This is a genomic window from Limnothrix sp. FACHB-1083 (assembly GCF_014696485.1).
Lineage (GTDB): Bacteria > Cyanobacteriota > Cyanobacteriia > CACIAM-69d > CACIAM-69d > CACIAM-69d.
In genome coordinates this window covers 172,067-229,737 of the sequence record NZ_JACJQD010000006.1, presented here as the reverse complement: position 1 = coordinate 229,737, position 57,671 = coordinate 172,067, and the positions used below count along the sequence as shown (strand labels likewise).

Annotated in this window: 37 protein-coding genes (2 of these 37 running past the window's edge); 19 read left to right on the top strand and 18 right to left on the bottom strand. The window is 57.6% G+C overall.

Features of this window, described 5'->3' with window-relative positions; translation table 11 throughout:
- Positions 1–14,637 carry the 3' portion of an SAM-dependent methyltransferase gene (locus tag H6F46_RS10080; protein WP_190354652.1) on the top strand. It extends 14,373 nt beyond the left edge of the window, so 14,637 of the gene's 29,010 nt are visible here — the last part of the coding sequence; its start codon lies off the left edge, out of view; its stop codon occupies positions 14,635–14,637.
- Positions 14,638–14,839: 202 nt separating this feature from the next.
- A complete protein-coding gene (locus tag H6F46_RS10075) occupies positions 14,840–15,682 on the top strand; it encodes an FkbM family methyltransferase (RefSeq protein ID WP_190354651.1) in 843 nt (280 codons plus the stop codon).
- Here H6F46_RS10075 and cbiE read toward each other — a convergent pair.
- From cbiE to H6F46_RS10055, 4 genes are all read right to left on the bottom strand, one after another.
- The gene (gene cbiE, locus H6F46_RS10070) at positions 15,669–16,994 is read right to left on the bottom strand and encodes a precorrin-6y C5,15-methyltransferase (decarboxylating) subunit CbiE (RefSeq protein ID WP_190354650.1); all 1,326 of its coding nucleotides are present in this window, start codon (positions 16,992–16,994) and stop codon (positions 15,669–15,671) included. The genes H6F46_RS10075 and cbiE overlap by 14 nt on opposite strands.
- A gap of 57 nt (positions 16,995–17,051) precedes the next feature.
- Complete coding sequence (locus H6F46_RS10065) at positions 17,052–17,972, bottom strand: SWIM zinc finger family protein (protein ID WP_190354649.1); 921 nt, start codon at positions 17,970–17,972, stop codon at positions 17,052–17,054.
- 131 nt (positions 17,973–18,103) lie between these two features.
- Entirely contained in the window at positions 18,104–19,312 is a 1,209-nt protein-coding gene (locus H6F46_RS10060) for an RNA-guided endonuclease TnpB family protein (protein ID WP_190354648.1), read from the bottom strand.
- A gap of 71 nt (positions 19,313–19,383) precedes the next feature.
- A complete protein-coding gene (locus tag H6F46_RS10055) occupies positions 19,384–20,217 on the bottom strand; it encodes a Uma2 family endonuclease (RefSeq protein ID WP_190354647.1) in 834 nt (277 codons plus the stop codon).
- Positions 20,218–20,324: 107 nt separating this feature from the next.
- Between H6F46_RS10055 and H6F46_RS10050 the strand changes: the two genes are divergently transcribed.
- The 4 genes from H6F46_RS10050 to H6F46_RS10035 all read left to right on the top strand — a co-directional run bounded on the left by H6F46_RS10050 (position 20,325) and on the right by H6F46_RS10035 (position 22,658).
- A complete protein-coding gene (locus H6F46_RS10050; RefSeq protein ID WP_190354646.1) occupies positions 20,325–21,050 on the top strand; it encodes an RNA methyltransferase in 726 nt (241 codons plus the stop codon).
- A 134-nt stretch (positions 21,051–21,184) separates the two neighbouring features.
- Positions 21,185–21,361, top strand: a complete 177-nt coding sequence (locus H6F46_RS10045; RefSeq protein WP_099534142.1) for a DUF3285 domain-containing protein — start codon at positions 21,185–21,187, stop codon at positions 21,359–21,361.
- 26 nt (positions 21,362–21,387) lie between these two features.
- A complete protein-coding gene (gene ybeY / locus H6F46_RS10040; protein WP_242027885.1) occupies positions 21,388–22,023 on the top strand; it encodes an rRNA maturation RNase YbeY in 636 nt (211 codons plus the stop codon).
- An 89-nt stretch (positions 22,024–22,112) separates the two neighbouring features.
- Complete coding sequence (locus H6F46_RS10035; RefSeq protein ID WP_242027884.1) at positions 22,113–22,658, top strand: diacylglycerol kinase family protein; 546 nt, start codon at positions 22,113–22,115, stop codon at positions 22,656–22,658.
- Positions 22,659–22,771: 113 nt separating this feature from the next.
- On the opposite strand, the gene H6F46_RS10030 is transcribed toward H6F46_RS10035, so the two are convergent.
- The 4 genes from H6F46_RS10030 to H6F46_RS10015 form a co-directional block, all read right to left on the bottom strand.
- Complete coding sequence (locus tag H6F46_RS10030) at positions 22,772–23,065, bottom strand: hypothetical protein (protein ID WP_099534049.1); 294 nt, start codon at positions 23,063–23,065, stop codon at positions 22,772–22,774.
- A 150-nt stretch (positions 23,066–23,215) separates the two neighbouring features.
- Positions 23,216–24,727 (bottom strand): site-2 protease family protein, encoded by a 1,512-nt coding sequence (locus tag H6F46_RS10025; RefSeq protein ID WP_099534047.1) that lies wholly within the window; start codon positions 24,725–24,727, stop codon positions 23,216–23,218.
- An 86-nt stretch (positions 24,728–24,813) separates the two neighbouring features.
- Positions 24,814–25,755 carry an N-acetylmuramic acid 6-phosphate etherase gene (murQ, locus tag H6F46_RS10020; RefSeq protein WP_190354645.1) on the bottom strand — a complete coding sequence of 314 codons (942 nt, stop codon included), beginning with the start codon at positions 25,753–25,755 and terminating at the stop codon, positions 24,814–24,816.
- Between the two features lie 73 nt (positions 25,756–25,828).
- Positions 25,829–26,638 (bottom strand): 16S rRNA (uracil(1498)-N(3))-methyltransferase, encoded by an 810-nt coding sequence (locus H6F46_RS10015; protein ID WP_190354644.1) that lies wholly within the window; start codon positions 26,636–26,638, stop codon positions 25,829–25,831.
- A gap of 377 nt (positions 26,639–27,015) precedes the next feature.
- On the opposite strand from H6F46_RS10015, the gene glmS reads away from it, so the two are divergent.
- From glmS to H6F46_RS10000, 3 genes are all read left to right on the top strand, one after another.
- Positions 27,016–28,929 carry a glutamine--fructose-6-phosphate transaminase (isomerizing) gene (gene glmS / locus H6F46_RS10010; protein ID WP_099534041.1) on the top strand — a complete coding sequence of 638 codons (1,914 nt, stop codon included), beginning with the start codon at positions 27,016–27,018 and terminating at the stop codon, positions 28,927–28,929.
- 301 nt (positions 28,930–29,230) lie between these two features.
- Positions 29,231–32,050, top strand: a complete 2,820-nt coding sequence (locus H6F46_RS10005; RefSeq protein ID WP_206753580.1) for a response regulator — start codon at positions 29,231–29,233, stop codon at positions 32,048–32,050.
- Between the two features lie 441 nt (positions 32,051–32,491).
- A complete protein-coding gene (locus H6F46_RS10000; RefSeq protein ID WP_190354642.1) occupies positions 32,492–33,772 on the top strand; it encodes a sensor histidine kinase in 1,281 nt (426 codons plus the stop codon).
- Positions 33,773–33,862: 90 nt separating this feature from the next.
- Here the strand turns inward: H6F46_RS10000 and H6F46_RS09995 are convergent, their stop codons facing one another.
- The 6 genes from H6F46_RS09995 to H6F46_RS09970 form a co-directional block, all read right to left on the bottom strand.
- A complete protein-coding gene (locus H6F46_RS09995) occupies positions 33,863–34,555 on the bottom strand; it encodes a response regulator transcription factor (RefSeq protein WP_099534036.1) in 693 nt (230 codons plus the stop codon).
- Positions 34,556–34,643: 88 nt separating this feature from the next.
- The gene (locus H6F46_RS09990; protein ID WP_190404995.1) at positions 34,644–35,585 is read right to left on the bottom strand and encodes a peptidoglycan-binding protein; all 942 of its coding nucleotides are present in this window, start codon (positions 35,583–35,585) and stop codon (positions 34,644–34,646) included.
- Positions 35,586–35,627: 42 nt separating this feature from the next.
- On the bottom strand, positions 35,628–36,593 hold the full coding sequence (locus H6F46_RS09985; protein ID WP_190354640.1) for an NAD(P)-dependent oxidoreductase: 966 nt from the start codon (positions 36,591–36,593) through the stop codon (positions 35,628–35,630).
- 164 nt (positions 36,594–36,757) lie between these two features.
- Positions 36,758–36,997, bottom strand: coding sequence for a FeoA family protein (locus H6F46_RS09980; protein WP_099534029.1), 240 nt, complete (start codon positions 36,995–36,997; stop codon positions 36,758–36,760).
- A gap of 196 nt (positions 36,998–37,193) precedes the next feature.
- A complete protein-coding gene (locus H6F46_RS09975) occupies positions 37,194–38,648 on the bottom strand; it encodes a ferrous iron transporter B (protein ID WP_190354639.1) in 1,455 nt (484 codons plus the stop codon).
- A 68-nt stretch (positions 38,649–38,716) separates the two neighbouring features.
- Positions 38,717–39,346, bottom strand: a complete 630-nt coding sequence (locus H6F46_RS09970) for a FeoB small GTPase domain-containing protein (protein ID WP_190354638.1) — start codon at positions 39,344–39,346, stop codon at positions 38,717–38,719.
- 700 nt (positions 39,347–40,046) lie between these two features.
- On the opposite strand from H6F46_RS09970, the gene H6F46_RS09965 reads away from it, so the two are divergent.
- From H6F46_RS09965 to H6F46_RS09955, 3 genes are all read left to right on the top strand, one after another.
- Entirely contained in the window at positions 40,047–40,919 is an 873-nt protein-coding gene (locus H6F46_RS09965) for an HMA2 domain-containing protein (protein ID WP_199291489.1), read from the top strand.
- A 28-nt stretch (positions 40,920–40,947) separates the two neighbouring features.
- Positions 40,948–43,218: a heavy metal translocating P-type ATPase gene (locus H6F46_RS09960; RefSeq protein WP_199291488.1), complete on the top strand. Its 2,271-nt coding sequence runs from the start codon at positions 40,948–40,950 to the stop codon at positions 43,216–43,218.
- A gap of 108 nt (positions 43,219–43,326) precedes the next feature.
- On the top strand, positions 43,327–43,659 hold the full coding sequence (locus H6F46_RS09955) for a hypothetical protein (RefSeq protein ID WP_099532344.1): 333 nt from the start codon (positions 43,327–43,329) through the stop codon (positions 43,657–43,659).
- A 167-nt stretch (positions 43,660–43,826) separates the two neighbouring features.
- On the opposite strand, the gene H6F46_RS09950 is transcribed toward H6F46_RS09955, so the two are convergent.
- Positions 43,827–44,180 carry a DUF5132 domain-containing protein gene (locus tag H6F46_RS09950; protein ID WP_099532359.1) on the bottom strand — a complete coding sequence of 118 codons (354 nt, stop codon included), beginning with the start codon at positions 44,178–44,180 and terminating at the stop codon, positions 43,827–43,829.
- A gap of 464 nt (positions 44,181–44,644) precedes the next feature.
- The gene (gene hemE / locus H6F46_RS09945) at positions 44,645–45,709 is read right to left on the bottom strand and encodes a uroporphyrinogen decarboxylase (RefSeq protein ID WP_190354637.1); all 1,065 of its coding nucleotides are present in this window, start codon (positions 45,707–45,709) and stop codon (positions 44,645–44,647) included.
- Between the two features lie 590 nt (positions 45,710–46,299).
- On the opposite strand from hemE, the gene H6F46_RS09940 reads away from it, so the two are divergent.
- Together H6F46_RS09940 and H6F46_RS09935 are read left to right on the top strand one after the other, a co-directional pair.
- Positions 46,300–46,530, top strand: a complete 231-nt coding sequence (locus H6F46_RS09940) for a hypothetical protein (protein WP_099532358.1) — start codon at positions 46,300–46,302, stop codon at positions 46,528–46,530.
- Positions 46,531–46,838: 308 nt separating this feature from the next.
- Positions 46,839–48,836 carry an ATP-binding protein gene (locus H6F46_RS09935; RefSeq protein ID WP_347278306.1) on the top strand — a complete coding sequence of 666 codons (1,998 nt, stop codon included), beginning with the start codon at positions 46,839–46,841 and terminating at the stop codon, positions 48,834–48,836.
- A gap of 13 nt (positions 48,837–48,849) precedes the next feature.
- Here H6F46_RS09935 and H6F46_RS09930 read toward each other — a convergent pair whose 3' ends face one another.
- Positions 48,850–50,373, bottom strand: a complete 1,524-nt coding sequence (locus H6F46_RS09930; protein ID WP_190354636.1) for a SagB/ThcOx family dehydrogenase — start codon at positions 50,371–50,373, stop codon at positions 48,850–48,852.
- 925 nt (positions 50,374–51,298) lie between these two features.
- Between H6F46_RS09930 and H6F46_RS09925 the strand changes: the two genes are divergently transcribed.
- Positions 51,299–51,871: a pentapeptide repeat-containing protein gene (locus H6F46_RS09925; protein WP_190354635.1), complete on the top strand. Its 573-nt coding sequence runs from the start codon at positions 51,299–51,301 to the stop codon at positions 51,869–51,871.
- 86 nt (positions 51,872–51,957) lie between these two features.
- Positions 51,958–52,452, top strand: coding sequence for a DUF4168 domain-containing protein (locus H6F46_RS09920; protein WP_190354634.1), 495 nt, complete (start codon positions 51,958–51,960; stop codon positions 52,450–52,452).
- 231 nt (positions 52,453–52,683) lie between these two features.
- On the opposite strand, the gene H6F46_RS09915 is transcribed toward H6F46_RS09920, so the two are convergent.
- Complete coding sequence (locus H6F46_RS09915) at positions 52,684–54,270, bottom strand: iron uptake porin (protein WP_190354633.1); 1,587 nt, start codon at positions 54,268–54,270, stop codon at positions 52,684–52,686.
- 396 nt (positions 54,271–54,666) lie between these two features.
- On the opposite strand from H6F46_RS09915, the gene urtA reads away from it, so the two are divergent.
- The 3 genes from urtA to urtC all read left to right on the top strand — a co-directional run.
- The gene (gene urtA, locus H6F46_RS09910) at positions 54,667–55,989 is read left to right on the top strand and encodes an urea ABC transporter substrate-binding protein (RefSeq protein WP_190354632.1); all 1,323 of its coding nucleotides are present in this window, start codon (positions 54,667–54,669) and stop codon (positions 55,987–55,989) included.
- Between the two features lie 170 nt (positions 55,990–56,159).
- Complete coding sequence (locus tag H6F46_RS09905) at positions 56,160–57,308, top strand: branched-chain amino acid ABC transporter permease (RefSeq protein ID WP_099532337.1); 1,149 nt, start codon at positions 56,160–56,162, stop codon at positions 57,306–57,308.
- Positions 57,309–57,467: 159 nt separating this feature from the next.
- Positions 57,468–57,671 carry the 5' portion of an urea ABC transporter permease subunit UrtC gene (gene urtC / locus H6F46_RS09900; RefSeq protein ID WP_099532336.1) on the top strand. It continues 966 nt past the right edge of the window, so 204 of the gene's 1,170 nt are visible here — the first part of the coding sequence; the start codon lies at positions 57,468–57,470; the stop codon falls past the right edge of the window.

Below are 57,671 nucleotides of genomic sequence, written 5' to 3'. Positions count from 1 at the left end.
TTGTGGGCCGGCCCCTTTGAGGCCCTGGGCAAGCTGAAAGCGCCCGCCTCAGAATTGGCCTGGTTGCCTCGGATGGCGCTGCACCCCTCGTTGCTGGATGGGGCGTTGCAATGCGTGATGGGCCTATTGGCTCCTCGGGCGGCGGATTTGCCCCTGCTACTGCCGGCCTCGATCGCCACCTTGCAAATCCTGCAACCCCTCACGGAGGATTGCTGGGTTTATGTGCGGCCTTCGCAAGCACCCATCTCGGAATATTCCTTTGATTTACGGATCACAAACCTGGCGGGCGAGGACTTGATCCGCATTAACACCTTTACCCTCCGTCCCTTGCGCACGGAAGGCAGCTTGCTGGGCACATCGCCCAATGGCCATCCTGGAATTCCGCCTTTGGTTCCGGGGGGCTATGGTCAGGGCCTGTCCCGATCGGGGCTGCCCGTGGGAACTGGGCCGGTTCCTGCCCACAACGGCGCACCTGTGGCCCTCGGCTCAGAGGGGGCGATCGCCCTGGCCGGTTCCCCGGCGGCCCCAGCCAGTGCGGTGGAAGCCGTGCCCTGCTACCGGCCCGTTTGGCAAGAAACTCCCTGGCCAGAGCCGATCGCTCCCGGATCCGGGGCGGTGTTAATGGTGTATGCACCGGGCGATCGGCCCTTGGCAGCGGCCTTGCAAGCACAGCACCCCTCGGCTCCGACCTATCAAGTGCAGCTTGCAGGATCCCGCCAATCCCTGGGCCCGAACCATTGGCAAGTGGGCGCTGAGGCCAGCGATTGGGAGCCGATTTGGCCGCAACTCCCCCCCTTGGAAACGATCTATTTCCTGGCGGCGGGGAGTCGGATCGCGCCCGCCAGCCTTGCGGAACTGACGGCCCTGCAAGATCAAGGGGTGGTCAGCCTGTTTCATCTGATCCAAGGCCTCGATCGGCATCGACTGTGGCGATCGGGAGCGCGGCTGCGGGTGATCACCCAAGATGCCCAAGCCGTGGGAGTCGGGCCGATTCAGCCCTGGCAAGCCACGGTAATTGGCTTCACCAAGGCCCTGTCCCGGGAATTCACGGATTTGGCGGTGACCTGCTTGGATCTCAGCCGGGTGGATCTGGAGCTGGTTGAGCCAATCGATCGCCTTGATTTCACTGATCCAACGAACCCATTCGCCCATCTGGCCCGCCGAATTGCCACGGAACCAGCGGCGGAACCGGGGTTGGAGCTGGCCTATCGGGGAACACGTCGGCTGCGGCGGGCGATTCAGCCCATGGCCTTGCCGCCAGATCCGCGGCCGTTGCCGATTCATCCCGGCGGCTGCTACCTAATCGTGGGTGGCATGACCGGCATTGGTTACGAAGCGGCCAAATGTCTGGCGGCAATCACCGGAGTCAAGTTGATTTTGACGGGTCGCCGCCCTCTCACCGAAGGGCGAGCTGCCCAACTGCGGGAACTCACGGCTTTGGGGGCGATCGCCCAATACCGAGCGGTCGATGTGGCGGATCCCGTCGCCATGGCCGGTCTGATCCAAGAGATTCAGCAAACCTGGGGGCCCCTGCGAGGGGTGATCCATTCCGCCCTGGTGTTGCAAGATGCCAGCCTGCGCACCATGACCCCGGCGGCCCTGCAAGCGGCCCTGGCTCCCAAGGTGGCGGGCAGTTGGCTGCTGGTGGAACTGACTCGCCAACAACCCCTGGATTTTCTGATCTTTTTCTCGTCAGCCAATGCCTTGATGGGGAATGCGGGGCAAAGTAACTACGCGGCCGGTTGCACCTTCCAAGATGCCTTTGCCTTGGCGCTGCCGCCCACGGGGCCGCGGATCCAGATCATTAACTGGGGCTACTGGCGCGAAACGGGCATTGTGGCCACGGAGTTCTATAGCCGACGCATTGAAAAGCAGGGCATTTTGGGCATCAACACCGCCGAAGGGGTGGAAACCCTGGCGCGGTTGTTGCGTTGGGAAGTGCGCCAATGTTTGCCCATGCTGGTTGCGCCGGAAATTTTGGATCAGTTGCAGCTAACGGGCTGGACCACGGAACCGGCAGGGGCGATCGCCCCGCCCATGCTCCCGGCGGCGGCCCAGGCCATGGCCCGGTTTGTGCAAGAACGCCCGATCGCGCCTGAGTCGATCGAGGCCTTCCAGCAGCTTGAGGCCCATGCCCATGGACGACTGCTGGCTACCCTGCGCCAACTGGGGGTGCTGCGATCGGCGGCTGATCGCTGGTCTGTGCGATCGGTGATGACGCAACTGGCGGTGCAGCCCCGCTATGAACGCCTGCTCTGGGCCTTGGATGACTTGCTGATCCGGGCCGGATTTTTGGCGGAACAGGGTGATGGGTTGGGCTTAACGCCCCTGTGCCTCACGCCGGAGATGGATCGCCGGATTGCCAACAGCTCCGCCGAAGCCGATCGACTGCGATCGCGCTACGTGGGCATTGATCCTTGTCTGACCCTGCTCGATCGCTGCTTAGAACGCTATGGCGACATCCTGCGCGGGGCCTGCGATCCCCTCGAGATTCTCTTTCCTCGCGGATCCGCTGCCCAGGTGGAAGGGATCTATCGCGGCAATCCCCTGATGGATTACTACAACGACTTGACCGCCGCCACCGTGGCCGCGGCGGTGGTGGCCGCCCAGCCCACGCCCCAACGGCCCTTCCGCATTTTGGAGATTGGTGGCGGCACGGGGGGAACCAGTTTTGCGGTGCTGAAAGCCTTGGATCCCCATGCCGCCAGCGTTCATTACACCTTCACCGATATTTCGCCCACCCTGGTACACCAAGCCCAGCAGACCTTGGCCCAAGGCCGCTCCTTCTGTGAATTTCGGGTGTTGAATATTGCCCAAGATGTGGCGGCCCAGTCCTTTGCACCCGGTAGCTATGACCTGGTGTTGGCGGCCAATGTGCTCCATGCCACGGAGAGTGTGACCGCTTCCGTGCGCGAGGCGAAACGGCTGCTGAAGCGCCACGGTCTGCTGGTGCTCAACGAAGGAACCCGGGTTCAAGACTTTGTTACCTTGACCTTTGGACTCACGGAGGGCTGGTGGCTGTTTGGGGATGGTGATTGGCGCTTGCCCCACGCGCCGCTCCTGAGTCCCGCCCAGTGGGAAGCCCTGTTGCGGGCGGCCGGGTTCCAATCCATTCACCTGGCGAGTCCTGCCCGGCCCGATGCGGGCTTGCCGATCGAGACGATCATTCTGGGGGCGAGCGATGGTTGGATTGAGTGCCCCACCGTGGCGACGGCTCCCCAAGGGGCCCCCATGGTTCCCGATCGACTGGTTCCGCCATCGGCTCCGGCCGCTGCACCCTCATCGGCGGTGGCGGCTCCCACCCTGGCCGAAGGGGATTCCCGAACGGTGGTGTTGGCCCATTTACGGCAGGTGTTTGGGCAAGTGTTGCGCCTGGAGGGCACAACCCTATCGCGCCAAGCCAACTTCGAGACCTACGGGGTGGACTCGTTGGTGACCTTGGAGTTGATTCGCGCCCTAGAGCAAACCTTTGGCCTGCTGCCCCAAACGCTGCTGTTCCAATGCCCTTCGCTGGATGCGTTGACCCAATGGCTGGAGGCGAATAAGCCTGAGGCGATCGCTGCTTTGGTGGCGGCGGCTCGGCCGGCGGCTCCGTCGGTTGTGGCTGCCCCTGGGTCTTCTGGGGAACTGTCAGCGCCCTCCCCAGGGTTGCCGCCCGCACCGGTTCCAGTACCAGTTCCATCACCACTGACATCTGCGCCCCGATCGACCACTTCAGCCTCAGTCTCAACTTCAACCATCTCAGCCCCAACAACATCGCTGACCCCCACCGCACCCGCACCGGAATTGGCGGGCGGTGGCCAGCCGGTTGCGGAGCCGATCGCCCCAGGGCCCACGAGCCGATCGAGCCAGGGCCCTAGTCAAGATCGATCGATGGCCTCGACGAACCTGGCTGTGGATGATGGGGCGATCGCCATTGTGGGGTTAGCGGGTCGTTACCCAGGCAGTCCGGACTTGGCGGCCTTTTGGGAAACCCTGATCACCGGACGCGATGCGATTAGTGAACCGCCGCCCGGTCGTGAATTTGAGTCGCCCGAATTTGAATTAACCGGGCATCCCACGGCGCGGCGGGCGGGCTGGTTAGGGGCGATCGATACCTTTGACCCACGCTTTTTTGGCATTTCGCCCGTGGAAGCGGCCGGGATTGATCCCCAAGAGCGGTTGTTTATGGAAGTGGCCTGGGCCGCGCTGGAAGACGCGGGCTTAACCCCCAGTACCCTGGTGCGATCGCCCGATCCGGCCGCCCAGCGAGCCGTTGGGGTGTTTGCGGGGGTGATGTATGGCGAATATCAGCTCCTGGCCGCCGAGGCTGCGCTGCAAGGCGATTTTGTGTTGACCGGCGCTTCCCCTTCCTCGATCGCCAATCGCTTTTCCTACTTTTGCAATTTCCAAGGCCCCAGCTTGGCCGTGGATACGGCTTGCTCCTCCTCCCTGGTGGCCATTCATCTGGCGGTGCAAAGTCTGCGGCGGGGAGAATGCCGGGCGGCCTTGGCCGGTGGGGTGAATCTGATTTTGCATCCTCGGCATCTGCTGGCCCTGCATCGGCTGAAAATGTTGGCGAACGATGGGGTTTGCCGTCCCTTTGGGGCCGGGGCATCGGGCATGGTTCCCGGCGAAGGGGTGGGCGTGGTGGTGCTCAAACCCCTGGCCGACGCAGAGCGGGATGGCGATCGAATCTGGGGAGTCATTCGTGGTTCGGCGGTCAACAGTGGCGGCAAGGTGTCGGGCTACACCGTGCCCAACCCCACGGCCCAGGCGGCGGTGATTCGATCGGCGCTTCAGGATGCAATGGTGGATCCGCATAGCTTGTCCTACATCGAAGCCCACGGCACGGGCACGACCTTGGGAGACCCGATCGAGGTGGCGGGGCTAACCGAAGCCCTCGGGACCCATGACCAGCCCTACTGTGCGATCGGGTCGTTGAAGGCCAACATTGGCCACCTGGAGGCGGCGGCGGGCATTGCGGGACTCACCAAAGTGCTGCTCCAGATGCGCCATGGCCAGTTGGCTCCCTCGTTGTATGCCACCGATCCGAATCCCCATATTGCCTTTGACCAAGCCCCGGTGCGGGTGCAAACCCAGGCCACGCCTTGGCAAGCTTGGCCCGGCCTGCCTCGGCGGGCGGGTATCAGCTCCTTTGGGGCCGGTGGGGTGAATGCGCACCTGATTGTGGAGGAATATCGATCGGAATCGGGGCGATCGGGATCGAATCCCGACCCGGCCAGGGCCCAAACCCTGTGGGATCGCCCAGGGATCGATCGCAACGGATCGAGTGCGGGAGACTTGCATTACGGGGAAACTGAACGCAACGGCTTCGATCGCCCTGCCGTTGATTCATTGAATCCAGCGGTGGCCCCGGTCACTGCGGGCGGCCTGAGGGTGTCGGAGGAGGAATACGTGGTGCCGGTTTCGGCCCTCGATCGGGAACGACTCGCAGCTTGGGCGCGCCAACTGCGATCGGTGCTGATTCCAGCTCAAAACTCCCCCCAGCCAGACTCCACCCCCAACCCAGCCCCAGGACTCTTCGCAACGGAAGCCCCGATCGATTGGGTGGCGCTGGTTTGGACGCTGCAAACCGGGCGCGTTGCCCTGCCCTATCGCTTGGCCGTGGTGGCCAAAAATCTCAATGACCTGTTGAGCCAATGGGAAGCCTTTTTGGCCGACGGGCCGATCGCCCAAGGATTGGTGGGGCGTTGCGGGCCAGACGATCGAGTGATTCGCACCCGGCCCGATTCCCCCCTTGCCCTGGCCACCGCCTGGGTTCAAGGGGCCGAGGTGGATTGGGAAGCCCTGTGGCTGGGGCCCAAACCCCGCCGCGTCACCCTGCCGCCCTATCCGTTTGAGTTGCGCCCCTGTTGGTTTCCCCGGCCGGCCCAACCCCTGACCCCTTCGCTCAACACCGGCCGAGTGGAGCCGCTCCCGGCGAGTTCCCCAGCCCGTTCTGCCGATTTACCCTCGACAAAAAAGCCGCCTTCGTCCCAGGGAGCGGTAGGGGTTTTGATTCCCGATTGGCGGGTGATCGCCCCGGAAGCCGCTCCGGGAACTGTGGCCGCTCCCGTGGTTGGTGAAGTGCTCCTCTGGATTGGCCCCGAAGCCGAGGGAGCAGCCATGGCCGCAGCGGTGCAGGCCCATCCCGATTGCTGCCGGTTCCAGCGGGTGATTCAGGTACTCCCGGGCCTGGCCTTTGAACCGCTACCGGGCGATCGCTACCGATTGAACAGCTCGCGGGAATCGGACTTTGGCGAACTGCTGGCTCACTTGGCCCATCAAGGCCTCGCGCCCACCCATGTGTTGATCCGGGGGGTGGCAACGGCGGCCCCGGGTGATGCGCCCCCGCAGGCGATCCGCCAGGGCCTGACCCAAACGCTCTATCCCCTGTTCTACGGATGCCGGGCCCTGTTGCGATCGTCCGAAACCATCCCTAGCCCGGTGTCCTGGATTTATTTGGGAGATGATCCGGCCGCTCCCTGGACGGCGGCGGCGGCGGCCTTCTGTGCCGCCGTGGGCCAGGAAAGCACCCGATTGCGGCCGGCGGTGCTGTCGGGGGTGACGGAGCTGAACCATCCTTCCCGAGACCTGCTGCAAGCGATCGCCCTGCTGTGGCAGCGTCCAGAACTGAACCATCTTCAGTTCCAAGCAACGGGATCTCAGGTGCGCACCTGGCAGTTATTGGATCCCGCGATCGCGCCAGGGAACCCGGCCCCGTCCGGCCTCTGGCAAGGGGGCGGCTGCTATATCCTCACTGGTGGTTTGGGGGCCATTGGCCAACAGTTGGCGGAAGACGCGATCGGCTCGGCTCCGGTGTCGTTGGTGCTGGTGGGTCGATCGCCCCTAGACGATCGCAAAACCACGCGCCTGGAAGCCTGGCGGGTCCAAGGGGCCCAAATCACCTACGTGGCGGCCGATGTGGGCGACTGGGACGGGGCGATCGCCGTGGTCAACGCTGCTCGCCAAACGGGCCGGCCCCTGCGTGGCGTGATCCATGCCGCCGGCCTGATCGAAGATGCGCTTCTGATCCACAAAGACCGGCCCACCTTCGGGCGAGTCTTGCGGCCCAAGGTGCAAGGAACCGTTTATCTCGATTACCTCACGCGCCAGGATCCGCTGGACTTTTTCCTGTGTCTGTCTTCCCTCAGTGCCCTGATGGGGGCCCCGGGCCAGGGCGATTATGCCGCCGCCAATGCGTTCTTGGATGCTTGGATTCAGCAACGGGAAACCCAGCGGCAACGGCAACAGCGATCGGGCGTGAGTCGCACCCTCAATCTGCCCTTCTGGCAAGGGGGCGGCATGGCCTTGACAGAGGTTTCCCAGGCTTGGATGGCGGACATGGCGGGACTGCAACCCCTAACCCCCGCCCAGGGACTGGAACTGATCCATTGGGCCATCCGCCAACCCCATCCCCAAGTGGCGATCGCCCCGGGGGAGCCGGAAAAATTCCAAGCGTTTCTTCAAGGCCGCTGCCAAAGCAGCTCCCCAGCCCCCTCCGCAATACCAGCTCAGGCAGCTCGGCCCCTGGTCGCCAATCCGATGCCTGCGGCTCCCCAGGCGGCTCCGGCCGCGGCTCCGGATACTCTGCCCGTTTTGCGATCGATCATTTCTGACCTGCTGGGGTTGCGGCCCGAAGAAATTGACCCCCAAGCCCGACTGGGAGAATTGGGGTTTGATTCGCTGCAATTGGCGCGCCTGGGTGAAGCCATTCAAAAGCAGCCCTCAGACCGGGTTTTCAATTCAGCCCTGCTGTTTGAAAATCCCACCGTGGCCGCCCTGACCCCGTATTTGCGATCGAACCAAGCGGCGGAACCCCCAGAACCCGCACCCCAACCGACACCGGAACCGACACCGAAACCAACCGATTCCCTGGTGTCCCCCTTGGGGTTGGTGGAGGTTCCTGGGAAGCAATCCCCCGGGGCGGAAATCTCGGCGGTGGAACCAACCTGCACCCCACCCCTGCCCGATCGCTCGGGAGATTTAGCCCAAACCCCCCGATCGCGCCGCTTCAATCCCCAGGAACCGATCGCCATCATTGGCATGGCCGGACGCTTCCCCGGAGCCAACACCCTGGAGGACTTTTGGGACAACCTGGCGGCGGGCGCAGATTGCATTACCGAAGTGCCCGCCAGCCGCTGGAATCCTGACCAATACGCCAGCCAATGCGTCTGCCGTTGGGGTGGGTTTCTGGATGGGGTTGATCAATTCGATCCCCTGTTTTTCCGGATCTCCCCCCGAGAAGCGGTTTCCATGGATCCCCAAGAGCGGCTGTTTCTGCAAACCGCCTGGCACACCCTTGAAAATGCGGGCTACACCCCCGATCGCCTGCGTCAGGCGGCCGATGGCTCCCCTCGTCGGGTGGGTGTTTTTGTGGGCATCACCTGGGGCAGTTATCAGTTGCTCTCGGCCCAAGAATGGTTGCGCAGTAACCAAATTCTCGGATCCTCCTCCTATTGGTCCGTGGCCAACCGGGTGTCCTGGTTTTTGGATTGCAAGGGCCCCAGCTTGGCGGTGGATACGGCCTGCTCTTCGTCCTTGGCGGCCATTCACTTGGCTGTCCAGTCCTTGCGGCGGGGTGAATGTGCCGTGGCGATCGCTGGCGGGGTGAATCTGCTGTTGCATCCTTCCAAATACATTGCCCTGAGCGGTTTGGGCTTCCTGGCGGCCGATGGTCGCTGCCATAGCTTTGGCCAGGGGGCCAATGGGTTTGTGCCCGGTGAAGGGGTGGGAGCAGTGTTGCTGAAGCCCCTGTCGTTGGCGGAGGCCGACGGCGATCGAATTGAGGCGGTGATTCTCGGTAGTGCCATCAATCAAGATGGCCTGACCACGGGCTACACGGTTCCCAATCCCGAGGCCCAAGCGGAACTGATTGAGCTGGCCCTACAGGATGCGGGCATTTCTCCGGCCACCTTGAGCTATTTGGAAGCCCATGGCACGGGAACGACCGTGGGGGATCCTTTGGAATTGCGGGGCCTAGACAAGGCCTTTCGCCGCTACACGGATCAATCGCACTTCTGTGCGTTGGGATCGGTGAAGTCCAACATTGGCCATTTGGAAGCCGCTGCGGGGGTGGCGGGGGTGATCAAAGTGGCGTTGCAGATGCGTCACCAAACCCTCGTGCCCACGCTCCATTGCACACCGCCTAACCCAGTCCTGGACTTCAGCCACAGTCCCTTTGTGTTGCAAACGGCGCGATCGCCCTGGGTGGGTGAGCGTCGGGCCGGCATCAGTTCCTTTGGGGCAGGGGGCACGAATGTGCATGTGATTTTGGCCAGCTATGAGCCAACCCCTGCCACCGTGGCTCCTGCCTCGGGCGATCGGCCCCAGGTTCCCTTGCTGTTGCCCCTGTCGGCCCGTCATCCTGCCGCCTTGGAACGACAAGTGCGGAACCTGGCTCAGTATCTGGAAACCCATGGTGCAACGCTGGCCTTGGCGGATGTGGCGGCCACACTCCACCGGGGCCGTGTGCCCATGGAGTGCCGGGCGGCGGTCATGGCCGATTCGGTGCCAGCGGCAATCCAAGCCCTGAAACGATGGTCGATCGGTGCGCTTGCCAATGCCCTTCCCGCCGCGGCCCAAGCTTGGTTGGCCGGCGGCCCGCTGCCCCCTTGGGAGGGATCGGGGAATCCTGTGCCCCTGCCGGGTTATTCCTTTGAGCCGGAACGGTACTGGCTGGCCCTGCCAGCGGAGCCAACTCCCGCGCCCTTGACCCCACCGCCCCACCGGTTCTATCCCATTTGGCGATCGGCCCCCCTGGAGCGTTGTGCCTCGGCGGCGGCGGTGCTGTTCTTTGCCCCCAATCCAGAGGTGTTGCAAGCGGTGCGCGATCGCCTGGCTCCCCGGGTGGTGATTGGGGTGTTGCCAGGGTCAGGGCCCTTTGAGCCGTTGGCTGCCGACCCCTTGCCCATGGATTTTCGGATCGATCCCCATGCGGCCGAGCACTATACCCGGCTGTTGGCGGCCTGTCCGCCTGTGCAATGCCTGATCCAAGCCTGGGATCTCACGGAGTTGGCTGCGGATTCCCGATCGAACCGGGATTTACAGCAAACGCCTTTGCACCGCATGTTCTTGCTCAGTCAAGCCCTGCTGCAAACCCAATCTGAACCCTTGGATATTCACTATGTGTTTTCCGGGGCGGGGGGCGATGTGCCGGGCCGTGTGGCGGTGGGTGGCTTCCGGCGATCGCTCACGGCCGCCTGTGCTCGCCTGCGGTTGCGCACCATTCGTGTGGAAGCGGCGGTCAAGGATTGGGCTGGGATTCTGACCGATGAGGTGCAGACCCCCTGGATGGATGCGGACATTCTCTATCGTCTGGGGAAACGCTACGGCGAAGACTGGGTGGCCTGGGAGGCTACCGCTACGCCTGCGGTGACCTTGCGCCCTCGCAGCGTCATTTTGGTGACCGGCGGGGCCGGGGCCCTGGGATCTCAGGTGGCGCTGTATTTAGCCAGACACCATCAAGCGCGATTGGTGCTGACCGGGCGATCGCCCCTGTCTCCGGCGATCGAGGCGCAGTTGGCCGCCATTCGTCGGGCCGGCGGTGAAGCACGCTACTACGCGGTGGATCTCACGGATCTGATCAGCATGGAAGTGATGGTGGCCCATGTGACCACGGAATGGGGGGCGATCGAGGGCTTGGTTCACTGTGCGGGTCTTCAGGGGCAGGCGGCCTTGGGATCCCTCAGTTGGCCGGAGTTTGCGGCGGCGTTGCGTCCCAAAATCCTGGGCACTCAGGTGCTCCAAACCGTTTTGGATTGGTCGTCGCTCTCGTTACGGATTCTGTTTTCATCCCTGGCGGCGGTGGCAGGGGACTTGGGCAGTTGTAACTATGCCTGCGCCAATCGCTATCTTGATGCGATCGCGGAGGCCAACGGCGGCGTGGCGATCGCTTGGCCCCTGTGGGCCGAAGGTGGCATGACCCTCGATCCCCAGTCCCAAGATCTCTATCTCGCGGCCACGGGGCTGCGACTCCTGCAAACATCCGCTGCCCTGCAAGTCTTGGCGGGGTTATTGGCCTCGGAACATACCCGGGTGGTGATTTGCGATGGGGATCCGCCCGCCCTGGAACGGTTGTTGCGTCCTTGGTTGCCCGGGGTGGTTCCGGCAGCGACCACACCACCCCCGATCGCGGCAACGATCGCCGAGCAGAAGACCCCGGCGATCGCCCCACCCACGGTTGCTCGGGTCACCCGTGATTTAACCGATTCATTAACCACCGAGCCATTAACCACCGAGCCATTAACCACCAACCCATTAATCACCGAGCCATTAACCCAAGAATTGGCCGAGATGGCGGGAGCTGTTTTGGCGATCGCTCCCCACAAACTCCAGCCCCAGACTCCCTTCAGTGAATACGGGTTTGATTCGATGCTGCTGCGGGAATTTGCCACGCGCATTAACCGGCGCTACGCGATCGATCTGAGTCCTTCCCTCTTCTTCCGGGTGGGAACCTTGGCTGCCTTGGCTGAACATCTGCAAACAGACTATGCCAGCGCGATCGCGGCGGTTTTGGTTCCCCCCGAGGTTGATGGGGCGGCGCTGAGTGATGAAAATGCCGTGGTCGCCACGCCCCCAGCGCCCGCCGGGCCCGTCGCGTCGGCCTTGCCCGATCAAGACTCCGGCGTGGCCATCATTGGCATCAGCGGCCTGTTTCCCGGTTCTCCGAGCTTGCAGGACTTTTGGCAAAACCTGGCAGCGGGCAAGGATCTGATTGTGGAAACCCCGCCGGAGCGTTGGGATTGGCGGGACTGTGCTGCCCAACTGACCGGGACCGGCCGGGAAGAGGCTGCCCGCTGGGGTGGGTTTCTGACGGAGGTGGCCACCTTCGACCCGCTATTCTTTGGGATTTCTCCCCGGGAAGCGGAGCAGATGGATCCCCAACATCGGCTGTTTTTGCAGCAGGCCTGGCACGCCTTGGAAGATGCGGGCATTCGGCCCTCTTCCCTGGCCGGCAGCCGTACCGCCGTGTTTGTGGGGGTGCAGATGAATGAATATGTGGAGCGGTTTGGCCCCGACGCGGGCCCCCAAGTGGCCACGGGTAACGCCCACGCCATGATTGCCAACCGGCTGTCCTATCTGCTGGATCTGCGCGGCCCCAGCGAAATTATTGACACCGCTTGCTCTAGCTCCCTGGTGGCTGTGCATCGGGCGGTGCAGGCCATCCGCTCCGGTGAGGCCCCCTTGGCGATCGCGGGGGGTGTGCATTTGCTCCTGTCTCCCACCGCCGTGATGATGGCGGCGCGGATGGGGGTTTTGTCGCCGGAGGGACGCTGCTACACCTTTGATGCGCGGGCCAATGGCTATGTGAAGGGCGAAGGCGTGGGCGTGGTCTGCCTCAAATCGTTAGCCCAAGCTCGGGCCGATCGCGATCATATCTACGGCGTGATTCGGGCTTCTGGGGTGAACCATGGTGGCCATGGCATGTCCCTGACGGCTCCGAACCCTCAGGCCCAGGCTGATTTGATCGCCCAGGTGTATCAGCAGGCGGCGGTGGATCCGGCTTCCATTACCTTGATTGAAACCCACGGCACGGGGACGGCCCTGGGAGACCCGATCGAGGTGGATGCCCTTACGGAGGCCTTTGGTCGGCTAACGGGCCCCACCACGCCCGAGGGAGCCGATCGACCAGTTCCCCGCCGTTGGTTGGGATCGGTCAAAACCAATATTGGCCACCTGGAACCGGCTTCCGGCATTGCGGGGCTGCTGAAGGTGGTGCTGGCGATGCAACACCGCCAAATTCCGCCCACGCTCCATCAACAATCCCTGAATCCGTTGCTGCACCTGGAGCGTGGCGGGTTCCAAATCCCGATCGCCCCGCAGCCCTGGGAACCGGCGATCGACCCCTCCGGGCAAGCCGTGTTGCGGGCTGGGGTCAGTAGCTTTGGCTTTGGTGGTGCCAATTGCCATCTGTTGCTAGAGCGCGTCTTGGATTCGGTAGCCACCCCCGCGCCGGCCCTGGCCGAGCCGCAGCCGGAAGTGATTCCCCTGTCTGCCAAAACACCCCAAGCCCTCCGTACTGCAGTGGCGGCCCTGCGCGATGCCTTGCAAACCGAAGGCGAGCGCTATGCTTTGGCCGATGTTGCCCATACGCTGCAAACCGGCCGGGAGGCCTTGGCCCAGCGGGTGGCCTTTGTGGCCCCCGATTACCCGACCCTGTTTGAGCAGATGCAAACCTGGCTGGCACAGGGGCAATGGCCGATCGGGGAGCTGATTGAAACATCGCCCCTCGCGCAATTGGCCCAAGCCTGGCAAGCCGGTCAGGCGGAACTCAGCGCGATCGCCCAGGCCAGCGATCGCCCCATTCCTCCCCAAAAAGTCTCCCTCCCCGGCTATCCCTTTAGCCAAACCCGACATTGGATTCCCCGATCGCCCAGTGCGGTTGCAGCAACGGGGGCTGAAGCGGTTTCGGAGGCGGTTTCGGAGGTGGTCTCGGCAGCGGTTTCCACGGCCGTTTCCGCTGGCCTGGTGACCCCCGCCGGTTTGGCCACGCCTGCTCCCACTGCCATGGCCACCCTTCGATCGCTTCTCAGCCAGACCCTGGGCCTGGATCCGGCGTTGCTCACCGAAGATACCGATCTGAGCACTGTGGGGGTCGATTCCTTGGTGCAAGCGGATTTGCGGCGATCCCTCGAACGGCTATGGGGGCGATCGCTGCCCGCCAATTTGTTCTTGGCGCACCCCACCCTGGCGCAACTGCAAGCGGCCCTTGGCTCCCCGCCTGCGCCCGCCGCGCCCGTCGGAGCCAGCCCCCTAATGGTGTTCCACGACCAAGGATCCCAGCCCGCTTCCTTCTGGATCCACGGTGCGCCGGGAGATACCAACTGGCTCCAGTCCCTCAGCCAATCCCTGGGGCCAGATTTCCCCCTGATGGGCATTGAAGCCAATGAATCCGTGCCCCAAGAGAGCATCACGGCGATGGCCGCACATTACCTGTCGCTGATTGAAACCTTTCACCCCGCGATCGACTATCGCTTGGGGGGATACTCATTCGGTGGAACGGTGGCCGTGGAAATGTGTCGCCTGCTGGAGCAGCGGGGCCAGTCTGTTACCGATCTGATCCTGCTGGATACCTATGCGCCCGGTTCCGAAGACTTGCGATCGATCAAGGAGCACCCCGCGATCGTTGATCCGGCCTTTGCTCCCCTGTTGATCACCAACCTGCTGGTTCACCGCTGGCGTGGTTCTCGCCCCCTGAGTCTCGACGATTTCCAAACCGTCACCCCAGCGGACTACGCCAGCCTGATGACCGATCACCTGGCGGCCTGTTCTCCCCTGCGCCCAGAGCAACTGCGGCGACTCCTAGACAAAAATCTGCGGTTGGCCGCTCGGCATGATCGCCTCCTCAGCGCCTATCACCCCGAACCCTTTGCCTGTCGGGCGCGGGTCACCCTGTTCCGCAGCACCTTGGGCTTCACGGCGGCCGACAATCCCCTCGCCCTACCGGCCATTCAGGTAGACCTGGCCGACTCCCCCGCCATCTGGCAAACCCTGCTCCAAACCCCCATCACTACCCACGACATTGCGAGCGATCACTTCGGGTTGCTCGCGGGGGCGGCTGGCCAATCGGTGGCTAATCAGCTCAAGACCCTGCTCGGCCACCGCCCGATCGCCACGGGTTTTGCGGAAACCGCGCTGCCAAAATCCGGCTGAAGTACCCATCTTCCGGCATCAATCCTCCAACGTCACCACTGAAAAGCAAACCCAAATGCTCGTCACTCGTGAAGTCGAAAATTGTTGTACTGAAGCCTGAATCTGAAGCCTAAATCTGAATCTGGATTTTGAACTTTCAATCTTGAATTTTGAATTCTAAATTCAGATCATGAATTGTCAATAACCCGTTGATCAACTAGCCATGACAGCAGTGATGAAAATCGCGACGGCTACCCTGCCAAATCAGGTGCAGTTGCAATGTCCGAATGCGGCAGAAGCCCTGGCAATTTATGAAGATTGCCAATGGTATTTCAAGCATGGAATTAAGCTGGAACCGGGCGCAACGGTGGTGGATGTTGGTGCGCATGTGGGCATTTTTACGAGCATGGCTGCTGAACTTTGCCAGCGCAAAATGACTGCCTATGTGTTTGAACCTATCCCACAGCTCGCCTCATTGCTGACACAAAATATGGCTCAGTTGGAGCCGGTTGATGTGCAGATTTATAACTGTGCTTTGGGAAGTGAAACGGGAACGGCGGAGTTTGCTTTTCATCCCGAAACGCCCATGCTGTCCAGTGCTTTTCCCGATGAAACCGATCGGGAATATGTGGACTTTCGGGAAACCTTGATTCGCAATTCCAGTGGCCCCGATGTGCCGGAGCGATTGCAGGCGCTCAGCAAAATTCCTCGGTTTCTGCGGGGCTTTTTGCTAGACCAAACCCTGAAGAAGCATTTTCGTCATGAGCGCTTAAGCTGTCCTGTCTATCGCCTCGATCAAATTCCTTCAATGCAATCCATTCCTAGAATTGACCTCCTCAAAATTAATGCGGAAAAGTCAGAGGAAATGATTTTTCAGGGGTTGGAGCAACTTTGGAGCGTGATTCAACAGGTTGTGGTGGAGGTGCATGATTTGGACGGGCGACTAGATCGACTGCGCAACCACCTCACCTCCCAGGGGTTTGCGCAGGTTGATTGTGACCAGATGGATATCCTGAAAGGATCTCAGGTTTATTTGCTTTACGCGACTCGATCTAGCGCGGCGTAATGGTGGCCAAGATCACCGGATTGAGGGGCGACCAGCGACAGAGCGGCCCGATCGGGACGGCTTGGGCGAGGCTGACCTGAAGCCAGCGCACTTGCCAACCGGTTTGGTGCGACACCCAGTCGAGGAGGGTGGCTTGGTTGTCGAGGGTGGCCAGGGCCACCACCATGCGCCCGTTAACGGCCATGCGAGGAGCACACCAGTCGAGAATTGAACCAAGGCGGCCGTCGCTGCCACCGATGAAGACCCGATCGGGGGCGGGCAGGGGCCGCAGGGCTTCCGGGGCTTTGCCTTTGATGGCGGTGAGGTTGCTGGTTTGGAACCGTTCAATGTTGCGCTCAATGAGGCTGATGCCAGCGGGGGTTTGCTCGATCGCGTAGATGCGGGAGTTGGGGCAAAGCCGCGCCATTTCGATCGACACGGAACCGGTTCCCGCGCCGATGTCCCAAACGGTTTGGTTCGGTTGCAGGGCCAATTCCGCCAAAATTTGCACCCGCACTTCTCGCTTGGTCATCAGTCCGGGGCGATCGGGAAAGCTGCAAAAGTCGCCGTCGGCAATGCCCAAGAGGGGCAGGGCGGCGCGATCGATCCCCTCGGCGTTGGGGATTCGCTCCAAAATCACCACGTTGAGGTTGGCAAACAGTTCGCCGCTAATTTTCGTGAGGGCCGCTTCGTCCAGAACCCATGACTGGGTGCGTTCTTCGGGCGCTCCCAGATTTTCACAAACCCAAAGCCGATAGCGCACGGGCAGCCGCAAACTCAGCACCAATCGGGCGATCGCCCCTGGATGACTGACCCCATCGGTCAAAACCGCCAGCTTTTCCACCCCCTGGCGCAACAGGCGCACGGCCCCATCGAGCGATCGGCCATGGGCACTGAACACGACTGCATCTTGCCAGGGGAGCTTGACCCGGGCAAATGCAAGCTGCACGGAACTGGGGTGGGGGGTGAAGTCCAGCCAGTGGGCGGGCAGTTTTTCCAACAGAAATCGACCAATCCCGAAAAAAAGCGGATCGCCGGAGGCCAAAACCACCACCAACCGAGGCTCCGATTCCGTTGCTTGGGTGATCATGTGGGCCCGAATGACGGCCACCACATCATCCAAATCTCCCAGCACAACGGTTTCGGCGGTGGCTTGGGGAAACAGGGCCAATTGCCGGGTGCTGCCCACCAGCAAGGTGGCTTCCGCAATGAGCGATCGGGCCTGTTCACTCAGACCGGCGGCCCCGTCCAAGCCAATGCCCACCACCTGCACGGGCGCGGGCGGCCCGATCGGGCGTTCACCGCGCACCGAACCATTCAGGGGGGTGGTCATGGGATTGCCTCCAGGACGATAAGAACCAGCACGGGGACAGATGGCGAGGGTGGAGGGTCAGGACAGGGCCGCCACGGTGGCCGCCTGGCCTGCCGTTCGATAGACGTCTTCCAGGTATTGGGTCACCACTTTTTGGGTCGATCGATTGTCCGTGGTGCCGTCCGTTGGCAAGGGCAAGGGCCCCAAGAGGCTGAGGGGGGTGTCACCATCGGCCGGCGGCGTAATCACCACCAGGGATGGTTCCAAGGGTTGGTCATAGTCCCAAAACTGCTGGAGGTTCACGGGGACGGTGGCCGGGGCGATCGGGGTTTGCGGGTCGATCGGCTCCAGGGCGATCGGCTCACTGGCGATAATGGGTTCCGGCAGTTCCGCCACCAGGCGCGATCGCACCTCCCGCAATGCTTTGAGCAACTGTTGCTGAGTGCGGCCCCGCAGTTGAAACAACACAAAGGGATCATCACTGAACCGATCGCCCAGCAGGTAATACACCGCGCCGATGTGTTTGCAGGGGTTCGCCTTGTCCGGACAGGTGCATTGGCTGTGAATGTCGCCCAAGGCAAAGGGAAACAGGGACAGGCCATTGGTGGCAAAGGCCCGCTCGATCGACTGGGGCATTTCACCCGCCAACAGCTTGGCCGCAAAACCCGCCTGTTGGGCCAGGGTTTCCGCCACCGCCGCCCAATCCTCATCGGTGAACGGGTCGATCGACAGGGACACGCGATAGGGTTCCGGTTCCGTGCCCTGAACGCGGGCAATCACCTTGGCATTTTTAAAATCAATACTGAGCACATGGCCTTGGCGAGCATAGTCCCGCGCCCGTTCCAGCCGCTTCTTGAAGCGATAGCCATTGAGCAGATCTAGCCAACGCTCGACCCACCATTCTCGGGCGATCGAGGAGTCTGCCTCGGTGGTGAGGGTGGCCGGCGAGGAGCTGAAGTGACGGCCGGCTGAGTCTTGCTCAAAATCCTTCAAGGGCATAGCAAACAAGGGGCAAAGAAGGCTGTCCGATGGTATCACCATCGGCCCATAGATCCTTTGAGAATGCCCGTTGATTGATTGCAGGGGGTATTTGACATCCTTCCCGTCCTAAAGGAGCGGGGATTCCGGCCCTAGGCAAACAACCGCAGTTGCTCGACTAGACCACGGGTTGACGCTTCATCGGCTGCTACCAGCGAACTGGATTTACGCTGGCCTCCACGTCCGTTTTGAGTCTCGGACTGCCCGCCCGCGACTTGGATATTGATGGCGGCATTCACATCGCGATCGTGAATTGCCCCGCATTGCATACAGACCCACTCGCGTACATCAAGGGGTTTCTTGCCGCCCAATTGACCACAAGATGAACAACGCTGGCTAGTCGGTTCCCATCGACTGATCACCTGGAAATCCCGCCCGTAGCGGATCGATTTGCCCTCGATCATTTGGCGGAAGCTGTACCAGCCAGCATCAGAAATTGCCCGCGCCAACTTGCGATTTTTCACCATGCCCGACACATTCAAATCTTCCAAAACTATCGCTTGGTTCTCGCGAACGATCCGGGTCGATAACTTGTGTAGGAAGTCGGTTCGTTGGTCTTTGATGCGGGCGTGAATCCGAGCCACCTTGCGGCGGGCTAGATACCGCCGCTTGCTGCCCTTGACCTTGCGGCTGAGGGATTTTTGAGCACGGCGCAATCGCTTGAGGGATTTGGCTAAAGGCTTGGGACTTCGTACCTTTTCACCCGTGGACAAAGTGGCAAAGGTGGTCAATCCTAAGTCGATACCTACTCCATCATTGATAGCGTTCAGGGCGATCGGATCCACTTCACAGACAAACGATGCAAAGTAGCGATCGGCTGCATCCTTGATGATCGTGACCGATGATGGATCCGATGGCAGTTCTCGTGACCACTTGACCCGCACACAACCGATCTTGGCTAGGTAAACCGAGTTGGGCTTGATTGAGAATCCGTTGGTTGTGAAGCGAATGGATTGAGTTGAGTGTTTCTTTTTGAACTTCGGAAACCCAATCTTGCGACCTTTGCGCTCACCCTTCAAGCTTTTGAAGAAATTACGAAAAGCCAGATGAACATCTTGCAAGGATTGAACTAACGGCACAGATGCAACTTCCGATAGCCATTCACGTTCAACGGTGAGCTTGGCTTGGGTAATCACCCGTTTCTGAATTTCAGTATCGCTAACTTTCTCCCCTTGCTGATAGAGGTCTTGACGCAACCGAATTGCATCGTTGTAGACCACACGAGCGCAACCGAACGTCTTCACCAGCATTAATCTTTGCAGGCGATTGGGATAAATTCGGTAGCGAAATCGTGCTTTCACAACTAACATCATAAGCGGGGTTGATCGAAAAAGCCGCCCTAGAAGGGCGGGGCTTGTACCCTTTCTTTTGGTCAAAGCTGGTCGGGGTCAATTCCTTGGGCCCGAAGCAGGGCCGCCAGGCGATCGGCCCGTTGGCGTTCCTGTTCTGCTCGCTGGCGTTCCTGTTCTGCTCGCTGGCGTTCCTGTTCTGCTCGCTGGCGTTCCTGTTCCGTCCGTTGGCGTTCTTGGCTGGCCAAGTCCACCGCCGCCTGACGTTCCTGGTCGAGTTCCACAAAACTTAAAAATGGCCGGCCGTCGGGTCGAATCAAAGCCAATCGATCGGCGCTCAGGTGGAATTGCACCGCTGTGCGGGGACTGGTCCAGATTTGCCCAAACTCCACTTCTGCCAGTTGGCTGGTTTCGGGCGATCGCACCCAAACGGTTAACTCATTGCGGCCATAGTCGTAGAGGTAATATTCCTCAACGCCAAAGCGATCGTAAAACTGAAATTTTTTGAGCATTTCGCCAAACCGATTGCCCGGCGACAGAATTTCCACCACCACCTGCGGCGCAATTCCCGCTTCTCGCCATTGCAAATAGGAACTGCGCGGGCCCTTGGGTCGCCCAAACACAACCATAGTGTCGGGGGCTTGCCGCTGTTTGGGGTCGCCTTCCACGGGATACCAAAGCAAGTCGCCGGCCACAAACACCTGTGAATCTTGCGCAAACAGCAGTTCTAGGTTGGCTTTGAACTTGGCAATCCAGTCAAAATGCTCAGTGTTCTCGGCCATGGGCTGTCCATCACAGGAAGGGTACTGCTGTTCGATCGCTCGGTGCTCGGCGGGGCTTGGGTTGAGGGCTGGATCTGGACGATCGCCCGGCCGATGAGCGGAGGAAGCCTGGGAAACCTCAGTGCTGATAACCATGCTGATGGCAACCTCTGGGAGATAGGCACAGATTGACTTCATTTTAGCGAGGGGCGAAGCCGGGGGCGATCGCCTTATGATGGGCAGGTTCTGCCGATCGCTTGCCCATGCCCGCTGCTGCCATTGACCTTGACCGTTTGACCCCGACCGATCGCCAGGCTTTGATCGATCATCTCTGCACCTTTGTCACGCCCGATCGCTGGGGGCGCATTCAGTCGGTCATTGCCCAGCGCACCCGCCAAATCACCGTGGTGCTGGAGGATCTTTATCAACCTCACAACGCCAGTGCTGTGCTGCGCAGTTGCGATGGCTTTGGCATTCAAGATGTGCATGTGATTGAAACGCGCAATCAGTTTGCACCGAACCGGGGGGTGAGCATTGGGGCCGATCGCTGGTTAACCCTGCGGCACTACCGAGAAGCCGCGCCGGCCCCCTCGAACACGGCCCGCTGTTTGCAAGATCTCAAAGCCAAGGGCTATACGCTGGTTGCCACCACGCCCCACGAACGCAGCACCACCATTCAGGCTGTGCCGATCGATCGGCCCTTGGCCATTTTGTTTGGCACAGAGCTGACGGGCCTCACGCCAGAAGCCTTGGAACTGGCGGATCACTATGCGGTGATTCCGATGTTTGGCTTCAGCGAAAGTTTCAACATTTCCGTGAGCGTGGCCCTGTGTCTCTATGACCTAACCACGCGGTTGCGGGCCGATCGCCCCGATTGGGCCTTGGATGCGGCAGCCCAGGCCCAATTGCAACTGGATTGGCTCGTGAAGTCCCTGAAGGCGGGCGATCAATTGGTGATGCAATTTGGGCGCGATCGGGGATGGATTTAGGGGAGGTCGATCGGTCGCGGCCAATCTTGCTCCTGTACCATTGACGATCGAGCGGGGCGGTGACCCCAATGGCCACCCGCAACGCCACTCGATTCAATCCCTTTGCAATCCGCAAGCTTTTCCAGAGTTTTTCCATGGCTCCCGAAACCGAAACGCCCCCCAACCTTTCCCCCTCGGAACCACCGCCCAGCTACGTGAAGTTGGCCATGCGGAACATGGTGCGCAAGGGGGGCAAATCCCTCCAGCACTTTGCCCTCACCACGATCGTCCTGTTGGGGGCGTTGGTGGGTTTGGCTTATCTCACCCGCTAGGATCCGCTCTCCCGAGGCCCAAAACCATGCGCGAATTTGAAATGGAGCTGGCGGAAGTGGACGACGACGCACCGATTTACGTCTGTGTGCAGGATGAGCCAACGGGCTACAGTCCCCTAACCGTGGCGATCGCGGACAGCACTTGGCAAGGTTGGTTTGAAACCTGGTTAGCTCAGCTAGATGCCCGATCGCCCCAGGACATGCCCTACTTGGTGGATCAGGCGGATGAGGCGGGCCAACTGCCGCCGCTGGAACTGAGCTTGCGGTTAACGGGCGATCGGGAAATCCATCAACTGAATTCGGAGTTTCGCCAGGTTGATCGACCCACGGATGTGCTGGCCTTTGCGGCCTTGGAGTGGGAAGCGCCCGAGGTGGATTTTGCCGATCTCGAAGAGGTGGACGATGCAGAATTGGGGGACTGGGCGATCGAGCTGGGCGATGTGGTGATTTCCGTGGAAACGGCCCAACGCCAAGCCACCGAAGCGGGCCATGACCTAACCACGGAGTTAGCCTGGTTGGCGGCCCATGGATTCTTGCACCTGTTGGGTTGGGATCACCCCACGGAGCCGGAACTCAACCAAATGCTCGATCGGCAAACGGCCCTGCTCCAAGCGGTTGGATTGACCCCGCAGGTCGATCTCGCCAAGCTATTGGCTGGATAACAATCCATGGGCCAGGTTCCGGGCAAATTCCGCCCCTGGACTGGCTGATGGGTGGCTCGCCGACCGGTTGCTCCTGTTAATTTTTGATCTTGTTGAGATTCCGCCGACTCCTGCTGTCTGTTTTCCGTCGCGCCGCCTTGGATGTTCCGCCGCGTGCCCGTCGGTTTCCCCGTCATCCGTCGTCAGCCTTGATGAACGATTCACAGAAACCCCAAAAACCTTCACCATCCGCCACCCGCCGCGACCAAGCTTGGAAAATTGCCCCCAATCTGCTGATTAGCTTTCGCTATGCCGGTGCGGGGTTGGTGCATACGTTTTTGACCCAACGCAATTTCCGTCTCCATACGGTGGTGGCGGTGGTGGCGATCGGGCTGGGAGTGGGGTTGCAGCGGCCCCCGGTTGAGCTGGCCTTGGTGGGTTTAACGATCGGGTTGGTGTTGGCGCTGGAGTTGTTAAATACGGCGATCGAGTCGGTGGTGGATCTGACCGTGGGCAAGAACTACCACGACTTGGCCAAGGTCGCCAAGGACTGTGCAGCGGCGGCCGTGTTGATGGCGGCGATCGTGGCGGTGTTGGTGGGAGTGGTGTTGCTGGTGCCGCCGCTGCTGGTCACCTTGGGCTGGTGGGGAGTCTGAAAACCAGTCTCACCCTCAAAGCGCCACGATCAAACTCTGAATTTCAGACTATGAATCTATTCGGCCCTGGTTAATTTCCAAAACCAGCGGCTAACCGTTGGCTGGCCGAACAACTAGCAATCGGCCGCCGCCAGCAGCGCATCCACATGGTCGATCGAGAGGCCCTGGTCAAGATAGCGCGGCTCCGTGGGCTTGAAAGGGGCCATGGCCCGATCGACTGCTGTAATCGTGGCATCGGGCGGCAAAACCGGCACATCCGGATCAAAAGCCGTGGGGCGCATCAGGGAGCTAGAAAAGCCCTTAAACACCATCACCTGATCCGGCTCGCCATCCACAATCGCATGGACAATCCAAACTTCGGTCGATCTCCCTTGGGTGTAGCGTTCCAGTCGTTGCAACAGGGTCATAGGGGGTCTCCTGTGAATGGATCTTCTGGAGAAGCATTTCAAGAGCGGCAACCCACATCAGCAATCCTCAATCAATCAGTCAATCAATGAAGTGCTTGTGAATTGCTCGAGCCCATGAAGTCTTGAGATTGGGAAGTCTTGAGATTGGCCCTAGCCACCAATGCCCAACCGCCCGGCCAGACTGGGGGTGAGGGGCAACAGGGTCGCCACCATCAAAAACAACATCAACAGTCCCAACGCAGCGCGGGCATCGTCCGGCTCCGACAGTTCTTCCAAGGCGGGCCGCTCCAAGTCGCGCACCAAAAAGGCAATCACCAAGGCCCAATAGAGCGCCAACGGCGTGGCCAACGAAGCCAAAGCCAACACCACCACTGTCCCGATCGTGGTGCGGCGGGCGGTTTTGCGGCCATAGATCGCTTGGACAATGCGGCCCCCATCCAATTGGCCAGCGGGCATGAGGTTAATGGCCGTAATCACCAACCCTAACCACCCGATCGCCACGAGGGGGTGAATATCCACCAAGGAATCCTGGAGCTTGGCCCCCAGCACCAGCTTGGCCAGGGTTCCCACCAAAATGGAGCCTTGGAAAAATTCCGAGGGAATTTGGAAAGGGCTGCCCGGCCCCGACAGCTCCAACCCCACCAACAACAGCAACAGGGACAGGGCCCCACCCGCCACCGGCCCCGCCAAGGCAATATCACAAAGGCTTTGGCGGTTGGGCAGCAAAGATTCAAACCGGTTAAAGGCCCCAAAAGAGCCAATCTGCCAAACGGGAAGGAAGTAGGGCAAGCTGAGTTTGACGTTCAGTTTGCGAGCCAGGATTTGGTGCCCCAGTTCATGAACGCCCAAAATTGACAGCAGCCCCAGGGCGATCGGGAGGCTATCCATCACCCGATCGGGCGTGGAGAACAGGTCAAACCCTTGCAGCAACCCGGCCGACTCCAGGCAGGTGGCGATCGTGGCGATCATCAGGGCCACCGCAAACAGCTTTTGCCCCAAGGAAGCGGGTTTGGGATCCGTGCTGCTGGGCAACACCACAAAGGTTGGCCGCTCGTCGGGCCCTTCCACCAAAAACAGCCGGTAGCGATCGCCCAGGCGTTCTGTCAGTTTTTGGCTTAAGTTGGCATGAACTTTCGCCGGTTCCCCGCGTAGGTTGCCCTTCAGGATTGCACCTTCCTGGTAGGGCACGGTTTCGGTGATGAAAAAGGTGTCAATGCCAAAGATGCCTTGAATGGTTTTCAGGTCTTCAGCGGGGATGGGAACCACCTCCGACATTCCGGGCAGGGGCGGCGTGGGCGGTTTGGGAGCGGCGGCCCCTTCGATCGCGGCCGATTCCGCATCGGGGGTAGTTTCCGGATGGGCCAAGGCCGAGAGGTTCGGGGGCGGTAACTCCTTCGCTGCGGCCCGCAGTCGGTTGCCCAGGAAGATATACAACCCCGTGGACAGGGCCAACACCAACAAAATGCCCGCCAGGTTGAGATAAACGCCGGCCGCAAACAGCGCAAAGAAGGCCAACCAGGGCAACATCAGTGCCACCGATTGCAGCCAAGCCAGAATGCCCAGCTTGCCGAAGGGGCGGGCCCGGTAAAACCCCCAGCCGAGAATGACAAGGGCGGCGAGGGCGATCGCGCTGGTTGCCAAATTTTCGGAGGCAAGGGGCATGGCGGTTTCCGGTCTCAGTTCAGGAATGCAGTACGCCCCATCCTATCGCAGTTGCTTGGCCGGGGCGGATCGGGATTGCCGAACCGTTACGCGGGGCTGCTGGCGCTTTGGGCTAAGGTCAAGGCCTGCCGCAGTTGGCCGCCCCCTTGGGTGAGGAACTGCTCTGCCTGGGGCCGATCGACTCCGGCCCAATGCATCAACAGGGCGGTTTTGACGCGGTTGCCCGATCGATCCAGCAGATCTTCCGCCTCGGCACGGTTCAGGTTGGCTAAGTCGCGCACCATGCGCACCGCCCGATCGCGGAGCTTGCTGTTGGTGACTGACACATCCACCATCCGATTGCCATAGACCTTGCCCAGCTTGACCATGGCCCCGGTGGACAGGATATTCAGGGCCATTTTGGTCACGGTTCCCGATTTCAGCCGGGTGGAACCGGCCAAGATTTCTGGCCCCACCAGCAATCGCAAATCCACATCCACCGAGCCACCGGGCGGCGGCACTTGGTCGATCGGGACGCAGGCCAAAAAGACCGTTTTCGCTCCCCGGCGGGCCGCTTCGATCAACGCGCCTTGGACGTAGGGGGTTGTGCCGCCGGCCGTGATTCCCACCACCAGATCCCGATCGCCCACCGATCGCTCGGCCATGGCTGCGGCCCCATCTTCTGCTCGATCTTCCAAGGCTTCGGAACTGCGCAACAGGGCTGGCGGCCCCCCGGCAATGATGCCCTGCACCAGTTCGGGATCCGTGCAAAAGGTGGGTGGACATTCCGACGCATCCAGCACCCCCAGCCGGCCGCTGGTGCCTGCGCCGATATAAAACAGTCGCCCGCCCTGGGCCAAGGCCGCTGCCGCGAGGTCGATCGCCCGGGCCAGGGGTTCCCGCGCCTGGGCGATCGCTGCCAGGGTTTTGGCATCTTCCTGGTTAAACAAATCCACCAGTTCCAGGGAAGACAGTTGATCCAGTGCCTCGCTGTTGGGGTTAGCCTGTTCCGTCAGCAAATGGCCTCGGTCGATCGCAGCAGCACACATGGCAAATTTCCACCCAATTCTAGATATCCCGCAATCATATGGAGTGAGCGGCCCAGCGGGGAATGCTCAGGGGTTAATCAACGGCTGAGGGGGCCAGCTCATGGGCGATCGTTTCGCCCCAAGCATTCACAATCGCCAGGGCCGCCAACGGAGCCGTCACGGCCCGCAAAACCCGCCCACCCAAAGAAACCACCTGCCAACCGGCCGCTAAGGCCTGGTCTACCTCCGCTGGATTCCAGCCTCCCTCTGGCCCCACGGCCAGGGCGATCGCCCGTGGAGACTGGGATTGCGCTGAAGTGGGGGCTGAAGTTGGGTTGGGCACAGGATCAGCCAGTAATTGCAAAGCCTGCCAAAGGTGGGGAGCCGATCGCCGGGCCACGCAAAGAAACCGCCCGTCATGTTCGACCATCTGGGCGATCGCGGCGGGCCAAGCCAGCGGCTCGGTCACCGTCGGAATTGCGGCCCGCTCGGATTGCTCGGCGGCCTCTCGGGCAATGCGTCGCCACCGCTCCAGCCGGTTGCCATTGGGTTGCATCAGCGTGCGATCGCTCAACACCGGCACAATCTCCGTAACACCCAACTCCGTCGCCTGCCGCACCACCTCATCAAACCCCGATCCCTTGGGCAAAGCCGCCAACAGCGTCAGGGTTTGGATGGGTTCGATCGGCTCCGGCAGGGGTTTCAGGGCGGTGGCTCCCGTGGGTTCGAGACCAACCAACCACCAACGGCTGTCCCCGATCGGCTCCGGCAGCAGGGCCACCAGTCGATCGCCCGGTTCCAACCGCAACACCCGCCGCAGATAGCGATCTTGGTCGGCGGTGAACTGAATTTGGCCCCCATGCCATTGGGCCGGGTCGATCGCCAAGCGTTGGAGTTCCTTCATGCTGAAAAAGGGTTAATTGGGCGTTGTCTTGAAGGTGGATTGAACGTTGATTGAGTGCGGATTGAGTGCTGAGTGAACGCTGAGTGGACGTTAATTGCAGTTAATTGCACATCGATCGAACGTTGATTGTGCAGAGGGTGAAACGGGACTGAATCGCCAGAAATTGCCTGAAAAGGAGTGGATGAGAAAAAGATCGAGCGAAAAGGGATTGAAAACGATTGCTAACTCAATCTGGGACTGACCCCAGCAGCCGATCGGGGAGCGGTTATGCTTCAACTCGTCGCGCTATTATGCGCAACATCGCCTCAACCCACTGTCTGATCCCGCTAAAACTGTCCCGCTAAGATTTCCTGTTGGTCTTTTAAGGAGTAGCAACCGTGTGCGGTATTGTCGGCTATATCGGAACCCAACCTGCGGTCAGCATTCTGCTTGAAGGGCTGCGCAAACTGGAATATCGCGGCTATGATTCGGCGGGAATTGCCACCGTTTGGGAAGGGCAACTACACACCGTTCGGGCCCAAGGCAAACTCTACAACCTCCAAGCCAAGCTGGAGGGCTGGGAAATGCCCGCCCGCTTGGGCATTGGGCACACCCGCTGGGCCACCCACGGCAAGCCCGAGGAGCGCAACGCCCACCCGCACATGGATCCAACCCAAACCATTGCGGTGGTGCAGAACGGAATTATTGAAAACTACCGTGAACTGCAAGAGTTGCTGATTGCCGAAGGGGCCAGCTTCAGTTCTGAGACGGACACGGAAGTGGTTCCCCATCTGATCGCCCGTTGTTGGCGAGAGTTGGCGCAGGAGTCGGCCAGTGGTTGGTTGAGTGGGTCGCGCCTGATGGAGGCCACACGCCGGGCGATCGGGCAGTTGAAAGGGGCTTTTGCGCTGGCAATTGTGGCGGCCGATGCGCCCGACGAGTTGATTGTGGTGCGGCAACAGGCTCCCATCTCGATCGGGTTTGGACAGGGGGAATTTTTCTGTGCATCGGACACCCCGGCGATCGTGCCCTACACCCGCGCTGTTTTGCACCTGGACAATGGTGAAATCGCCCGTTTAACGCCGCTGGGGGTTGAAATTTACGGCTTTGAGGGCGATCGCCGGGTGAAATATCCCCATTTGCTCAACTGGAGTTCCACCCAAGTTGAAAAAGGCGGCTATCGCCACTACATGCTCAAGGAAATCTTTGAGCAACCGGGCGTGGTGCGCGATTGTCTCGCGGCTTATTTTGGCGGCATCACTCCCACCCCCAACTGTTCCGCCGACGGGTCGCCGGTCACCTTGGGGCTGCCCGCAGAATGGCTGCAGGATGTGCAGCAAATCCAAATTCTGGCCTGTGGCACTAGTTGGCACGCCAGCTTGGTGGGTAAGTATTTGTTGGAAGGGCTGGCCGGTGTGCCCACCTCAGTGCAATATGCCTCGGAGTTTCGATCGGCCCCATCCCCAGCGGGCCCTTGCACCCTGACGATCGGGGTGACCCAATCGGGCGAAACGGCCGACACCTTGGCAGCCCTGGAGGTCGATCGTGAGCGTCGGGCCCAGTTGGCCCCGGAATTCCAGGCGCGATTGATTGGGATCAGCAACCGACCGGAAAACACGATCGGGCGGATTGCCGATTACGTGATTCCGACCCACGCGGGCATTGAAATCGGTGTGGCCGCCACCAAAACCTTTGTCACGCAGTTGCTCGCCTTCTATGCCCTGGCCATTGATTTGGGCGTGCGGCGGGGAACCCTGGCGGTCGATCGCGCCAATGTTCTGATTGAAGGGCTGCACCAACTGCCCCGCCACATTGAACATATCCTGGACAAACAAAACGCCAAAATTGAAGCCCTGGCCCACGAATTCAGCGAAACTCGCGACTTTATTTTCATTGGGCGCGGTCTCAACTTCCCGATCGCCCTGGAAGGGGCTCTCAAGCTGAAGGAAATCAGCTACATCCACGCGGAAGGCTACCCGGCCGGCGAACTGAAACACGGCCCGATCGCCCTGTTGGATGACAAAGTGCCCGTCGTGGCGATCGCGACCCCTGGCAATGTTTACGACAAGGTGATGTCCAACGCCCAGGAGGCCCGGGCCCGCGATGCTCGGCTCATTGGCGTGGTGGCGGAAGGGGATGCCCTCGCGGCCGATCTGTTCAACCCGTCCATCTCGGTTCCCGTCACCGATGAGTGGCTGTTTCCGGTCTTGAACGTTGTGCCCCTGCAACTGCTGTCCTACTACATCGCCGCTCGCCGGGGCTTGGATGTGGATCAACCGCGCAATTTGGCTAAATCCGTCACGGTGGAATAGTCCCGATCGCTGATCGAAACCCGTCAACTCTTGTAGGGGCGTACGGCCGTACGCCCCTGCCCGGATTTTCTCGGTCTTAAGTTGAAGCCAATAGTAGTGGTGCGCCCCTACCCAATCACCTGTGACGCAGATCGATGGTGCATGGGCAACAAACTAAGTGGTGCTCCTCGAATCTAAAAACAGCCCTATAAGAAATCCTAAAATTTTTGACTGATATAAATTTCCGAATCGTTATTACGAGTTTTTACTCATTTTTCTGCATTATATCTTCCTACACGACTAGGACTGAAGGATCAGAAACTTGAGCTTGCGATTGCCACTGCGAGTCATTTTAGTTGTGCCCTTTGTGCTGCAAATTCTGACGGCCGTGGGACTCGTTGCTTTCTTCTCCTTTAAAAATGGCCAACAGGCAGTACGAAACTTAGCCAGCCAGCTTATGGATAGTACCACCCAGCGAGTTGACGCAGAACTCGACTCCTATCTAAAACTACCTAAGCAGTTGCTGGATGCTACCGCTAAAGCAGTTTCGACAAACCAACTAAATCTATCTAATCCCCGAGCTAGAGAACTATATTTTTGGCGACAGTCCTCTGCATTTGAATCCATTAGTTACATTGGCTGTCTACTACCCAGTGGTGCTGCGGCTGGGGCTGGGAGATGGATTGATCCAAAACAAGTCACTCTATATGAACACCATCCCAAAATTAATCTTGCTAAGGAATATAGTAGTGATCAATATGGCAAACGCTCTCAGGAATTACAGCGCTATTTTGCTGATCCTATCGATATTGATCGATCCTATGCAGAAATCAATCGTAAACGAGGATTTTCTTGGGGATCAGTTTATGAATATGTAGGAAAAGACTTAGTTGTTAATCCGAAGTTGGCCTCTGAATTAGCTCAAGCAATCATTGAATCAAATTACTATATTGCCCTAGGCGCTCTTTATCCATTGTTTGATGAAAATAATAGACTTTCAAGTATATTGTCAGTCGATTTACAATTAGATCATATTAGTAAATTCTTGCGAAATTTGAAAATTAGTCCTTCTGGGCAGATCTTTATTATTGAGCGTAATGGTCTATTAATTGCTAGCTCTAGTCGGCAACCGGTCTTTGCGAAATTAGGCGATCAAAAAACACTTCGCTATAGCGTCAAAAATATCCCTGACGCAATAATTCAAAATACGGCTCGGAAAGTTCAACAACAACTCGGCAACTTCCAAGAAATTCATCAGGGTCATACATTCATGACCTCCATTAATCAGCGTCAGCAATTTGTGCAAGTAACCCCCTGGCAGGATCCAGATGGCATCGATTGGCTCATCATTATCACAGTTCCAGAGTCAGATTTCATGGAGGCCATTGATGCCAACACACGCATGAGCCTGTGGCTCTGTTTTGGGACGGCTGTGATCGTCACTGTCTTGAGCATCTGCACGGCAAATTGGATCACCAATCCTGTTTTTAGCTTGCAGAGGGCAAGTAACGCGATCGCCAGTGGCAATCTTAATTTACTGATTAAGGAGAGTAAGATTGTTGAGCTTCAAGGCTTGGCGCAATCTTTTAATCAAATGGCAACTCAGCTAAAGCATTCCTTTGAAATTTTAGAGGATCGCGTGGCGGAAAGAACTGCGGAATTAGAAGCTGCAAAAATTGCGGCCGATGCAGCCAATCATGCCAAGAGTGAATTTCTGGCAAATATGAGCCATGAACTGCGAACCCCACTGAATGGCATCTTAGGCTATGCCCAAATTTTGGCGCGATCGAAAACACTTACCGATAAAGATCTACATGGTATTGATGTTATTTATCAATGTGGTTCGCACCTGCTGACTCTCATTGAGGACATTCTGGATCTGGCCAAAATTGAAGCTCGAAAGCTGGAACTTGACCCAAAACCAGTTCACCTGGAAACTTTCCTCCAGGGGGTGATTGAAATTTGTCGGGTTCGTGCAGATCAAAAAAATATCGAATTTTACTATCAACCAGATCCTAATCTGCCAACAGGAATTTTAGTAGATGAAAAACGCTTAAGGCAGGTACTCATTAATCTAATGGGCAATGCCATTAAATTTACTGACTATGGTTCCGTTACCTTAATGATTAATCGAGTGGTTTCTGACTCATCCCATCAGTCTCAGCTTGATTTAACCACTCAAGATCACTGCTGTTTGGAATTTAAAGTTATTGATACAGGAATTGGTATTGCACCAAAAGATATCCAGAAGTTATTTCGATCCTTTGAGCAAGTAGGTGAATCAGGGCGAAAAGCAGCAGGCACCGGTTTGGGCTTGGCTATTAGCCAAAAAATTGTCTCCCTGATGGGTGGAATGATTCAAATCAAGAGCCAACTGGGTGCAGGAAGTCAGTTTTTCTTTCAACTGAATGTTCCCCTAGCAACCGATTGGTTGCAGGAGTCGGTGAAATCCATGGGTGAAGTGGTGGGTTATCAAGGTCTGAAACGCTCTATTTTGATTGTTGATGATGTTCCAGATAATCGAGCTGTTTTGCGGAATTTATTAGAGTCAGTTGGCTTTTTAGTCATAGAAGCGGATCAAGGGCAACAGGCTTTAGGAGAATTGGAACGTCAACTACCCGACTTGATCATTACGGATTTGTCAATGCCTGTGATGGATGGGTTTGAACTGATTCGACAGATCCGTCGTCATCAACAATGGGCCAGCTTAAAGGTCATTGTTTCGTCGGCTTCCGTGTCCCAGCTCGATCGACAAATGAGTCTAGATGTTGGTGGCGATGATTTTCTGGAAAAGCCAGTTAAGGCCGATCGCCTCTTTAGTCTTCTGGCTCAACATTTGGGCGTGATGTGGCAACTGGAAAAGCAAGACTCGGTGCAGCCCGCTTCATTCGACAACCCACAAGACCGAATCGCTCCCCCCCTCACAGAACTACAATCCTGGTTGTATTTGGTGCAGGTCGGCCGTCTTCAAAAGTTGGTTACGGCGGTGGAGTCACTGCTGCAAGAAGCTGCCACAACCCCAGATGAGCATCTGGAGTCCGGTTCCTATGAGCCTTTTGCACGAGATGTGTTGCACTTAGCCAAGCAGTTTAAATTAGAAGAGCTTGAGGAAATGATTCAGGCTGCGATTGTTAATTCCTAGGGTTGATCCCTCGATTCTCGCTAATCATAGAGATTAGTGAGAATTATGGATAGTGCCGTAATTCAGTAATGATGAGCTGGTGAAAGTCTTGCGGTGTAGGCGATCAGTCACCAAAAATCATCACCTCACAGGCACTACCAGAACTTTGAATTAAGGCTTTGAAAGCCTCAGAATATAATGAATGGGTAACAATCCGTTAATTGATCAAAAGCTTCGAGCAATTAAAGCTATGATCAATGAGCCAAAAATTCATACGTTGGCGTTTAATGTATCAAAGATAACGTTTGGTGTCAAAAGTCATACTTGATCAAATGTGAATTTGATCAAATTGATATTCGATTAAAACAATATAAATTGTAAATTAGTTGCGAATTGATGCGTTGACTAATTATTTTTAGCTGAAAGATTGCTGTTGACTTGCTGAGTGACCTAACGCTAACTATGACGGATCTTGTGCTGATTGTTGATGACACCCCTACTAATTTAGATGTGTTGTCTTTGACCTTGAGTAATTCAGGATTTGAGGTGGCGATCGCAACGAGTGGTGAACGTGCTTTGCAGCAAGTTGCCAGGTGTTTGCCCAGCCTGATTTTGTTGGATGTCATGATGCCAGGACTGGATGGATTTGAAACCTGTCTGCGGTTAAAAGAAAATCCTGAAACTGCTCAAGTGCCGGTTATTTTTATGACCGCGCTCACGGATATTAAAAGTAAGATGCGCGGGCTGGAAGTTGGAGCCGTTGACTATATTACAAAACCGTTTCATACCAAAGAAGTGTTGGCTCGAATTAGAACCCATTTAAAGCTTTATCGCTTAACAGAGAAATTAGCCCAAGAAGTTGAAAACGCGACCACTGAGCTACGAGCTTCGCAGATGCAGCTTGTGCAAAGTGAAAAAATGTCTGCCCTGGGAAGCCTTATTGCTGGTGTGGCCCATGAAATCAATAATCCTGTGGGCTGCATTCTCGGAAATATTCAGTTGGCAGAAGATGCGTTAGGCGACTTATTCAAAGTCATTAGGGGTTATCAACAGGAACTGAAGGAACCGAGTCCTGAGCTATTGAAACTGCTGGCTCAAATTGACTTGGATTATTTACAGGAAGATTTGCCGAAGTTGCTGAATTCGATTAAAGGCAGTGGTGAAAGAATTACGACAATTAGTCGTAGTCTGAGAACCTTTTCTAGAATGGGAAGCGATCGCCCGCAGCTTTTCAATGTGCATGATGGCATTGACAGCACATTGATGATTTTGCGCCATCGACTAATTTATAAAAAAGGCCGTCCGGTCATCGAAGTGGTGACAGATTATGGCGAAATTCCAGATATTTTGTGTTTTCCAGATCAGTTAAATCAAGTTTTTATGAATATTTTAGCGAATGCCATTGATGCGCTGGATGAAATGGTTAGTGATTGGCAAGAGACTAATCCGCTGCCAGATGTGCTGAAAATTACCATTCGGACTCGGGTTGATGGCGAATTTTTGTCTATCAAGATTGGTGATAACGGTAAGGGAATTCCGGAGCAGATTAAGCCCCGAATTTTTGAGCATTTGTTTACGACGAAGCAAATTGGCAAAGGAACGGGTTTGGGACTGGCGATCGCCCATCAAATTGTGACCGAAAAGCACTTGGGTACTTTGACGGTGGAGTCTCAGGTGGGGCAAGGTACTGAGTTTGAAATTCGCTTGCCCACTCAGCCAGACGTTGAATCTGAGCCTGCTTAATGGCTGGGTTGCTGGCAATTTGAGGGATTGTTGAGCACCAGATGCGTGGTTTGGGGGTTTTCCCCAGGCATAGGCAACCGGTGCTCAGATTTAGTTTTTGGTGAGACCATGCTCCAGGGCAAAGCGGACTAATTCGGTGCGGCTGTTGGTGCCGGTTTTGCTGAATAGGCGGCTGACGTACTTTTCCACATTGCGCACGCTGGTATCTAACCGGCGAGCAATTTCCTTGTTCATTAGCCCCTCGGCGACCAAATTCAAAACACTTTGTTCACGGGGGGTCAAATCCACGGCGATCGGGGGCGGGGTGGGAGTGATGCCGCCGCGTTGGGTCAAGATGGCTTTGATTTCCGCAATTTGCCGAGCCAAATCAGCAATGTCATGTTCGCCATCACCCGTCGGGGCGGTCACTTCATCCCGTCGGCGCAGTAAGTTTTCGACGATCGCCACCAGTTCATCGGGGTCAAAGGGTTTGGATAAATAGGCATCGCAACCGGCGCTATAGCCTTGGATGCGATCGCCCGTCATGCCCTTGGCGGTCAGAAAAACCACGGGAATCGATCGAAACCGGGCATCATCCCGCAACTGCTGCAAAAACTGGTAGCCATCCACCTTGGGCATCATCACATCGGAAATGACGAGATCCGGGGCAAATTGCTGCACCATTTCCCATCCTTCGGTGGCATCGCGGGCAACACGCACCGTGAAACCACTGTCTTCTAGGTAGGCTTGCACCGCTTCCCGGAGACTGGGTTCATCATCAACTAACAGCAATTGAGCAGACATGGGACTGAGAAGAAAGGAAGGAGGAACGGAACAGGCAGGATGGCAACCAGCCCCAGGGGCCGATCGGTCGGTTTGGAAATCCTGAATCCTAGCCTAGCGGTTGTGGGTGCAGGGCTATCGATCGCGCGGTGGTGTTCGTGGCTGGGTTGCGCTGGGCCAGGGCGGCCCAGGTGGTGGCATCGGCCTGGCCAGTGGGGGCCAAACCCCGATCGCCCTGGAACTGATGCAGGGCGGTGGTGGTGGTTGCGTCAAAGTGGCCGGTGATTCGGTGGTCAAAGTAGCCTCGGCAGCGGAGCCGGGCTTGCAGTTCGGCCACCCAAGGCCCCCGGTCGCCCGTTTGCAGGGGCCGATCGGGCCGGATCGGCGCAACGGTTGGTCTGGGGGGCGGGCTGGGCCGTTGGGGGTTGCCTTCCACCCAACGCCAAACCCTGGCATCGGCAATGCCGGTGATCGGCACGCCCCAGGCCCGCTGCAATTTGCGAACGGCTCGATCGGTCAGAGGGCCGTAATACCCCGGTTGATAGGGCGCGCGCAACAGGCCCTGGCGTTGGAGGGCGGCTTGCAGAACAGCCACGCGATCGCCCCGCTGACCGGGATAGAGGGTCGATCGGCTGGGGGGCGCTTGCCCTTGGGGCCAAGGATCGGCCGGCAAAGGACGCGCGGGAGTTGCTTGGCGATCGCGGCTAATGGTTTTGGCCAGGCGATCAACGGCGTGATTGGCGCTGTGGGTGGCGTTGGGCTGGGCGCTGGTGGGCGTTGCGTCCGGCGGCAAGGGGCGATCGTAGCCGGGCCCGTAGGCCAAGCCGCGATATTTCAACACCACCGATCGGGGCCAGGGCCAAGCCGCCAACCCTGCCGCCAGCATCGATCGCCCCGCTTGCAGTACAAACTCACAGCCCCGGTATTTGCCGAGATATGGGCTGATCGTCACGGAATCGCTGACCCTGGATGGGGACATCGAGGGGCGATCGGGATTGTCCTGGGCAATGCTGGGGGCCGGGCGTTGATAGGCCAGACCGCGATATTTCAACTCCATGCCTTGATTTAATCCGATGGCGAAACGGGATGCCAATTACCGCTTAGCTCCGCTGACTTCTGGCCGGCCGTACTGGCGCAAAATGTCCGCCAGGGTGGGATAGGCCGTTTCCAGGCCAAAGCTGGCCGGCGACCAAATTTGGTCATAGGTAAAGTGCCGGTAGGCCATGCAGAACCGATCCCAGGGGCCCATCTGGATGTTGAACCAGTCAATTAGCCGATCGGCCAAGCCCACCGACAGGGGAATTTTCAGCCGCGCTGGTCGTCCCTTCAGCACCGTGGAAGCAATATCCACCAATTCATTAGCGGTCAGGGCCGGCTGACCCAACACAAAATGGCGCGGCCCGGGTTCCGACGGTGGATTGAGGGCCAAGTGGGCCACCACCCGGGCAATGTCCGCCGCATGGACAAAGTGAAAGCTGCCATCCACCTTCAGCCGCCGGATCAAGCTGATGTAGCGCAGGGCTTCCGGCAGGCCTTTGGTGGGTTCTGAGTAGGGTTTATCGCGATCGCCCCCGAGCACGATTGTCGGATAGATGGCGGTGATGCGATCGGCTAGCGGGCGATCGATCAATTGCTGGGTGCATTCGGCCTTGCTGCGAATGTAGTCCGTGCCGAGTTGCAGGGCTTCCGACAGCAAATGTCCATCCCGCCCCAACACGCTGGCCGTGGAGAAATACAAAATCTGATCGCAGCGATCGGGATCCAGTCCATCCATCAGTGCTTGATTTTGACCCACGTTCACCGCAAAGGTTTCCGGCCCGCCCCAGCAGGTGGCCGCCAGGATCGCCGTTTGCACCTGCTTCAGGCGATCAGCAAAGCGATCAAGCTCGCGCAAATCGCCCGCCAGTACCTCAATTTGCGGGTGATTTTGCCAATCAAATTGCAATTTTTCGGGACTGCGCACCAACAACCACAGGGGGCGATCGGTCAATTGCAACAGGCGATCGACCAAATAGTGGCCCACACAGCCGCTCGCCCCCGTGATCAAAATCGGCCCCATATGGCTTGGTTGCTCCCCGCCCCGATCGGCTTGTCTGAGTGCAGCCGGGCAATCTTAACAAACCGGCGTGCTTGTGATCTAGATGGCAACACCAACCGATGAGGCGAATGGAAGGGCCACGAGGTTGCTAGGGTGCGACGGGGGTAATCAACTTAAATGGCGGTTTAAATGGCGGTTGGATGTTGTTCCCGAGTCACAAAAATGCATTGCACCGTTTCCCGATCGAGGGCGGCTCGGGTGCGACCAATGCTGACGATATAGGACGGAAACCGCTGCTCGATCGCAATTTGATTTCCCGGCAAAATGCCTAGCGCCGTGAGCTTGCGGAGCATGGCATCATCCTGGGTTTCCAAATGGGCAATCCAATGGGGATCGCTCGATCGAATCGTGGACAACGCATTCATGGCAATCAGTCTCCAGAGGTAAAAAACGGGCTAGGACGAATAGGATTGCTCGGGGTTAAAAGGGTTGGTTTTTCCTAGCCTAATCGTCCCAAACAAGGGGCTTAAGTCCCTTGCCCCCCGAGATCTTGCAGTGGCAGGATGCAAGCCTCGGGGATTGGATCATAACCCCTATACCCAGCGTTCAAACATCACTGCCCTAGAGCACAATATGAAACAGATTTAGCCCCCAATTCAAAACATAGCCAACTGCCAAAGCGAAGGGGAAAATAAATGACACCATCAACAGGGCAGTTTTGACACCCCGCTCCTTGATGATCATCTGCAATTGGGCAATGCAAGGCAAAAACAGAGTCAGCACCACTGCTGCAATCAGCAGTTGATCGCCCGTGAGCTGACCGCCCTGCTGCAAATCAAACAAACCCGCAGCGCCATAGTCCCGTCGGAAGAAGCCATAGAGCAAAATGGGTGCGGTTTCTTTGGGCAAACCCAAACCTAGGGCAATCGGCTCAATGCCGCTAATCAGCCAATCAAAAATTCCCGTTAGGCGACCCACCCAAATAATAGCCGAAGCCCAAATGAATAGCGGCAACACTTCCCAGAAATACCACTTCATCCGCACCCAAGTTTTGGTGATCACGTTGCGGATTTTGGGCAGGCGCAAAGGGGGCAGTTCAATATAAAACTGAGCCGCAGAACCGGGCAGGAATTTATCAATTAAGAAGCCGGCCAGCAGGAAAATGCCCACGATCAACCCAGCCCAGGTGACCAAAGCCGCCGGGCGCTGGGCCAGGAGTCCCAAAATCACACCCCATTGGGCTGCACAGGGAATAGCCAAGGACAGCAAAAAAGTGGCGATCAGTCGTTCCCGCTTGGTTTCCAGGGTGCGAGTAACGATCGTGGCCATGGTGTCACATCCCAGTCCCAAAACGATCGGGATAACAGCTCGGCCCGAGAGGCCGATCGCCTTAAACAGTCGATCGAGCATCAGGGATAACCGAGGCAAATAGCCGCTATCTTCTAGCAGAGAAAACATTAGAAAATAGGTCGCCACCACCGGCAGCACAATCGCCGTGGCGTAGCGAATTCCGAGGGTAATAATCCCGTAATCATGGGCAAAGAGATCCTGCAAGGCGGGCCAGGGAATCACTTGCTCCGTGACATGGTTCACAACGGGGTTAATTTGTTCCTCAAAGAAGGTTTCAATCCGATCGACTAGTTCTCCGGCTCCGAATTCCCCAACGAATTTATAAACCCCCCAATAGAGCACCAATACCAAAATGGGAAAACCCGAAATGGGGTTCACCGTTAGCTTATGGATCCGCTCGCCCCAACGGCGCTGGCTGGGGTTCGGTTCCGCTAAGGTGTTTTGTTCGATCGCCTGGGCAAATCCTTGGCGTGCCTGGGCAATTTCCAGCGAAATTGGTCGGTTGAGTTGGGCTTGGGTCGTGGCGATTAATTGCTCTAGATCCTGTTGTCGATCGCCCGGTAATTGCTCCCACAAATTGGGGTCTTTTTGCAGCAACAACAGGGCAAAGCTGCGAGATGACAAATGGCGATCGGCAAAGTCTTGACCCCAGCCCGATCGCCACCAAGTTTCAATTTGGGCGATCGCCACTTCGATCGGCTCTAAATATTGGATTGTTAGACTCATTTCTGTTTTCTATTGGCCTGCTCCTGGGCGGCCTTGATAGTTCAGCAATCGTTCAGCGATGGCACGTCCTAGCCCACCGCGGCCAAGACTGGGGCTGGGGTGCTGGCTAGGTGATCGGCCAGGGTTTCTCGCAATTGATCCACACCCCAGTTGCGGGCCGCCGCCATCAACACCACCGGCACGCCCAACTCTTCAATCAGGGCTTCCCGATCGATGGTCAGGCCCCAACGCTGGGCCTCGTCCATCATGTTCACTGCCACAATCACGGGCAGCTCTGCTTCTAGCAACTGCACCGTTAGCGCCAACATCCGCCCCAAATTCTTGGCATCCAGCACATGGACGATCGCCCCAAAGGGTTCCGACATCAGCAAATCTCGGGCCACCCGTTCTTCTTCGCTAATCGGCAACAGGGAATACATCCCCGGCGTATCAATCACACTGACGGCGCGATCGTCCAGGGTCATGGCCCCGCGCGTCACTTCCACCGTTGTGCCGGGATAGTTAGACACCGTGACGTAAGTGCCAGTCAGGGCATGGAATAGGACGGATTTGCCCACATTCGGCATTCCCACCAGGGCAACTTGTGGCCCACTGGGTTCGATCGGGGGCCGGTTGAAGTTTTCGCCAAAGGGCAACCACCGCAGCGATCGCTTAGACCCACAACTCCCGTTGTTTTGATGGCACTGATGACAATCCATGACCCAACTCTCCCTGGCAATCTTGCCGGGCAACGTAATTTGCAGACGCTATTTCAAGACGCTATCCCAAAGTGCTCAAACCCAAGTGCTCAAACCCAAGTGCTCAAGCACCTGCAAGCAGCCAATGCCAACGCCAGCCCCGGACTGAGAGCATTCTGAGACGGTCGCCCTCATTTTAGAAGTGGCAGGATAGCTTACTGAAAATCTGCAAGACTTTCTCAATAATCCTAATTCTACTTCTTGAGCAATTTAGAGTCTAGAGAACCGGTGCTGGGGCGGGGCGATCGGCCCTGATCTGTGCCGAAATTTGGGAAGTGGCCGGGCCGATCTAGAAAGTGCAAACCGAAGTCGGCAAGCTCAAGAAATTCAGAATTTTCAACAATTGCAGCGATTGGGTGGGTATTGGGAATAGTGGAACTTTCACCCATTGCCAACAAACCATGGAGGGTCAAATTCTGTAATTTTGGCAATTAGCCTCCCGGGAGCTATGCCACTCTATTAAGAAAAATCAGCAATTTTATTGAAAATATCCGTCTATTGCACTTACACTGCTAATGAGTTTGGACAGTTCTGTCCCTCCAAAAGCTTTTCCCCTAAGATCCTTGAAGCCACCGCGCCCCTGGGGGTTTGTCCCGCTGGGTCGTGGGCCACTGGCTGGGATTGTTTGTGCCCCCCATCCTTGTTATGGGGAACTAAAGCCATGAGTCATTCCTCAAACCCCGATCGCGAGCCATCCGTAACCCCTGAGCCGCAACCGTTGGCTAATTCAGGGTTGGACTCGGCCGCTGAGGTCTCTCCAATCGCCCCAGCTTTCCAGGAGCAGCCCCCCGAGTCCGATCGGTTGGTGATCAATGCTTCCTCTGCCCCTCCTCAATCCCAACCTGTGAACTCTGATTCTGATCTGGCCGAAACGGCAACGGGTGCGTTGGCGCAATCCACCCCATCCGGCGCGATCGAGCCGGGCCCTGACTCTGCGTTAAGCAACCTCACCCTGTCTGCCCAATTGGGGCAATGGTTGCAGGAATACGGGGAAATTACGACGATTTTGCCGGTGTTGGCGGGCTTGTTTGTCACAACCCGGTTTCAACTGCGCGGTTCGCGGGCCCTGTTGACCAACCTGGCGATCGCGGCGGTGGTGCGCCAAGTCATTCTGTACTTCAAGCAGCAGGCCAACAGCTCGGCGGGCACGTTGGCGATGGTGACGGCGGGGGCGGCTTTGGCCACGGTGACCGCAGCGCCGGCCCCCAGCAACCAATCCACCGCCGCTGCCCAGACGAGTCCCATTTCCCTCACTGAACTGGGCAATAATTTGGGCGTTGGTTTGGGTTGCGAAGATTGCACGATCGTCCATTCCGTGCCGGGGCGGATTCGGTTGCGGATCGATCGCCTCCGCACCGATCGAGCCTATGGCAAGCGGCTGGAAACCCTGCTGAAGGATGAGCCGATCGTGTTGGGCACGCGGATCAATCAGGCGGCGGCCTCCTTGGCGATTCAATACGACTCCACGGGCCTCTCGGATTTGGAGTTGGGGTTGCGATTGTTGCAGGTGTTGAATCGCGCCAACCAGGATTAGCCACCATCAGGATTTCAGCGAAAAGGGCATGGCAATGGCAAACATGGGGCAGACCGTGGCGGACGATCGCACCTGGCGCTGGGAACGACCGGCGGCCTGGACCCATTGGGAATTGATCCATTGGCAGCCGGGCCGGGTGCGGGTGCGTTGGTGGCCGGCGCGGTCTTCGGCCCTGGCGGTGGAACGGTTGGAAACGGCCCTGGCGGCGCGATCGGACGTGGCGGCGGTGCGGGTGGTGCGGGCGGCCGCTTCGGTGACGATTGTGTATCACGATCGCCAATTACCAATGGCCGGCCTGCGATTACGCTTGGATGACTGGCTGGCCCTGGCTTGGCCCGATCGGGCCCTGCTGTTGCAACCGGCCCCAGACCTGCCAGCTCCTACCACAGTCGGAGACCCGACGGAAACGGCGGAGGATGAAGAAGAGGAAGAGGCCTCCTTGTCCCAAACCTTGACGGCCTTGGCCCTGGCGGGGTTGGCCCGGTGGCGGCCCCTGTTGCCGTTGCGGGTGCTGGCGACGGTGGCCCTGTTGCGGGCCGTTTGGCCCGTGGCCCAGCGGGCTTGGCAAAGCGTGACGGTTGATCGCCGCTTGAACATTGATTGCATGGATCTGTTGGCGATCGGCCTCAGCAGCAGCGGTGGATCTTTGGTGGTTCCGTCCTTGGTCTTGACTCTGCACGCTTTGGGGGATGCGATTCGCGATCGCACCGCACGGGCCACGGCCCTGCGAACGGCTAATTTGTCCGATGCGATCGGGCGGTTTGCTTGGGTGAAAATGAACGACGGGCCGCCCCAACGAATTCCCAGTGACCAGCTCCAGGTGGGCGATTTGGTGGTGGTTTATCCCGGTGAGCAAATTCCCGCCGATGGGCCGGTGCTGTCCGGTGAAGCCACGATCGACGAAAAAAGCCTGACCGGGGAACCCTTGCCCGTGGCCGCCAGTGCCGGCCGCTGGGTTCATGCTTCAACCTTGGTGCGATCGGGGCAAATTTACCTGCGAGCTGAACGGGTGGGCAATCAAACCCGTGCCGCCGCCAGCTTGGCTCTGCTGGAACAGGCCCCGGTCTATGACACTCGGATGGCCAACTATGCCGAACGGCTGGCTGACAGGGCGATCGGCCCGGCCCTGATCTTGGCCCTGGTGGTGCTGATTGCCACCCGCGACCCGGCTCGGGCGGCGGCCATTCTGACCCTGGACTTTGTGACCGGCATTCGGCTATCGATTCCCACGGCGTTCCTGGGAGCCTTGAACCACACCACCCGCCACGGCGTGTTGGTGCGCAGCGGGCGAACCCTGGAACAGTTGGCGGCGATCGATACGGTGGTGTTCGACAAAACGGGCACGCTCACCCAGGGCGACATTGTTTTAGAGCAAGTGTTGCCCGCCCAACCGGACATCACCCCTGATCAACTCCTGCAACTGGCCGCTTCGGCGGAACAGCGGCTCACCCATCCGGTGGCCGAGGCGATCGTGCGGGCAGCGGCCGATCGGGGCCTGACCCTGAGCGATCGGGGCGAATGGAACTATGAAGTGGGCTTGGGGGTGCGGGCCCAACTGGCGGCGGGTGATGTGCTGGTGGGCAGTGCGCGATTTTTAATTCAGCAGGGTGTGACAGGTTTGGGCGAATGGTTGACCACCCTGGATCAACAGGCCAGCAGCCAACCCTCGATCGCCCAGCCTTCGATCTATGTGGCCGTGGATGGCCGATTCATGGGCGAACTGCGCTACACCGACCCCCTGCGGCCCGAAAGTGCGGCCCTGGTGCAAACCCTGCAAACGGAATTGGGATTGGATGTGCGGTTGCTGACCGGCGACACGCCCGCCCGCGCGGCCCAGGTGGCACGGGCCCTGGAAATTCCGACCGATCGGGTTTATGCGGAAGCCTTTCCCGATCGCAAAGCCACCATCATTCGCGACCTGCGGCGATCGGGGCGCACCGTGGCCTTTGTGGGCGATGGCCTCAACGATTCCGTGGCCCTGGCCTATGCGGATGTGTCCATTTCCTTTGAGCAGGGGTCGGAAATTGCCCGCGAAACCGCCGATGTGGTGTTGATGAATAACCATTTGCTGGATTTGCTGGAGGTGTTGACCATCGCCCGCCAAACCCAAGGGTTGATTGAACAAAACACCGCCTTGGTGGTGTTACCCAACCTGATTGCATTGGGGCTAGCCACCACCCGCGGCCTCAGCCCCCCGATCGCCACCGCCATCCACAACGGCTCCGCGATCGCCGCCGGTCTCAATAGTTTGCGCCCCCTGATTCAGCACCACTTTTTTGAGCGACCCCGCGATCGCTAGCGTTCCCTCCCCGCCCACCGATCGCCCCTAATTCACCCCAGCTTTCACCTCGTCGTTCAACCTGCGTTCACTGCCTCGATTTGCAAACCCTTCACCCCCTTCAGACCCATGGCTTGGATTCATCTGGATAAATCCGTGATCACCTTTCATGTCAAGGAAATGATTGAGGATGGCTGTCAACAGGACTTGACTGCCTTGCTGGGGTTGGGGGCCGTCCTGGTGGGGCCCGTGGTGGTGCGATCGCTCCTGCAATCCTTGCACCAGCGCCAACGCCCGATCGCCCTGAGCGATTGGATTACCCAAGCCCAACAAACGGCCCCCGCTCCCACCCTGCGCCTGGCTCCCGCGGCCCAAAACCAACGCCCCAACCGCGCAATGGCAATTGGGGCTTCTCAGCAGGATTCAGTTCAGGGCACAGCACAAACCAACAACGCCGCTTAGGAGAGCGTTAACCGCTCGATCGAACTCGGCAGGAACACCTTGGTGTTCATTCCTGGGCGCTTATATGGGCGCTTATAATTGGGCGCTCATTGTTTGATGACATCGGGACGGAATTGGGCAGTGAGTGGATCGGCTGGCGCATCCAGCCCGATCGCTCACCCTTCCCATTAGACCAGTCGGTGTTCTTCTTCCGGCGAGGTTGCATTCAACGCCGGGGTCACCTCCGATCCGGGCGCACTGGCCGTTAAACCCAGCGGTACCCGGGCTTCCGCGAGGGCTTCAGCACGGGCCTCCGCCGCAATATCCGCGATCATTTCGCCGGTTTCCGCGATCGCGGCTTTTGTCTTTTCAAACAACACAACCCCGGTTTTCAACCCTGCTTTGAGCGCTGGTTTCAACAAAGGCAAAATAATCGGGGCAACCACCACCGTTGCCACACCGGCCAAGGCCACCTTAGCCGCAGGTTCTTGAGCCAAACCGATAATGCGCGATCTCAGACGAAGTTCGCCAAGATTCATCATGGGAGTTACTCGCCACCGACGATACATGCCCTAATTCTATCAAGTCTTTCCAAAAGGATTGGATTAAAACAATCTAGATTTCAGGACAACATCAGTCAGCTTATTGAATATTTTTTAGAGGATTGTAATCGCAATTTTGGGCTGCAAAATGATTGAAAAATGACCCAAAGCAGTCCTGTGATTCGTTTATGATTCCAGATTCCTATAGAGAATTTCTGTCAAATTTTACGCCAACTCATCTCCCAACAGATCGCTCAACTGATCTCAAGGAACCCCAAAATTGGATGCCGAGGATGTCTGAAAAGCCAAAGCTAGGAGAAAACTTGGGTTGGTGGTCGTCTGGTGGTGCTGGTTCCAGTTCGTCGCGGCCGTAAAAAGCGAGGGCGATCGATTCCCGATCGCCCTCGCTATTGATGCTCTTTATCGACGCACTGAAGCTGTGCCGAATGAAGGACAGAACGGTCTTACCGTGCGCCCACCAACAGCTTGTCAGCGTTCTTTGCCGTTTCAAAGAAGAAGGCGGCGTTTTCTTCCGGGGTGGTGGACAGAATGCCATGGCCCAGGTTCAGGACGTGACCCTTGCGGCCGGCCTTGTTGATCGTGTCGATGATTCGATCGCGGATGAATGCCTTGGAGCCAAACAGCACGCCGGGATCAATATTCCCTTGCACCATGATGTCCTGGCCCAGGCGACGACGCGCATCGGCCATATCCACCGTCCAATCAACACTGACCACATTCGCGCCCGATTGGCCCATCCGTTCCAGAATGCCGGCGCTGCCGCTGATGTAGAGCACCAGAGGCACATCGGGGTAGCGATCGCGCACCTTCTTGAAGGCCCGCTGTTGGTAGGGCAGGGCAAAGGTGTCGTAATCCTGGGGCGACAGTTGACCCGCCCAGGAGTCGAACATTTGCACCATTTGCGCGCCGCATTCGATTTGGTGACACATGTAATCTGCCACCATGTCCGACAGCTTTTCGAGGAAAGCGTGCAGTACGGCTGGCTCCGAGAAGGCCATCCGCTTAATTACGGCGTATTCCTTGGAGCTTTTGCCCTCGATCGCGTAGGCTGCCAACGTCCAGGGCGCACCCACAAAGCCCAATACGGCTGCCTTGTTGCCCACTTCCTGGCGTAGGGTGGTCAAGATCTTGCGGATGAAGGGCATCGATTGATCGGCATCCAGGGGGGTGAGGGCGTTCACCTGTTCGATCGTCCGAATTGGTGACTCAATCACGGGGCCGCGGCTTTCGATGATGTCGAAGGGAATCCCGATCCCGGCGAGGGGGGTGAGGATGTCCGAGAACATAATTACGCCATCGGGTTGGAAGGCGCGGAAGGGTTGCAGGGAAATTTCGATCGCCAAGTCAGCAATTTCTGAGCGATCGCGGAAGGACGGATATTTTTCGCGCAAATCCCGATAAACCTTCATGTAACGCCCTGCTTGGCGCATCATCCACACGGGCGGGCGAGGCAGTTCTTCGCCCCGCAGCGCTCGCAACAAATAAGGCGTATCGTTTGCGCTGGTCATCGTCGCCGCTTCCTTCTTACAAAAACCGGTTTGTTAAATCGAGTGCTTTGACAGCTTACCACCCGTGCGAGCAAGGGCGACTCTCTTGCTTCGTAACGGTTTGCAACGATTTTCGGGCCGCAATTTAGGCAGTCATGGGACGGAGATTTAAGCAGTCATGGGACGGAGATTTGAGCCAGGAAAAATTCCGGGACCCAAATTTCGAGACCACTCGAATCGGATTGCTCCAAGAATCATGCGCCACTCAAGCGACTCTCGCAATTGTGCCAATAACCTAGCCAAACTACATCCGCCCCGGTCAAATCTCAACCAGGTAAAATAAAGATAAAACTCATTGAGCTATCTGCATGGATGGCGATCCCTTCTGGGAGGATTCTTAATCCGGACAATTAGATGAACCGTGGGCAATGGGGCAAAGGCACAGGTGCATCTGCCACAAAGCCGGAAAATCTAGCGCTGAGAAAATCCAGCGCTCAAAAATGCTAGGACGGCGGGTAATCAATCCGCTATGCTGCTGGCAATTCCCCCTCCATGCCGAGTCTGACCGTTAGCCTTATCTAACCCCCCCCAAACACATGGAACCCTCCACCATGGGCGATCGCGCCGCCAGCCCCCGCCCGGAACGCGAAAAAGTTGAGCTTTCGATTCGTCTCGATCCGGACTTGCTCGATCGAGTCAATCACCTGACCGACGACCCAAGCAAAATTATCGAAGCCGCCGTGCGCCAATGGTTGCGGGGTGGCCCAGCCCGCGAGGATGACCTCTCGCGGTTGTTGCCGCGCAATCCCGTTGTGCCGCCCCGTGGCGAATGGAACGATTAGCCGATCGGCCTTAGCTTGTGTTCCCTGAGCTTGTGTTCTTAGATTGCGTTGCCAGTTGTGTTGAATCGCGGAAATTGTGGTGAACTGGGCCTCAGGATTGAAGCTCAGAGATGTTACCACTGAGGTTATTGAGCGGTTATGGCCCTGTAAGCGAGCGCGTAATGTCTGGATCCCCTTCGTCTTCGGATTTTTCGCCATCTACGTTGACCTCCCCGGACAACTCCGCCATGGATCCGACTGTCCTCCCGCATCGCCCTGGTGATCATCGGGATCTGACGACATATCCAGCGCCGCTTGGGTCTCTTGGTGTGGGTTCATCTCCGGTTAGCGTTCCCTCAGAATCGATCGCACCGGGATCGATTGCTCCGGGGTCGATCGCCTCGGGATCCGTCGCACCAGGATCCGTCGTGTCCGGTTCTGTGCCATCTGATTCTGTGCCGTCGGGAGGGGTTGCGCCCGAATCTGGTGCGCCTGCATCCAGCCTGCCGGAAGCAATCGCGAAGCCAGGGCGATCGGGCATGACCATTGATGAACCCCTCGCGCTTCAACACTTGGGGGCCGAGTTGGCCTACATCCAAGACAACGAGGGTCACTATCGAGCTTTCCACTGGCGAGAAGCCGCCGCCGTGGGCCTCGATTCCCAACTCATTTGCGCGGCTCCGCCCGAAGAACCCCTCTTTGGGCCAATCAGTCTGCCTGAGTATTTTGAGATTTTGAATCGGGTCATCTTGCAGGGTGCTCCAGAACGTTTAACTTGTCGCCTGGCCTGGGCGAATCAGTCGCGTACTTTTGATTTAGTGCTCAGTCCGATGCTGGGGGACGATGGGCGAGCCGATCGGGTGTTGGTCATGGGGCGATCGATTTCAACGCGATCGCACGAGCCAATGACTCCGGCGAATCTCCCTTCTGCCCTGGATGCTCATCAAAAGCTCCTGAGCAAAATTGCCACCAGCATTCGGCGCACCCTGCCCCTCAGTTCGGCTCTCTATCAAATTCTCTTGACCAAGATTGCGCGCAACATTCGCAAAACGCTCGATCTCGACACCATTTGGCAACAAACGGTTTGTGGCCTCGTCCAAGCCCTCAGTGTTTGTCGGGCCGTTGTTTGTGCCTACCCGGGCCCCCAGGAGGGGGTGGTGCGAGTCGTGGCGGAACATACCCGCAGCCCCAGTCCCCATCCCATGCTGGGCGCTGATCTCTCCGTGGCCCATGACACACCGATGGGGGAGGCGCTGATTAGCTTGGAACCCGTGGTGATGGATCGGCTGAACCAAGATCCCTTCGGGAATCAGTCGGCAATTATTGTGGCGGCTCGTCACCAAGGCAAGGTGAACGGACTGATTGCGCTCTATCAGTACGATCGCACCCGCCACTGGACGACGGCCGAAGCGGAACTGATGCGAGAGTTGGCCGACCAAGTGGGCACGGCGATCGCCCATGCCACCCTCTTTGCGGAAAGCCAAGCCCTGACCCACGAGCTGCAAGAGAAAAACATTCACCTGATTCAAAAACAGCAGGAACTAGAGGAAGCCCGCGAACAGGCGGAGGAGGTCTCGCGGCTTAAGAGTGAATTCTTGGCCAACACATCCCACGAAATTCGCACGCCCCTGAACGGGGTGATTGGCTTTCTGAAGCTGATTTTGGATGGGATGGTGGATGATCCCGAAGAGCAGCAGGACTTTTTGCAGGAGGCCTACAACAGCGCCGTTCACCTGCTGAATATCCTGAACGACATTTTGGACATTGCCCGCATTGAGGCCGATCGCCTGGAATTGCACCTGGTGCCGGTGAACCTGCGGGAACTCTGTCGCCATGCTTCGGACTTCACCTTGGCCCAAATTCAGCAAAAGGGCTTGCGCTATGACTTGCAGCTCCCGGATACCCATGACGATGTGTTGATGTATGGGGACGATCAACGGTTGCTTCAGGTGTTGCTGAATCTAATTGGCAACGCCATTAAGTTCACCCACGAAGGCGGCATCACCGTCAGCGCTGACCTGATTTGGCAACCGGTGGTGGTGCAAAATCGCGAGCTACCGGGATTTGTGCGAATTCGGGTGGCCGACACGGGCATTGGGGTCTCGCTCGATAAACAAGACCGGCTGTTCCAATCCTTCAGCCAGGTGGATGGGGCCCGCACCCGACGCTATGGGGGCACGGGGTTAGGGCTGGTGATTTCCCGGCGACTGGTGGAAGCGATGGGGGGTGATATGAACTTCTACAGCCTGGGTGAAGGGCTGGGTTCCACGGTGACCTTCACGGTTCCCCTGTATCAGGAACCGGTGATGCGATTGGTGGAGACCTAGGGGCGATCGCCCGCTAGCGACGACGGATTCGACCGAGGGTGGTGATATACAAAACCGCTTCGGCCGGGGGAATGCCCAACACCTCGTTCACTTGGTTGTCAAAGAATCCGGCGATGCCGCTGGCCCCTAACCCCAGGCGGATGGCCGCCAAGTTCAGCCGCTGGCCCAGGTGGCCGCTGTCTAGATGTAAGTAGCGATAGGCGCGATCGCCATAGCGCTCGATCGCCGCGTCTAGGTCTGCCGTTTGGAACACCACCGCCGCCGCATCTCGCCCCAGTTCCTGACCCAAGCAGAGGAAGTGCAACTCTTCTCGGAAATTTTTGAAGCGAATTTGCCGCAACTCGTTGGCCTGGGGAGCGTAGTAGTAGCAACCGGCTTCGAGACCCTCCACATCGGACACCGCCACGAAGCTGTTGATCAAATAGGGGTCGAAATAGTCCGGGTCAGGATCGAGACCCTGATCGGCGTAATCGCGGGGATGGTAGGCGAAGGTCAGGATGCTGGATAGGTCACTGAGGCTGAGGCTGTCACCGCTGTAGGCCCGGGTTGAGCGACGGTGCAAGATGGTGCGCTCCAACTCCTGAAGCTGCTGACCCCAATGGATTGGCGGCGCGGCGATCGGGGCTTTGAGACCAAAGGGCAGATTGTACTTGTCGGCGGCGACCAAACGGTTGTCCTGGGTGAGCAAGCTCGGATCGATCGCGGCGGATTGGGACGTGATTCGCGTGGTCTGGTGTAGGTAGCGCAGTAGTTGACCATCGGGCAAGTCAGGATAGGCGCGATCGGCCCGGGAGGGCAGGGCGCTGGGGGCGGACAGGTGCGGGCGATCGGGCCCGGTTCCTTCGGTGAGGGCCACCACCGCCGTCACGCCCTCTTGCTCGGGTTCCAGAAACAGCAGCCGTTCCAGTTGCTCATCATCAAAACCACCGATCAGCGTGGCCTGATAGTCCACCAGGGAGCTGGCCAGCGTGGCATTGGCCAACAAATGCCCCGTATCCAGACAAATGCGGCGATAGGCTCGATCGCCATAACGCCAGGCCGATCGCTGAAAAACCGCCGTGGTGACCAAGGCCAAGGAAGCGTCGGTTAACGCAGGGTGCTGAAAGCAGGCCGCTTGCAGGTCGGGCCAAAGGGCGCTGTCCCACACCTGAACCAGACCATGGGTTTTCACTTGGTAGTGATATAGCCCCGCCGCCAAGGGGCCATTGCCCGGCGACAACAGATAAACCTCCGCTGGATACAGCCCCCCCGCCGAAGGAGCCGAACGGAGCGCCACGCCCATTTGCGGCAGCCGAGCCGTGATCCCATAGGCGCAATAGAGCAACTTGGACAGTCGCCGCCACCAGGTCGCGATCGGGCTGTCTAAAACATCGATCGCGCTGGGCTTGAGATCCAGCACTGTGCCAAATCGATAGTCCTTGTATAGTTCCGGGCGATCGTCCCAATTCAGCGGTCGAGATTGACGCTCGATCGTTTCAGGATCATACTTAGTGCGCTCGTGATAGTACTGAGCGATAGACAACTCTACCTCGGGCATGGCTTCCAATTGAACGAGGAACGATCGCGCAATCAATATCCAACAACAACGGGGACAAATCAATCCACTCGCGGTAAACATCATCGCCCAATTACACCCCCGATCGTTCCACCACGGGAGCAAGATCAACCATCAGCGCTGAGAGGTACATCTCTCCATTCCGAGTCAAGGGTGTGGCCGCCTGGGAGAATTTTTGAAAATGGCTTAATGATGATTTTTTTAAATCAAATGATAATTATTTTTGATTAATAAATTCGCCCTCTATTCAATGCTGAATTGGCTGCTGATCCCACTTCCATCGCCAGCCCATGCAGACGCTCCTGTCCTTGGGAATGTGGCCTTGACCGATGGCCCTAGTTCGCAATTTGCACCACTGCTGGAGCGAGGATTGCCCAGGAAGCCTAGGAGTCTTCAAAGCGATCGAGGGATCATGATGTCTGTAAGATTAATTATTTTTTGGCAATTTTAAATGTGTTTTCCTGGTTTATAATTTTCTCGATTATTTTCTAATGCAACCTCCCGATCTCCGCTGGGATTGCTGGAGAAGCAAGTTCACAAACTGACAAAATTGATACCTGATCATGGACTGGAAAGACAGTAACCCCAGAAAATGAATCTAAAAAAAATCTTAGGTCTGCAAAAATATCCGAAAAATTCTGATAGAAAACGGTTGAATTTTAGAAAAATTCTGACTTCTTCCTGAGACCTACAGTCAGCCAATATTCAGCCAATATTAGTTAATTAAGCTTTCGTCGATGGTTTAGGAATGCAGCCCAAAATTTGCCCAGTCAGCAATCACCCCAAGGGTTTACCCCGGCAGTAGAATAAGCTCCCGCCACCACTTTGGGCAGAAATTGAGCAGAAACTGACCTGTCACCGTCGCTCCCGCCGTCGCTCGGGAGCCTGTTGTATCGTCGTCGATGGTATGCAAAAACTGACCGCAGCAGAACTCCAATCTGCATATCAGCAAGGTCAACGCAATTTTCAAAAAAGTGATCTTCAGGGAGTGGATCTGTTTGAAGCCTCGTTACCAGACATTGATCTGCAACAGAGCTGTTTGGTCATGGCCTACCTGCCCTATGCCAACTTGAGCCAAGCGCAACTGGCGAAAGTTCAGGGACAACGGATGGAGTTGGGAAATGCTCAGCTCTATCAGGCCAACTTGGCGGGTGCGAACTTGCAGGAGTCCCAATGTGTGCGCAGCAACTTTCGCTATGCCAACCTGCGATCGGCTGATTTGCGTCATGCCAATCTCTGTGGGGCCGATCTATATAGTGCCGATCTGCGGGAGGCGGATTTGCGAGGGGCCGATTTGACCAGTGCCAACCTGAAGTCAGCGCATTTGGAAGGGGCCAAGCTCCAGCGGGCTAATCTGTTTCGGGCGAAGGATCCGGATCTCTCCCAAGCCTTTTATGACCACACAACCCTGCTCCCCGATGGTTACCGGGCCATGGAAAATGAGCACCAATCGCCAACCGGCCAGCAGTCTTTGGATTAGTTAGATTAGACAGCGCTCCGGATTGACGGGGAAATTCAACTCGACCCTACAATGGCGGTTGATGCTCGGAAAGAGTGGATGGGGCTATGGCACAAGAACAGCGCAATCGCATTGATGAACAAGCAACGGTGATCCCGAAAGAAGGTCGATCGCCCCGAAAGCTGGGGTTGCGTTCTGGGGGCTGGCTGTCTTTGGGGGTATTGGGCTTGGGGATGTTCGGGGCTTGGCAAGCGCAGGCCCAAACCCAGTCGTCGGGAACTGCGGCGATCGCCCAATATGCCGATGCGGTGTTGGCGATCGAGCCGGTGCGCCAGGCCGCGGCCAGCCAACTGAAAACCGTCATGGGCGATCGGCCCTTGCCAGTGGTGATTTGCTCTCAGGGCGATACGGTGAAATCGCTGTCGCGGGAGGCGCGGGAAATTGCCGTTTCTTTCTGCAACCAAACCAAGGGCATCATTGAGGGAACGGGCCTCTCGATCGCCCAGTTTAATCAAATGACCCAAACCCACGCGATCGATCCTGCCCTGCGCCAACGGATTCAAGAGGAGTTGGTGAAGCTACAGGCTCCGTCGCAGCCCTAACTGTTTGCAACAAAAGACATCCCGACACAGCAAAAAGCACCCCGGCGTTAGTGATCGCGGGGTGCTCAATTTGGTATCGGATTGAGAAAACGCTTTTAGTTGAGATTTGGCATCAAGGCAACCCATCCATAGAGACCGATTGCCTTGAACCTCCCGGCCTGTCCGGATTGCAACCACGCCTGATCACGCCATCGGCAGGCCTGGCAGTGGCGGCAACGATTCCGGCCAGTTCTAGAACTTGAACTCGGTGCGCAGTACGCCCATCACAGCCGTATCACCGTTGTCGTTGGCATCAAACACAGCCACCACACCCGGAGTCAGGTAGATGTTGTCGTTGAGGGCGAACTTGTACATGGCTTCCACCAGAATCGGCGTGTTGTCGTCTTCATCAACGCCGTCGGCATTCACCACCGTCGGCGGTTGACCCACCGTCAGTGCGCCCATGCTGCCTTCCTTGCCCAGGTCGGGGAAGGTGAAGCCCACACCCCAGGTCAGGATGTCAGCATTTGCGTCATCGTTGTTCAGGCTGTCGGCCCAGGTGTAGCCGAAGAAGCCGTGCATTCCGAAGTGCTCCGAGAAGCGGTATTGGGTTTGGAAGCCAATGTTGTCGCTGTCAAAGGAATCGCCATTGAACAGGTTGAAGGTGCTCTTCGTACCCGAGCCGCCCAGGACGTTGAAGGGGCGATCGACCCGAGAGTAATAGGAGTGGGCGTAAAGCAGACCGGCCGAGAAGCGATCATTTGAACTGGTGTAGTTCAAGCTGACGCTGGCGCTGTAGCTACCGTCAAACAAACCGCGACCCTCATCGGGGCTGGCGGAGTTGCCGGCCGAGTAGAGCGCGGCCACCGTGAAGTTGTCGCTAGCCCGCCAACGAATCCCCGCACCACCGTAGGTGGGCTGGCGATAGATCGGGTTCAAGTCGGCAAAAGCGCTGATGGCTCCATTCCCGCCGCCATAGAGGGGGGTGTGAACCGGGTGGGCATCTTCGAGCAGCAAATCTTGACCCACGATCGCCGTGGCGCGATCGCTCAGGGGGAACTCATAGGCCAAGAAGGTCAGGCGGAAGTTCGTATCGGAACCGTTGCCGTAGCTGAGGTTAGTTAGCCCCGTCACATCGTTCAGCGGGCTGCGAACGCTGTTGGATTCCAAACGGGTGAACAGCTTGTCCTTGCCGGTGAAGCTCGTGACCAACAGCAACCGCGTCCGTTGGCTGAAGGTGACGTTTTCTGCGCCACTATCGTCGCTGTCGTCGCCCGTGAGCGTGCCACCCTGCATTCCGAAGATCACCTGACCGGACAGCTTGGTGGTGGTTGAAAACTGGTTGGCTTCCAGTTCTGAGGTGCGTGCTTCCAGGGAATCAACCCGGCCGCGCAGGGCTGCCAACTCAGCGGCAAATTCTTCTTGTAGCTTTTGCAGCTTCCGCAAATCTTCCTTGGTGGCCAGCGGGTCCGTGGCGGCCTTGATCAGGTCATTGATCCGATCGAGGCAAGCATTCAAACCAGCGGCGAACTCGTAGCGGCTGAGGGGGCGGTTGCCCTTGAACGTGCCATCGGGATAACCCGCAATACAGCCGTAGCGCTCCACCAGGGACTGCAATGCCTGGAATGCCCAATCAGTGGGCTGTACATCCGACAGTTGCGAAACGGAAGTGACTTGATCCAGCGCCATTTCCGAGTCGATCGACCCGAGCAGCGTGGCTTCCGTAGAGGCGTTCACCCCAACCGGACTTTCAGCAGCCGCGCGATCGGCCGTGCCCAACATTGCCCCACCCGAAATGGCCAAGGCGGCCATCAGGATTCCATAGCGACTTTTCAACACGATCTATCCTCACACCAAAACTTTAGGAAATCCTCGCTCAGCTCATCACCCTTGCAAACAACGGCAAACAAGCTGATCCTGATAGTAAATAATCAGTAAGGATTTAGTTAAGTATCGGTTATAACGTTTTTTTTAAAACAGCACAATATCCAAATTATCGAATGGCAACAATCAGAATCCGTAATGATGGCCACCGTTGAAACTCACCCCCGTTAGGACTTTCAGAAAAACAGGAAAAAAAAATTCTGTATCTTCAGATACAACGACCTATATTTCAGCGCCCTAGGATGACGCTAAAATCGGGACAAGCCAGGGCTTTTTTGAGTCCTTTATCCAGGCAATAAGCGGGGTTTGTAACTGATTTTTACGCAAAGCTGAGGAGTGTAAAACAATACAATGTCCGGTCAATTTAATCGCCGTAAATTTCTGTTTTACGGCTCCGCTGCCCTGAGTGCCAGTGTTTTACTCAAGGCCTGTGGCCAAGCCCCGGAAAGCGCTCCATCGCCGGGCAGCCCTAGCCCCGGGGCTAGCCCCGCCGGATCCCCTGCTGCTAGTGGTGACACGATCAAAGTCGGTGTTCTGCATTCCCAGAGCGGCACGATGGCGATCAGTGAAAAGAGCGTGATTGATGCTGAACTGCTGGCGATCGAAGAGATCAACAAGGCTGGCGGTGTCCTGGGCAAGCAAATCGAGCCGGTTGTGGAAGATGGAGCCTCTGATTGGCCCACCTTCGCAGAAAAGGCGAAGAAGCTGATTGACCAAGACAAGGTGGTCACCATTTTTGGCTGCTGGACTTCTGCCAGCCGCAAGGCAGTGCTGCCGGTCTTCGAGGAGAAGAAGCACATGCTTTGGTATCCCGTGCAGTATGAGGGGCAGGAATGTTCCCAAAACATCTTCTACACGGGCGCTGCGCCGAACCAACAGATTGAACCGGCCGTTGAGTGGCTGTTCAAAAACAAAGGTAAAGAATTCTTCCTGGTCGGTTCTGACTACGTTTTCCCGAGAACTGCCAACACGATCATCAAAGCCCAAGTGGAAAAGCTGGGCGGCAAAGTTGTTGGTGAGGATTACATTCCCCTGGGCGGCACGGAAGTTACGCCCATCATCACCAAGATTCGCAGCGCTCTGCCCAAAGGTGGTGTAATCTTCAACTCCTTGAATGGTGACAGCAATGTTGCATTCTTCAAGCAGTTGCAAGGGGCTGGTTTGGGCCCTGACAAATATCCTTCAATGTCCGTGAGTATTGCGGAAGAAGAAGTGAAAGCGATCGGGGTGGAATACCTGGAAGGCCACTACGCCGCTTGGAACTATTTCATGTCGGTGGATTCTCCGGCGAACAAGAAATTCGTGGACGCATTCAAGGCTAAATACGGCCCCGATCGCGTTACGAATGACCCCATGGAAGCGGCCTACATTGCCGTTTATCTGTGGAAGCAAGCCGTTGAAAAGGCGAAGACCGCCGATGACCTGGAAAAAGTGCGGGCGGCTGCCTATGGTCAAACCTTCGATGCCCCAGAAGGCATGGTGACCATGAACGCTAACCATCACCTGTCGAAGGTGGTGCGGATTGGCGAAATTGAAAAGAGCGGTCAATTCAAGGTCGTGTTTTCAACGGATAAGGCGATCGAGCCGGTGCCCTGGAACCAATTTGTGGCTGAAACTAAGGGCTTCGCTTGCGACTGGTCGGATCCGAAGAAGGGCGGCAAGTACAAGATCTAAGCCATTTGATCTTTGTAACCCTGATGATGCTTGGCGGGCAATAGCCACTGCATAGGCATCGGTTCTACAGCAGCCAAGGGGCAGTCGGCCAAGTCGTCACTGCCCCTTTGTTGTTGAAGGGCCATGGTAATGAGGTTTATTTCACCCGCACACTCAACCCAGTTCTTGAGATGCTTGATGCCATTTTTAGCGGAATTAGCATTGGCTCTGTGTTGCTCATTGCAGCATTAGGCCTGGCGATTGTGTTTGGGCTAATGGGTGTGATTAATATGGCCCACGGCGAGCTGATGATGCTCGGAGCCTACACAACGTTTTTGGTTCAGAATCTGTTCAAATCCTTCGGAGAGGGGGCGTTTGAAATTTATATTTTCCCAGCGCTGATTGCTGCTTTTATTGTGACAGCGATCGCGGGGGTGATTTTGGAACGGGGGGTGGTGCGATTTCTCTACGGTCGCCCTCTGGAAACCCTGTTGGCCACCTGGGGGGTGAGCCTGATGTTGCAGCAGTTTGTGCGCAGCATTAATTGGGTGATGGCGATCGGGCTGGTGCTGTTTTGTGCACTCTTTTTTGGGGCTTGGGGGCTGTTGGGTAAACGCGCCAATTGGGTGGCCATCAAAACCCAGGCCCTGAGCATTTTGTTGCCGGTTTCAGCGGGGATTTCGATCGCCGTGGGCAGCCTGTTAGCTCAACAATTTAAGTTAACGGTCACCAAGCCCTGGTTCGGGGCCCAAAACGTGGACGTGACGGCTCCCCGGTGGTTGCGGGGCGGGATTCCGATCGGGGATTCGCAATTACCTTCCACCCGATTGTTCATCATTGCCCTAACGATTCTTTGCCTCTTTGGCCTGTATTGGTTCCTGAATCGATCGCTCTGGGGCCTGCGCATCCGTGCCGTCACCCAAAATCGCAGCATGAGTGCCTGCTTGGGCATTGCCACCAACACCGTCGATTCCTTGACCTTTGCCCTCGGTTCCGGGCTGGCGGGAATTGCGGGCAGCGCGATCGCCCTGTTGGGTTCCGTGGGGCCCAACACCGGCCAAAACTACATCGTTGATACCTTCATGGTGGTGGTGGTGGGCGGTGTTGGCAAACTGGTTGGCTCGATCGTCGCCGCGTTGGCCATTGGTACTGCGAGTTTCCTGATTGGTTCCGGAACCCTGGCCGCTGTGTTCGAGAAGATTCCACCCCTTGCGGAGTTCTTCAACTTCTTTGCCACCGCCAGCATGGCTAAGGTGATGGTTTTTGCCGCCATCATCGTCTTTTTGCAAGTGCGTCCAGGCGGTCTTTTCCCCCAAAAGGGACGGACGGTCGAGTCCTAAACAGCAATCTGGGAAATGTTTTGCGGCTTATCCATTTCTCCAGATTGTGCGTTTTGCCAGCTTTGATTCTTTAGTTTTGATTCTTCAGTTTCGATTCTCAAATTCCAATTCGAGAATTGCAGCAATTGCTAACGACAATCCTCATTGCGGGATGTGAGTATGGGATCTTTACCTTCAACCCGAAAACAGCGATCAATTCCCCTCAGTTCGGAGGATTGGGCAGCCATTGTTCTCCTCATTGTGGCGCTTTTGATCCCACTGTTGCTGTCGGATTTTCGCCTGAACCTTCTGGGTCGCTATCTGTCCCTGGCGATCGTGGCCTTGGGTATTGACCTGATCTGGGGCTATACGGGTCTGTTGAGC

Excerpts from the sequence above, each read along its gene's own strand:
- H6F46_RS10075 (WP_190354651.1), top strand. The coding sequence starts at position 14,840 with ATGACAGCAGTGATGAAAATCGCGACGGCTACCCTGCCAAATCAGGTG.
- cbiE (WP_190354650.1), bottom strand. The coding sequence starts at position 16,994 with ATGACCACCCCCCTGAATGGTTCGGTGCGCGGTGAACGCCCGATCGGG.
- H6F46_RS10065 (WP_190354649.1), bottom strand. The coding sequence starts at position 17,972 with ATGCCCTTGAAGGATTTTGAGCAAGACTCAGCCGGCCGTCACTTCAGC.
- H6F46_RS10055 (WP_190354647.1), bottom strand. The coding sequence starts at position 20,217 with ATGGTTATCAGCACTGAGGTTTCCCAGGCTTCCTCCGCTCATCGGCCG.
- H6F46_RS10050 (WP_190354646.1), top strand. The coding sequence starts at position 20,325 with ATGCCCGCTGCTGCCATTGACCTTGACCGTTTGACCCCGACCGATCGC.
- H6F46_RS10045 (WP_099534142.1), top strand. The coding sequence starts at position 21,185 with ATGGCTCCCGAAACCGAAACGCCCCCCAACCTTTCCCCCTCGGAACCA.
- ybeY (WP_242027885.1), top strand. The coding sequence starts at position 21,388 with ATGCGCGAATTTGAAATGGAGCTGGCGGAAGTGGACGACGACGCACCG.
- H6F46_RS10030 (WP_099534049.1), bottom strand. The coding sequence starts at position 23,065 with ATGACCCTGTTGCAACGACTGGAACGCTACACCCAAGGGAGATCGACC.
- H6F46_RS10025 (WP_099534047.1), bottom strand. The coding sequence starts at position 24,727 with ATGCCCCTTGCCTCCGAAAATTTGGCAACCAGCGCGATCGCCCTCGCC.
- murQ (WP_190354645.1), bottom strand. The coding sequence starts at position 25,755 with ATGTGTGCTGCTGCGATCGACCGAGGCCATTTGCTGACGGAACAGGCT.
- H6F46_RS10015 (WP_190354644.1), bottom strand. The coding sequence starts at position 26,638 with ATGAAGGAACTCCAACGCTTGGCGATCGACCCGGCCCAATGGCATGGG.
- H6F46_RS10000 (WP_190354642.1), top strand. The coding sequence starts at position 32,492 with ATGACGGATCTTGTGCTGATTGTTGATGACACCCCTACTAATTTAGAT.
- H6F46_RS09995 (WP_099534036.1), bottom strand. The coding sequence starts at position 34,555 with ATGTCTGCTCAATTGCTGTTAGTTGATGATGAACCCAGTCTCCGGGAA.
- H6F46_RS09985 (WP_190354640.1), bottom strand. The coding sequence starts at position 36,593 with ATGGGGCCGATTTTGATCACGGGGGCGAGCGGCTGTGTGGGCCACTAT.
- H6F46_RS09980 (WP_099534029.1), bottom strand. The coding sequence starts at position 36,997 with ATGAATGCGTTGTCCACGATTCGATCGAGCGATCCCCATTGGATTGCC.
- H6F46_RS09975 (WP_190354639.1), bottom strand. The coding sequence starts at position 38,648 with ATGAGTCTAACAATCCAATATTTAGAGCCGATCGAAGTGGCGATCGCC.
- H6F46_RS09970 (WP_190354638.1), bottom strand. The coding sequence starts at position 39,346 with ATGGATTGTCATCAGTGCCATCAAAACAACGGGAGTTGTGGGTCTAAG.
- H6F46_RS09965 (WP_199291489.1), top strand. The coding sequence starts at position 40,047 with ATGAGTCATTCCTCAAACCCCGATCGCGAGCCATCCGTAACCCCTGAG.
- H6F46_RS09960 (WP_199291488.1), top strand. The coding sequence starts at position 40,948 with ATGGCAATGGCAAACATGGGGCAGACCGTGGCGGACGATCGCACCTGG.
- H6F46_RS09955 (WP_099532344.1), top strand. The coding sequence starts at position 43,327 with ATGGCTTGGATTCATCTGGATAAATCCGTGATCACCTTTCATGTCAAG.
- H6F46_RS09950 (WP_099532359.1), bottom strand. The coding sequence starts at position 44,180 with ATGATGAATCTTGGCGAACTTCGTCTGAGATCGCGCATTATCGGTTTG.
- hemE (WP_190354637.1), bottom strand. The coding sequence starts at position 45,709 with ATGACCAGCGCAAACGATACGCCTTATTTGTTGCGAGCGCTGCGGGGC.
- H6F46_RS09940 (WP_099532358.1), top strand. The coding sequence starts at position 46,300 with ATGGGCGATCGCGCCGCCAGCCCCCGCCCGGAACGCGAAAAAGTTGAG.
- H6F46_RS09930 (WP_190354636.1), bottom strand. The coding sequence starts at position 50,373 with ATGCCCGAGGTAGAGTTGTCTATCGCTCAGTACTATCACGAGCGCACT.
- H6F46_RS09925 (WP_190354635.1), top strand. The coding sequence starts at position 51,299 with ATGCAAAAACTGACCGCAGCAGAACTCCAATCTGCATATCAGCAAGGT.
- H6F46_RS09920 (WP_190354634.1), top strand. The coding sequence starts at position 51,958 with ATGGCACAAGAACAGCGCAATCGCATTGATGAACAAGCAACGGTGATC.
- urtA (WP_190354632.1), top strand. The coding sequence starts at position 54,667 with ATGTCCGGTCAATTTAATCGCCGTAAATTTCTGTTTTACGGCTCCGCT.
- H6F46_RS09905 (WP_099532337.1), top strand. The coding sequence starts at position 56,160 with ATGCTTGATGCCATTTTTAGCGGAATTAGCATTGGCTCTGTGTTGCTC.